50 protein-coding genes (1 of these 50 cut by a window edge) are annotated in these 57,082 nt (G+C 62.0%); 31 read left to right on the forward strand and 19 right to left on the reverse strand.

All coding sequences use genetic code 11. The annotated features are described in order from the left end of the window. Positions 1-635: 635 nt before the first annotated feature. The gene (locus MRBLMS1_RS27215) at positions 636-3,113 is read left to right on the forward strand and encodes an IPT/TIG domain-containing protein (RefSeq protein WP_485883417.1); all 2,478 of its coding nucleotides are present in this window, start codon (positions 636-638) and stop codon (positions 3,111-3,113) included. Positions 3,114-3,273: 160 nt separating this feature from the next. Further along, positions 3,274-3,681 (forward strand): tautomerase family protein, encoded by a 408-nt coding sequence (locus MRBLMS1_RS27220; protein WP_139091757.1) that lies wholly within the window; start codon positions 3,274-3,276, stop codon positions 3,679-3,681. Here MRBLMS1_RS27220 and MRBLMS1_RS27225 read toward each other — a convergent pair whose 3' ends face one another. From MRBLMS1_RS27225 to def, 3 genes are all read right to left on the reverse strand, one after another. Beyond that, positions 3,682-4,584 carry a LysR family transcriptional regulator gene (locus MRBLMS1_RS27225; RefSeq protein ID WP_485883419.1) on the reverse strand — a complete coding sequence of 301 codons (903 nt, stop codon included), beginning with the start codon at positions 4,582-4,584 and terminating at the stop codon, positions 3,682-3,684. It lies immediately after the preceding gene. 18 nt (positions 4,585-4,602) lie between these two features. Then, entirely contained in the window at positions 4,603-5,559 is a 957-nt protein-coding gene (gene fmt / locus MRBLMS1_RS27230; RefSeq protein WP_485883421.1) for a methionyl-tRNA formyltransferase, read from the reverse strand. Between the two features lie 232 nt (positions 5,560-5,791). Beyond that, a complete protein-coding gene (gene def / locus MRBLMS1_RS27235; RefSeq protein ID WP_034749294.1) occupies positions 5,792-6,334 on the reverse strand; it encodes a peptide deformylase in 543 nt (180 codons plus the stop codon). Between the two features lie 307 nt (positions 6,335-6,641). Between def and dprA the strand changes: the two genes are divergently transcribed. The 3 genes from dprA (at position 6,642) to MRBLMS1_RS27250 (ending at position 11,254) form a co-directional block, all read left to right on the forward strand. Next, positions 6,642-7,745, forward strand: coding sequence for a DNA-processing protein DprA (dprA, locus tag MRBLMS1_RS27240; RefSeq protein WP_485883424.1), 1,104 nt, complete (start codon positions 6,642-6,644; stop codon positions 7,743-7,745). Between the two features lie 94 nt (positions 7,746-7,839). Next, positions 7,840-8,304, forward strand: a complete 465-nt coding sequence (locus MRBLMS1_RS27245; RefSeq protein WP_034749287.1) for a Smg family protein — start codon at positions 7,840-7,842, stop codon at positions 8,302-8,304. Positions 8,305-8,587: 283 nt separating this feature from the next. Beyond that, complete coding sequence (locus MRBLMS1_RS27250; RefSeq protein ID WP_034749282.1) at positions 8,588-11,254, forward strand: DNA topoisomerase III; 2,667 nt, start codon at positions 8,588-8,590, stop codon at positions 11,252-11,254. A gap of 78 nt (positions 11,255-11,332) precedes the next feature. Here MRBLMS1_RS27250 and MRBLMS1_RS27255 read toward each other — a convergent pair whose 3' ends face one another. The 4 genes from MRBLMS1_RS27255 to MRBLMS1_RS27270 form a co-directional block, all read right to left on the reverse strand. Continuing rightward, positions 11,333-12,055, reverse strand: a complete 723-nt coding sequence (locus MRBLMS1_RS27255; protein WP_485883426.1) for a hypothetical protein — start codon at positions 12,053-12,055, stop codon at positions 11,333-11,335. Positions 12,056-12,129: 74 nt separating this feature from the next. Next, positions 12,130-13,527, reverse strand: a complete 1,398-nt coding sequence (locus MRBLMS1_RS27260) for an alkaline phosphatase (protein WP_128141257.1) — start codon at positions 13,525-13,527, stop codon at positions 12,130-12,132. A gap of 29 nt (positions 13,528-13,556) precedes the next feature. Further along, the gene (locus MRBLMS1_RS27265) at positions 13,557-15,008 is read right to left on the reverse strand and encodes an alkaline phosphatase (protein WP_485883428.1); all 1,452 of its coding nucleotides are present in this window, start codon (positions 15,006-15,008) and stop codon (positions 13,557-13,559) included. A gap of 113 nt (positions 15,009-15,121) precedes the next feature. Continuing rightward, positions 15,122-15,811, reverse strand: a complete 690-nt coding sequence (locus MRBLMS1_RS27270) for a hypothetical protein (RefSeq protein ID WP_223279002.1) — start codon at positions 15,809-15,811, stop codon at positions 15,122-15,124. 99 nt (positions 15,812-15,910) lie between these two features. Between MRBLMS1_RS27270 and MRBLMS1_RS27275 the strand changes: the two genes are divergently transcribed. The 5 genes from MRBLMS1_RS27275 to MRBLMS1_RS27295 all read left to right on the forward strand — a co-directional run bounded on the left by MRBLMS1_RS27275 (position 15,911) and on the right by MRBLMS1_RS27295 (position 20,556). Continuing rightward, entirely contained in the window at positions 15,911-16,828 is a 918-nt protein-coding gene (locus MRBLMS1_RS27275; protein WP_139091751.1) for a LysR family transcriptional regulator, read from the forward strand. 88 nt (positions 16,829-16,916) lie between these two features. Then, positions 16,917-17,786: an MBL fold metallo-hydrolase gene (locus MRBLMS1_RS27280; RefSeq protein WP_139091750.1), complete on the forward strand. Its 870-nt coding sequence runs from the start codon at positions 16,917-16,919 to the stop codon at positions 17,784-17,786. Between the two features lie 20 nt (positions 17,787-17,806). Further along, on the forward strand, positions 17,807-18,463 hold the full coding sequence (locus tag MRBLMS1_RS27285; protein WP_485883431.1) for a DsbA family protein: 657 nt from the start codon (positions 17,807-17,809) through the stop codon (positions 18,461-18,463). Positions 18,464-18,556: 93 nt separating this feature from the next. After that, a complete protein-coding gene (locus MRBLMS1_RS27290) occupies positions 18,557-20,020 on the forward strand; it encodes a catalase (protein WP_139091748.1) in 1,464 nt (487 codons plus the stop codon). A 152-nt stretch (positions 20,021-20,172) separates the two neighbouring features. Next, entirely contained in the window at positions 20,173-20,556 is a 384-nt protein-coding gene (locus tag MRBLMS1_RS27295; protein WP_034749263.1) for a hypothetical protein, read from the forward strand. Positions 20,557-20,609: 53 nt separating this feature from the next. Here the strand turns inward: MRBLMS1_RS27295 and MRBLMS1_RS27300 are convergent, their stop codons facing one another. From MRBLMS1_RS27300 to MRBLMS1_RS27315, 4 genes are all read right to left on the reverse strand, one after another. Continuing rightward, a complete protein-coding gene (locus MRBLMS1_RS27300; RefSeq protein WP_485883434.1) occupies positions 20,610-24,188 on the reverse strand; it encodes an ABC transporter permease/M1 family aminopeptidase in 3,579 nt (1,192 codons plus the stop codon). Positions 24,189-24,198: 10 nt separating this feature from the next. Next, entirely contained in the window at positions 24,199-25,092 is an 894-nt protein-coding gene (locus MRBLMS1_RS27305; protein ID WP_046683456.1) for an ABC transporter ATP-binding protein, read from the reverse strand. A gap of 159 nt (positions 25,093-25,251) precedes the next feature. Beyond that, complete coding sequence (locus tag MRBLMS1_RS27310; protein ID WP_485883437.1) at positions 25,252-26,448, reverse strand: ABC transporter permease; 1,197 nt, start codon at positions 26,446-26,448, stop codon at positions 25,252-25,254. Between the two features lie 3 nt (positions 26,449-26,451). Further along, entirely contained in the window at positions 26,452-27,231 is a 780-nt protein-coding gene (locus tag MRBLMS1_RS27315) for an ATP-binding cassette domain-containing protein (protein ID WP_128141266.1), read from the reverse strand. Between the two features lie 147 nt (positions 27,232-27,378). Here MRBLMS1_RS27315 and MRBLMS1_RS27320 point away from each other — a divergent pair, with 147 nt between their 5' ends. Both MRBLMS1_RS27320 and coq7 read left to right on the forward strand, forming a co-directional pair. Continuing rightward, positions 27,379-27,810, forward strand: a complete 432-nt coding sequence (locus tag MRBLMS1_RS27320; RefSeq protein ID WP_139091743.1) for a hypothetical protein — start codon at positions 27,379-27,381, stop codon at positions 27,808-27,810. Between the two features lie 85 nt (positions 27,811-27,895). Further along, the gene (gene coq7 / locus MRBLMS1_RS27325; RefSeq protein ID WP_485883440.1) at positions 27,896-28,540 is read left to right on the forward strand and encodes a 2-polyprenyl-3-methyl-6-methoxy-1,4-benzoquinone monooxygenase; all 645 of its coding nucleotides are present in this window, start codon (positions 27,896-27,898) and stop codon (positions 28,538-28,540) included. A 102-nt stretch (positions 28,541-28,642) separates the two neighbouring features. Here coq7 and MRBLMS1_RS27330 read toward each other — a convergent pair whose 3' ends face one another. Next, entirely contained in the window at positions 28,643-29,065 is a 423-nt protein-coding gene (locus tag MRBLMS1_RS27330; protein ID WP_077399527.1) for an OsmC family protein, read from the reverse strand. A 225-nt stretch (positions 29,066-29,290) separates the two neighbouring features. On the opposite strand from MRBLMS1_RS27330, the gene rplM reads away from it, so the two are divergent. The 5 genes from rplM (at position 29,291) to erpA (ending at position 32,270) form a co-directional block, all read left to right on the forward strand. Continuing rightward, the gene (gene rplM / locus MRBLMS1_RS27335) at positions 29,291-29,719 is read left to right on the forward strand and encodes a 50S ribosomal protein L13 (RefSeq protein WP_010393282.1); all 429 of its coding nucleotides are present in this window, start codon (positions 29,291-29,293) and stop codon (positions 29,717-29,719) included. 9 nt (positions 29,720-29,728) lie between these two features. Next, positions 29,729-30,121 (forward strand): 30S ribosomal protein S9, encoded by a 393-nt coding sequence (gene rpsI, locus MRBLMS1_RS27340; RefSeq protein WP_010393285.1) that lies wholly within the window; start codon positions 29,729-29,731, stop codon positions 30,119-30,121. A 170-nt stretch (positions 30,122-30,291) separates the two neighbouring features. Beyond that, positions 30,292-31,329: an N-acetyl-gamma-glutamyl-phosphate reductase gene (gene argC, locus MRBLMS1_RS27345; protein ID WP_485883443.1), complete on the forward strand. Its 1,038-nt coding sequence runs from the start codon at positions 30,292-30,294 to the stop codon at positions 31,327-31,329. Between the two features lie 90 nt (positions 31,330-31,419). Then, positions 31,420-31,809 carry a bactofilin family protein gene (locus MRBLMS1_RS27350; RefSeq protein ID WP_034749532.1) on the forward strand — a complete coding sequence of 130 codons (390 nt, stop codon included), beginning with the start codon at positions 31,420-31,422 and terminating at the stop codon, positions 31,807-31,809. 98 nt (positions 31,810-31,907) lie between these two features. Next, positions 31,908-32,270: an iron-sulfur cluster insertion protein ErpA gene (gene erpA / locus MRBLMS1_RS27355; protein ID WP_029496047.1), complete on the forward strand. Its 363-nt coding sequence runs from the start codon at positions 31,908-31,910 to the stop codon at positions 32,268-32,270. Between the two features lie 64 nt (positions 32,271-32,334). Here the strand turns inward: erpA and MRBLMS1_RS27360 are convergent, their stop codons facing one another. Next, complete coding sequence (locus tag MRBLMS1_RS27360; RefSeq protein ID WP_485883446.1) at positions 32,335-33,429, reverse strand: anhydro-N-acetylmuramic acid kinase; 1,095 nt, start codon at positions 33,427-33,429, stop codon at positions 32,335-32,337. A 123-nt stretch (positions 33,430-33,552) separates the two neighbouring features. Next, complete coding sequence (locus MRBLMS1_RS27365; protein WP_034749221.1) at positions 33,553-34,920, reverse strand: M23 family metallopeptidase; 1,368 nt, start codon at positions 34,918-34,920, stop codon at positions 33,553-33,555. Between the two features lie 154 nt (positions 34,921-35,074). On the opposite strand from MRBLMS1_RS27365, the gene tyrS reads away from it, so the two are divergent. The 11 genes from tyrS (at position 35,075) to MRBLMS1_RS27420 (ending at position 44,274) form a co-directional block, all read left to right on the forward strand. Then, positions 35,075-36,340 carry a tyrosine--tRNA ligase gene (gene tyrS, locus MRBLMS1_RS27370; protein WP_139091740.1) on the forward strand — a complete coding sequence of 422 codons (1,266 nt, stop codon included), beginning with the start codon at positions 35,075-35,077 and terminating at the stop codon, positions 36,338-36,340. After that, on the forward strand, positions 36,337-36,783 hold the full coding sequence (dtd, locus tag MRBLMS1_RS27375) for a D-aminoacyl-tRNA deacylase (protein ID WP_485883449.1): 447 nt from the start codon (positions 36,337-36,339) through the stop codon (positions 36,781-36,783). Before tyrS ends, dtd begins: the two co-directional genes overlap by 4 nt. A gap of 33 nt (positions 36,784-36,816) precedes the next feature. Next, entirely contained in the window at positions 36,817-37,449 is a 633-nt protein-coding gene (locus MRBLMS1_RS27380) for a YbhB/YbcL family Raf kinase inhibitor-like protein (RefSeq protein WP_128141271.1), read from the forward strand. Positions 37,450-37,452: 3 nt separating this feature from the next. Continuing rightward, entirely contained in the window at positions 37,453-38,097 is a 645-nt protein-coding gene (locus MRBLMS1_RS27385; protein WP_485883451.1) for a histidine phosphatase family protein, read from the forward strand. A gap of 107 nt (positions 38,098-38,204) precedes the next feature. Continuing rightward, positions 38,205-39,269, forward strand: coding sequence for a tRNA dihydrouridine synthase DusB (gene dusB, locus MRBLMS1_RS27390; protein ID WP_485883454.1), 1,065 nt, complete (start codon positions 38,205-38,207; stop codon positions 39,267-39,269). Positions 39,270-39,436: 167 nt separating this feature from the next. Then, positions 39,437-39,670, forward strand: a complete 234-nt coding sequence (locus MRBLMS1_RS27395) for a helix-turn-helix domain-containing protein (RefSeq protein ID WP_008445162.1) — start codon at positions 39,437-39,439, stop codon at positions 39,668-39,670. A 107-nt stretch (positions 39,671-39,777) separates the two neighbouring features. Further along, positions 39,778-41,364 (forward strand): bifunctional phosphoribosylaminoimidazolecarboxamide formyltransferase/IMP cyclohydrolase, encoded by a 1,587-nt coding sequence (gene purH / locus MRBLMS1_RS27400; RefSeq protein ID WP_139091735.1) that lies wholly within the window; start codon positions 39,778-39,780, stop codon positions 41,362-41,364. Positions 41,365-41,548: 184 nt separating this feature from the next. Beyond that, complete coding sequence (gene ruvC / locus MRBLMS1_RS27405; protein ID WP_034749205.1) at positions 41,549-42,088, forward strand: crossover junction endodeoxyribonuclease RuvC; 540 nt, start codon at positions 41,549-41,551, stop codon at positions 42,086-42,088. A gap of 54 nt (positions 42,089-42,142) precedes the next feature. Further along, positions 42,143-42,721: a Holliday junction branch migration protein RuvA gene (ruvA, locus tag MRBLMS1_RS27410; protein ID WP_139091733.1), complete on the forward strand. Its 579-nt coding sequence runs from the start codon at positions 42,143-42,145 to the stop codon at positions 42,719-42,721. A gap of 6 nt (positions 42,722-42,727) precedes the next feature. Continuing rightward, complete coding sequence (gene ruvB, locus MRBLMS1_RS27415; protein WP_485883458.1) at positions 42,728-43,783, forward strand: Holliday junction branch migration DNA helicase RuvB; 1,056 nt, start codon at positions 42,728-42,730, stop codon at positions 43,781-43,783. Between the two features lie 23 nt (positions 43,784-43,806). Next, a complete protein-coding gene (locus tag MRBLMS1_RS27420; RefSeq protein ID WP_485883460.1) occupies positions 43,807-44,274 on the forward strand; it encodes a YaiI/YqxD family protein in 468 nt (155 codons plus the stop codon). A 51-nt stretch (positions 44,275-44,325) separates the two neighbouring features. Here MRBLMS1_RS27420 and MRBLMS1_RS27425 read toward each other — a convergent pair whose 3' ends face one another. From MRBLMS1_RS27425 to MRBLMS1_RS27440, 4 genes are all read right to left on the reverse strand, one after another. After that, on the reverse strand, positions 44,326-45,465 hold the full coding sequence (locus MRBLMS1_RS27425) for an OmpA family protein (RefSeq protein ID WP_485883462.1): 1,140 nt from the start codon (positions 45,463-45,465) through the stop codon (positions 44,326-44,328). Between the two features lie 13 nt (positions 45,466-45,478). Continuing rightward, positions 45,479-47,254 carry an ice-binding family protein gene (locus tag MRBLMS1_RS27430; protein WP_485883464.1) on the reverse strand — a complete coding sequence of 592 codons (1,776 nt, stop codon included), beginning with the start codon at positions 47,252-47,254 and terminating at the stop codon, positions 45,479-45,481. Between the two features lie 272 nt (positions 47,255-47,526). Then, positions 47,527-47,994: a DUF2147 domain-containing protein gene (locus MRBLMS1_RS27435; protein ID WP_485883466.1), complete on the reverse strand. Its 468-nt coding sequence runs from the start codon at positions 47,992-47,994 to the stop codon at positions 47,527-47,529. Positions 47,995-48,106: 112 nt separating this feature from the next. Beyond that, positions 48,107-50,914 (reverse strand): valine--tRNA ligase, encoded by a 2,808-nt coding sequence (locus MRBLMS1_RS27440; RefSeq protein ID WP_485883468.1) that lies wholly within the window; start codon positions 50,912-50,914, stop codon positions 48,107-48,109. Positions 50,915-51,404: 490 nt separating this feature from the next. Here MRBLMS1_RS27440 and MRBLMS1_RS27445 point away from each other — a divergent pair, with 490 nt between their 5' ends. Continuing rightward, positions 51,405-52,469: a porin gene (locus tag MRBLMS1_RS27445; RefSeq protein WP_485883470.1), complete on the forward strand. Its 1,065-nt coding sequence runs from the start codon at positions 51,405-51,407 to the stop codon at positions 52,467-52,469. A gap of 9 nt (positions 52,470-52,478) precedes the next feature. Here MRBLMS1_RS27445 and MRBLMS1_RS27450 read toward each other — a convergent pair whose 3' ends face one another. Next, the gene (locus tag MRBLMS1_RS27450) at positions 52,479-54,563 is read right to left on the reverse strand and encodes a putative bifunctional diguanylate cyclase/phosphodiesterase (RefSeq protein ID WP_485883472.1); all 2,085 of its coding nucleotides are present in this window, start codon (positions 54,561-54,563) and stop codon (positions 52,479-52,481) included. A 235-nt stretch (positions 54,564-54,798) separates the two neighbouring features. Between MRBLMS1_RS27450 and MRBLMS1_RS27455 the strand changes: the two genes are divergently transcribed. Together MRBLMS1_RS27455 and MRBLMS1_RS27460 are read left to right on the forward strand one after the other, a co-directional pair. Next, a complete protein-coding gene (locus MRBLMS1_RS27455; RefSeq protein WP_046683441.1) occupies positions 54,799-55,539 on the forward strand; it encodes a Crp/Fnr family transcriptional regulator in 741 nt (246 codons plus the stop codon). A 45-nt stretch (positions 55,540-55,584) separates the two neighbouring features. Further along, a protein-coding gene (locus MRBLMS1_RS27460; protein ID WP_485883475.1) for a PAS domain-containing hybrid sensor histidine kinase/response regulator crosses the window boundary here: on the forward strand, positions 55,585-57,082 show its 5' portion. 407 nt of this gene lie beyond the right edge of the window; only the first 1,498 of its 1,905 coding nucleotides appear in the window; the start codon lies at positions 55,585-55,587; the stop codon falls past the right edge of the window.

Below are 57,082 nucleotides of genomic sequence, written 5' to 3' on the forward strand. Positions count from 1 at the left end.
GCAAACGGGCGGCGGCGCGGCGACAGGACTGTACGAGGCGGTTGCGGGTCAGCAGGATCAGCTGACGGAGTGTGCCGGCCGGGTAGGGCAGGCAGAAGGTGGCAATCGCCTGATTTCACCGGGTCTAAAATTATACGGCATCAGGCTGCTTTGGTTTTAAGCAAAAGCGGCCGTTCACCCCACGGCAGGCCTGCTTGCAACACATTGCAACACATCAGCTTGCGCCAAGCCTGCTTCTGAAAATTACATTCCTGAAAATCTTGCTCAAAACGTTAATTTTTGCATCAAAATTGGCAGGAAGATATGGCGCTCTAGGCTGTGGAAAAATTTCCACATTATTTGCGCCATCTCAGAATCTTTTTAATGAGTTGAATAGCAATAGCTGCCAAGGAAAATAATCTTGATTTAAGACAAGACAGAGTGACGCTAGTAATTCCTAGAATAAAGCTTTCCAAGTAGATACTTTAACTATTATCAAAACCAATTGAATCAAAAGCATTAATAGTTGTCTTTGGGAATCGAATTAACCCATAATATGGGTTCTTTGAAATCACATTCTCACCAAAAGTCACCAATATGTCACATTTCTCCCGTGTCCTCCCCGGCATCGCGCTGCATCAACATGGTTGCCAGCCATGAAAAACCATCTGCTTGTAGCATTGTTTGTCGTGCTGGGCTTGTCCGCTTGCGGCGGGGGCGGCGGTGGCGGTGGTGACACGGTGGTGGCGACCACGTCGGGCAATCCCGCCGTGATTCCTGCCGTGACGGCTGTCTCGGCGGCGAATGTCGCCGTGGGCGGCAGCCTGGTGGTGACGGGTACGAATCTGAGCCGCGTGACGGCGTTCCAGGTGGGCGGCGTGAACGTTGCCGCCAGCGCCAGCAGCGACACCAGTGTGACCCTGGCCATGCCGGGCGTGCCAGTTACGGGCGCCTTGAGCCTGGTCAGCGCCAGCGGTACGGCGACCACCAGCTATAACGTGAACGTGTACCTGCCGCTGAGCGTGAGCAGTGTTGCGCCGGCAACGGGCGGCGTCGGCTCCAGCGTGACGATCGCGGGCGGCGGCATGGGCGCCGTGACGGCGGTGCAGTTCGGCAATGGCGCGGCGGCAACGCCGCAAAGCCAGACGGCCGGCAGCGTGACGGTGGTGGTGCCAACGGGCGCGGCGACAGGTGCGCTGACGGTGCGCGGTCCCTACAACGATGTGGCCAGCAGCGACACGTATACGGTCTTGGCAAACGTGGCAGTGACGTCGATCGCGTCGGCCGTCAACGGCGCGACCTTGTCGGTGACGCTGCAGGGCAGCAATCTCGACCAGGTCAGCTCGGCCACGGTGGGCAGTACGCCAGCCGTCATCGTCAGCGCCAGTGCCAGCCAGCTGGTGTTGTCCGCGCCAGCGTCGGCAACGGGCAGCGTGATGCTGTCGGCCGCTTCGCGCATCGCCGTGAATGCGGGCACGGTGTCGGCCTTTACCCTGGGCAGCATTGATTTCGCGCAGGTACTGAATCTGAATTCCAGCAATGCAGCCTTGCGCCTGACGCGCGGCAAGCCGGCCGCCGTGCGCGTGTCCGTGCTGGCCACGCAAACAGGCCAGGCCAGCCCGGCCGTGACCTTGAATGCGACGGCCGCCAATGGCAGCAACCTGGGCAGCATCACCATGAGCGGCCCGTCGGTCCTGCCGACGTCGAAAAGCGATTACAGTTTCAATGGCAATTTCAGTGCAGTCCTGCCTTCCGGCTGGATCTTGCCCGGCGTGCGCGTGCGCGTGACGGCCGTGGGCAATGACGGCGTGCAAGTGAGCCAGGAAGCGGCGCCCGTGGTGGCCAGCCTTGCCAGGATCCGCCTGGTGCTCGTGCCCTTGAGCACCGATGATGGCGTGGCGCAACTGCCTGACGCCGAGGTGATCCGTGCCGCGCTGCTGCGCGTGTATCCGTATGCGGCGGAAAATATCAGCATCACCACGCGCGCTGCGCTGAGCATGCCTGGCAGCAGCACGGCCGACAGTTGGTGGAGCGATACCCTGGGCAAGCTGGAAAACCAGCGCGCGCTGGAAGACCGCGGTGCCTATTATTATGGTTTTGTGCCAAGAATGTCCTCGACGCGTGCCGCCGGCCTCGCCTACATCAACGTCGCTGGCAGCAGCAACGACTTCACGTCGGCCATCGGCCTGGACGCCAAGTTCAACAGCATTGCCTCCGTCGATCCATTCGGCAATAGCTGGCCTGAATGGCTGACCACGCTTGTGCATGAGCTGGGCCACAACCACTCGCTGCAGCACGTTGCCTGCGGCGGTCCAGCCAACGCGGCCACCGACTACCCGTATGCGAATGGCGATCTGGGCCCGCAACCGTTGTACAACAGCAGCTATGCGGGCAGCATTGGCCAGTTGAGCAAGGCAGTCTATGGCAGCACGCCGATGAAGGACGTGATGAGCTATTGCAGCGGCGCCTGGTTCTCCGACTACAGCTATGTGCGCGTGCAGCAATTCCTGGAGAAACGCAGCACGCAGGTTTCGGGCAGCAATGTGCTGGCCGCCAGCATGTCCGTGGCCGAGAATGGCTATCTGACGATTTCCGGCCGCATCACGCCAAACGGCGTGGTCTTGCGCCCAGCCGTTGCCTCGTCCACGCGTGTGGGCGCAGCGGCCAGCGGCAGCGGCCATGCTTATACCTTGCGCGTGTTGACGGCGTTGGGACAGACTATCGACTTGCCCTTCGATGGCGTCTCCCTGGCCGACCATGGCGGCAACGCCATGAGCCATTTCCGCGTCAGCTTCGCCAACCCGGGCGACATCAGCGACGTGCAAGTGCTGCAAAATGGCAAGGCTTTGGCCAAGCTGGAGCGCCCGGCGCGCCGCAGCAAGGTCGCCGCCAACGATGCCACGTTCGATGCGGTACAAAGCGGCGGCAAGCTGGCGCTGGTCTGGAATGCCGAGGTGGAACCGTACGCCGCCGTGCTGCACGTGGCCGCCGATGGCCGCAAGACGGTGGTCGCCAGCGACTTGACGGGTGGCAAAGCCAGCGTCGACGTCAGCGCCTTGCCGGCCGGTGGCCGCTTCGAGGTCAGCCTGTCGTCGTCCGTGGGCGCACGCCTGATGAAGGTGCAGCGCCGCTAAGCAAGGGAGCTCGATGCAACAAGGGCTTGCCGCGGCAAGCCCTTTTTTTATGCGCGCAGGCATTGGTGCATAAACTGCACAGATCCTGTGCCTGGCGGGGGCTGCCATTGCCGCCGCCGTCTTCCTAGAATGGGATTCTTATCCACTTGCGGAGCATCCCATGCCCATCCTGAACCTGCGTTTATCCACGCCACCCGATGCGCGCCAGTCGGCCGCCATCGCCGCCACCCTGAGCCAATTGACGGCGCAACTGTTGCACAAGGCGCCCGAACTGACGTCCGTGGCGATCAGCCATCTTGACGCGGCGCACTGGTTTGTCGGCGGGCCATCGTTGCAGGCGCAAGGCAAGGCCAGTTTTTTCCTCGATATCCTGATCAGCGATGAAACGAATACGGCGGCGGAAAAAGCCGCGTATATCGCCGCCGTGTTCGCCGCCATGCACGAGTATCTCGGCGCCTTGCATGAGGTCAGCTACATCCACGTGCACGACGCGCGCCAGGCGGCCTGGGGCTACGGGGGCTTGACGCAGCAGTTCCGCGCCGTGCGCAAGGCGCTGCAGCAGGCCTGATCAATCCCAGCGGCGATTTTGATAGTGTTGCACGGCAAAATCGACGAAGACCCTGACCTTCGGCGACAGCTGGCGGCTGTGCGGATACAGCGCGTACAAGGTGCGTGGACGCAAGGTGTAGCCGGGCAAGACTTCCACCAGCTGGCCGCTGCGCAGTGCGTCGCGCACGATGAAGCCGGCGGCGCTGGCAATCCCCATGCCGCCCACGGCCGCTTCGCGCAGGGCAACACTGGTATTGGCTTGCAGGCTGCCGCGTAAGGCCACCTTGTGTGTGGCGCCGTCACCATCGGTGAACGACCATTCCGCCGGCTTCTCGCCGGAGGTGTACATCAGGCAATTGTGCTGCGCCAGGTCTTGCGGCGTGGCCGGATGGCCATGGCGGGCCAGGTAGGCGGGCGAGGCGACGGCCACCGTGCGGCTGCTGGCCAGCTGGCGCGCCACCAGCGTGGAGTCGGGCAAGCCGCGCGCCAGGCGCAGCGCCACGTCGAAGCCATCATCGATCAGGTCGACGATGCGGTCATTGCAGACGAGATCGATGTGGATGTGCGGGTATTGGCGGCTGAAATCGGGCAGCCAGGCGGCCAGTTCCAGGGTGCCGAAAGCCATCGGCGCATTGATGCGCAAGCTGCCGGATGGCTGTGCCTGATGCATGGCGACGGCGCGGTCGGCCGCATCGAGGGCGTCAAGGATGTCGCGGCTGGCCAGATAGTATTCCTGGCCGGCGGCCGTCAGGGCGAAGCGGCGCGTCGTGCGGTTGAGCAACTGGGCGCCCAGCTGGCTTTCCAGCTGGCGCACCTGGCGCGAGACGATGGAGTGGGAAATGCCCAGCGCGGCGCCGGCGGCCGTGAAGCTGCCCAGTTCCACGACGCGGCGCAAGGCGCGCAGGGCGGTCAGCTGGTCCATGGGCGCTTGTTGCCGGTATTAAACGAAGCGCTTGCCTTCGAGGGGGAAGCCCTTGATGAACTCGGCTGCGGGCAGGCGCTTGCCACCCGGTTTCTGCAGTTCCGTCAGACGCAAGGAACCATTGCCGCAGGCCACGACGATGCCGTGCTGGGCGTCGGCCGCCAGTACCTGGCCTGGCGCTTCCTTGCTGTCCGCCTCGATCACCTCGGCGGCCCAGATCTTGATGGTGACGCCATCGACCTGGCCGCAGGCGCCGGGAAACGGATTGAAGGCGCGGATTTTCAGGCCCAGTTCCAGCGCCGGCAGGCTGAAGTCGAGCGCCGCTTCTTCCTTGGCGATCTTTGCCGCGTAAGTGACGCCCGCTTCCGGCTGCGGCACGGCTTCGAGCGGTTGCTGCTGCATCTTGCGCAGGGTTTCGACGATCATCTTGCCGCCCAGCGTGGCCAGCTTGTCGTGCAAGGTGGCGGTGGAGTCGCCCGCTTCGATGGGCGTGCGCTCGATGGCCAGCATGGGGCCCGTATCGAGGCCTTCTTCCATCTGCATGATGGTCACGCCCGTTTCATCGTCGCCCGCTTCGATGGCGCGGTGGATCGGTGCGGCGCCGCGCCAGCGCGGCAGCAGGGAACCGTGGATATTGATGCAGGGTTTGATGTCGAGGGTGCTGCGCGGCAAGATCAAGCCGTAGGCCGCCACCACCATCACGTCGTAGTCGGTCGCCAGCAGGCGCTCGTGGGCCGCTTTCGCTTCGGCGGCGTGCTGCGGGTCCTTGCTGTCCATGCGCAGGGACAACGGTTGCAGCACCTCGATGCCGTGCTGCTGCGCATACTGCTTGACGGCCGAGGCGTGCAGTTGCATGCCGCGTCCGGCAGGGCGGTCAGGCTGGGTCAGCACCAGCGGAATTTCGAAGCCCGCTTCATGCAAGTCTTTCAGGGCCGTGGCGGCGAATTCAGGCGTGCCTGCGAATATCACTTTCATATGGTTCCTTGACGTGAGGTGCGCAGGCCCGCTCCCGAAGGCGCCAGGCTGGCGTGGTGTAACGACTACTGTTGCTGCTTAGTCTATCAGCTGTACTGCAAAAACTCCTTGAACACCTTACAAAACCGTAGCGAGCGGAAGCGAATTGTGGCTGAGAAGCGGAACTGTGCTTGAGCACAGTGAGCATCGCAGGCCGCAAGTCGCGACGCGCAGTAGGTTTGGTCAGGTGTTTTCAGAAACGGCGGTTCTGCGCACGCAGACTCGCTTCGCGCTCGAGACCACGGATTTCCTTGATCATCTTGGTCTTGATGCGGTTGCGCTTGAGCGGCGACAGGTATTCGACGAATACCTTGCCCAGCAAATGATCCATCTCATGCTGGATGCAGACGGCCAGCAAGCCATCGGCTTCCAGCTCGTACTGTTTGCCGTGGCGGTCCAGGGCACGCACCTTGATGCGGGCCGGGCGCTCGACGCCATCGTAGACGCCAGGCACGGACAGACAGCCTTCGTCGTAGACCTGCTTTTCTTCGCTGGCCCAGGTGATTTCCGGGTTGATGAAGACTTGCAGCTGGTTTTTCTCTTCGGTGGTGTCGATCACCATCATCTGGATATGTTCGTCCACTTGCGACGCGGCCAGGCCGACGCCAGGCGCGTCGTACATGGTTTCTGCCATGTCGTCGATCAAGGTTTGCAGGCGCGCGTCAAATTCGGTGACGGGCTTGGCGATCGTGTGCAGGCGAGGATCGGGGTAACGCAGGATATTTAATATGGACATACGGATTCGACTGGTTAAGGTGGGCGCCGGTGCGCCGGATTATTCATGCCTGGGCCATGCGGACGATGGCAGGGCTATTTTATTTTTGAGTACGCTACGGTTGGGCGCGTATGGCGCAACGGCGCGGCAGATGCGTTTGCCAGTGCGTCGATTAGTTTGCTGCAAAGGGAAATTTTATCACAGACACCCATTTCCCTGTGGATGACGGGCCGTTTTGCACGGCCATTGCACGCATTGTTGCGCGCGTCGGTATCGCGTGCGCGCCGTGGCGCTAGCATGGGATGGCACAGTACACAGTGAGGTTGTCATGCATGCAATTGCAACGACGGCAGACACGGCCATGGAACTGGCGGGCTGGCTGCGCCTGCAGCACCTGCCCGGCGTGGGGCCGGTGGCGGCGCGTGCCTTGCTGGCCCGCTTCGGCCTGCCGCCGCAAATCTTTGCCACACCGTTCGAGGCCTTGCGCGAGGTGGTGCCGGCCAGCGTGGCGCGCGCCATCGTGCAGCCGCCCAAGCCGGTGGCCAACAGCCAGCTGGCGCTTACCCTGCAGTGGCTGGAGCGGCCCGGCAATGCCGTGCTGACCCTGGCCGATGCCGCGTATCCGCCACTGTTGCTGGAAATCGCCGATCCGCCGCTCTTGTTATATGTGCGGGGGCGGGCGGAACTGCTGTCGTGTCCCGGCGTGGCCATCATCGGCAGCCGCAATGCCAGCGCGCAAGGCATGCAGAATGCGGCCGCTTTCGCGCAAGCCCTCAGCGTGGCAGGCCTGACCATCATTTCCGGGTTGGCGCTGGGCATCGACACGCACGCGCACGAGGGCGGCTTGCGCGGCGCGGGTGCCACCGTCGCCGTGATCGGCACGGGCGCCGATCTGGTGTATCCACGTCGCAACCTTGATCTGGCGCAAAGAATTGCAGAACAGGGCTGCATCGTCAGCGAGTATGCGCTGGGCTTGCCGGCCATGCCCGGTAACTTTCCGCGCCGCAACCGCCTGATCAGCGGCCTGGCGCGCGGCGTGCTGGTGATCGAGGCGGCGGCGCAGTCAGGTTCATTGATCACGGCGCGCCTGGCCGGCGAGCAGGGGCGCGACGTGTATGCCTTGCCCGGTTCCATCCATGCCACGCTGGCCAAGGGCTGCCATGCGCTGATCAAGCAGGGCGCCAAGCTGGTCGAGTCGGCCGATGACGTGCTGCAAGAGTTGCAGTGGCTGGGTAGCGCCCCCGGCGTGCCGGCGGCGGTGGAAGACGAGACGCCGCTGCTGGCCGCGCTGGGCCACGATCCCCTCGATGCCGATACCCTGGCCGCGCGCAGCGGCCTGGCCATGGGCGCGCTGATGGCTGAATTGCTGGCGCTGGAGCTGGCGGGCCGGGTCGAACGCTTGCCCGGAGGACTGTTTCAACGCTGTAAATGACAGCTTGTCACTTGTGTGGCGGGCTTGCCGCACGGGTGCGCTTTGTCTGTGCGCACCCTTGTGTCTTAGCGAGCTTAGCTGCTAGAGTAGAGCCATGTTTGATATCCTGGTGTACCTCTACGAGACTTATTATCGCCCCGATGCCTGCCCCGAGCCGGCAGTCCTGGCGCGCAAACTGTCGGCCGTCGGTTTCGACGACGTGGAGATTTCCGAAGCGCTCGTGTGGCTGACGGACTTGAACGCCATGGCCGGCGTCGAACAGACCCTGACGGCCAGTTCCACGGGCACGCGCTTCTATGTGCAGCAGGAAAGCGACGTGCTGGGCACGGCTGCCATCGGTTTCATCCAGTTCCTCGAAAGCGCCAAGGTACTTTCGCCACTGCAGCGCGAAATCGTCATCGAACGGGCGCTGGCGCTCGACGAGGCACCCGTTTCGCTGGGCAAGCTGAAAGTCATTGTGCTGATGCTGCTGTGGAGCCAGGGCAAGGAACCGGATGCCCTGATGTTCGACGACCTGTTCGTCGACGATGAAGACCTCCCGCCGCGCCTGCTGCACTAATATATAACCATATTCTTCGCTGCCTGTCCGACCCTGGCGCCACCGCCGCGCCATCCCCTTTACTATGTGCTGCACCAGCGCGCACGCCAGGCCATTGTGTTTGCGCCTGCGCATTCTTGCTTGCAGATAACTTGCCGAATTCTTCAATAGGCGCTTATCATTGGCCGCTTGACAAGACCACAAGTCACTGTGCCTTGCGCAGACAAAAGCGTCGGCGCCTGGCAATGCACTGTATGATGCGCATGCTGAAACTATCCTAGAGCATTTTTCGAGACTAAAAAATATGACAAAAACCCTCATCATCGCCGAGAAGCCTTCTGTCGCGAACGATATCGCGAAGACGCTTGGCGGCTTTACCAAGCACGATGAGTACTTTGAATCGGATGAATACGTCCTGTCGTCGGCGGTCGGCCACTTGCTGGAGATCGCCGTACCGGAAGAATTCGACGTGAAGCGCGGCAAATGGAGTTTCGCGCACTTGCCGATGATTCCACCGTATTTCGCGCTGAACCCGATCGCCAAGACGGAAGCGCGCCTCAAAGTATTAAACAAGCTGATCAAACGCAAAGACGTCACCACCCTCATCAACGCATGCGATGCGGGGCGCGAAGGCGAGCTGATTTTTCGCCTGATCGCGCAAAATGCGAAAGCCAAGCAACCGGTCAAGCGTTTGTGGCTGCAGTCGATGACGCCGGGCGCCATCCGCGACGGTTTCTCGCACCTGCGCAGCGACGAAGAAATGCTGCCGCTGGCCGATGCTGCCCGCTGCCGTTCGGAAGCCGATTGGCTGATCGGTATCAATGGCACGCGCGCCATGACGGCGTTCAATTCGAAAGAAGGCGGCTTCTACCTGACGACCGTGGGCCGCGTGCAAACGCCAACCCTGTCCATCGTCGTCGAACGCGAAGACAAGATCAAAAAATTCGTGCCGCGCGACTTCTGGGAAGTGCGCGCCGAATTCGTCTGCGCGGCCGGTATCTATGAAGGCCGCTGGCTCGACACGAAGTTCAAGAAGGACGAGAACGACCCCGAGAAGCGCGCCGAGCGCCTGTGGAGCAAGACGGCTGCCGACTCGATCGCCACCGCCTGCCGCGGCCGCCAAGGCATCGTCACGGAAGAGTCGAAACCGACGACCTCGATGGCGCCTGGCCTGTTCGACCTGACCAGCCTGCAGCGCGAAGCGAACTCGCGTTTCGGCTTCTCCGCCAAGAATACCCTGGGCCTGGCCCAGGCGCTGTACGAAAAGCACAAGGTGCTGACGTATCCGCGTACCGATTCGCGCCACCTGCCGGAAGACTACATGCCGACCGTGCTGCAGGCGCTGGAAACGGTCAAGGAAAACAGCAACTACCACCAGTTTGCCAAGCAGATCATCGACAAGGGCTGGGTCAAGCCGAACAAGCGCATCTTCGACAACACGAAGATCTCGGATCACTTCGCGATCATCCCGACGACGATCGCGCCAAAGAATCTGTCCGAGCCGGAACAAAAATTGTACGACCTCGTCACGCGCCGTTTCATGGCCGTGTTCTTCCCGCCTGCGGAATTCCAGGTCACCACGCGCTACACGGAAGTGTCCGGCCATCAGTTCAAGACTGAAGGCAAGGTCATGACCAATCCGGGCTGGCTGGCCATCTACGGCAAGGAAGCGTCGACGGACGCGGACAAGGAAAGCAATGGCAACGGCAACCTGGTGCCAGTGGCCAAGGGCGAGAAAGTCCAGACGGAAAGCGTCAGCGCCAACGGCCTGGTGACGAAACCGCCCGCGCGCTTCACGGAGGCAACGTTGCTGTCGGCCATGGAAGGCGCCGGCAAGCTGATCGACGACGACGAGCTGCGCGATGCAATGGCTGGCAAGGGCCTCGGCACGCCAGCGACGCGCGCGGCCACCATCGAGGGCTTGCTGACGGAACGCTATCTGATCCGCGAAGGCCGCGAACTGATTCCAACGGCCAAGGCATCGCAACTGATGACCTTGTTGAAAGGCCTGGGCGTCAATGAATTGACGGCGCCGGAGTTGACGGGCGAATGGGAATACAAGCTGTCGCAGATGGAAAAAGGCAAGATTTCGCGTGAAGAATTCATGCGTGAAATCGCGCAGATGACGCAAATCATCGTCAAGCGCGCCAAGGAATACGACAACGACACCATTCCCGGTGATTACGCCACCCTGGAAACGCCATGCCCGAATTGCGGCGGCGTGGTGAAGGAAAACTACCGCCGTTTCGCCTGCACCAAGTGCGAATTCTCGATGAGCAAGACACCGGGTTCGCGCCAGTTCGAAATCGCCGAAGTGGAGCAATTGCTGAAGGACCGCACCATCGGCCCGCTGCAAGGCTTCCGTTCGAAGATGGGCCGTCCGTTCGCCGCCATCCTGCGCATCGTGCGCGATGAAGAGATCAAGAATTTCAAGCTGGAATTCGATTTCGGCCAGAACGACGAGAGCGAAGATGGCGAAGGCGTCGATTTCACGGGCCAGACGCCCGTGGGTCCTTGCCCCAAGTGCAACGCCGGCGTGTACGAAATGGGCCTGGCCTATGTGTGCGAACACAGCGTCGCCAAGCCGAAGACGTGCGACTTCCGTAGCGGCCGCATCATCTTGCAGCAGGAAATCTTGCCGGAACAAATGGCAAAACTGCTCAACGATGGCAAGACGGACCTGTTGCCTGGGTTCGTATCCCAGCGTACCCGCCGCCCGTTCAAGGCCTTCCTCGTGCGCGGCAAGGATGGCAAGGTGAGCTTCGAGTTTGAAGAGCGCAAGGCCAAGCCGGGCGCCAAGACGAAGGCGGCAGCCGCCGAGGTCGAAGGCGAAGAAGGCGCGGCGCCAGCGAAGAAAACGGCCGTCAAGAAAGCGGCAGCCGTGAAAAAGGCGCCAGCGAAGAAAGCTGCGGCCGTGAAAAAGCCGGCCGCCAAGAAGGCGCCGGCGAAGAAAGCGGCAGCGGCCGAGTAATCGGGCGCCAGTCAAACAAAAGCCAGGGATGTCCCTGGCTTTTTTTACGTCCCGATTTTCTTGGCCTTAGTCTGACGCTTAGTCCAGGTAGTCGGAATACTCGCGCTGCGCGTAGTTCTGCAAATTCGCCCATGGCTGCGCCTTGCTGACGGTCGGCTGCAGCTTGACGTCGACCCGGCGGTAGAAGGTATTTGCGCGGTCGCCGCTTTCGATGATCAGCGGAATCTGCTTTTGCTCATCCCACAGGATGCGCTGGAACACGCCATTCTTTTCCACTTCGCGCCAGCGCGCGCCCGTCACGTTCGATGCCTGCTTCGACAGCGGCATGGCGGCCACCAGTTTCGGGTCCAGCAGGTAAAAACTGTTTTCCCAGGAGCCGTCGAAATTGACGTTTTCGTACTCGGCTTTCGGGATGGCAACGACGATCTTGTCATGCGCATCGATGTATTCCACGCGCACGGTATTCTTTTCCAGCATCACGTGGCGGGGGATCAGCACGGGATTGAAGTGCTTGTGTTCATGCTGCGTGGCCTTCAGTGCTACTTTCTTGTTCTCGCCGTGGTTGTGGCCCGCATGCGCGTCCGTCGACGGCGCCAGCACGCGCTCGACCCACACGTGGCCGGGGCGGCGCAGCATCTTTTCTTCGTAGCGGCTCTCGCGCGTCACGCCTTCGGGCGTCAGCACGCGGCTGTAATAGGTGATGCCCAGGTCCAGGTCGGCAGGAGCAGCTGCGGTGGGGGCAGCTTGGGCGCTGGCGGTAAAGCCGGCGGCGAGGAGGACGGCGATCAGGGACGATTTCATGGTGTTGCCTTTACGTGCAGAGGGGCGGAGGGCCTACGCCATCCGCCCCGGTGGGGTTACCGTGTTGATGTGGATCAGAAGCCGAACGCCGCCTTCAGCAAGTCAAACACCTTGGTGTTGTCCAGGGTGCCCTTGAAGGTCTTGGCGCCGGCGCCCGTGGCCAGCAGCTTGACGTCGCCGCCGCCGTGGGTTTCGCTGGCCAGACGCACGCCTGTTTCTTGCAGGTAGTTGTCTTTCAGGGCCGTGGCGCTGTCGACGTTGCTGCGCAGGGCAGGGCGGTTCGGGCCATTGCCGAATACCAGGGTGGTGTAAGTATTGCCATCGGCATCCTTGCTCGGCTGGTTATCCTTGTAGCCGCGGTTGATGTCGAGGATATTGTTGCCGCGCTTGCCGTAGCCGTTGAAGGCCAAGGTGTGGTCATGGTCGGCCGTGACGACGATCAGGGTATTTTCCAGCTTCGGATCGGTTTCCTTGATCTTCGCGATGGCGGCTTTGACGGCGTCGTCGAAGGCGATGGTATCCGTCAGCGCACGCTTGGCGTTGATGCCGTGCAAGGCGTGATCGATGCGTCCGCCTTCGACCATCAGGAAGTAGCCGTTCGTGTTTTTCGACAGCAAGTCGATGGCCTTGAGGGTCATTTCCGACAGGCTAGGCTGGGTCGCGCCTTCGCCCAGCGGCGGCGTGGCCGTGCGGTCCAGTTCATATTCCAGGTGGCTGCGGGTGCTGTACAGGCCGATGAATTTCTTGCCGCTTGGCGCCGCCGCCATTTCCGCTTTCGTCGCGGCCACGGTGTAGCCCTTGGCGGCAAATTCCGTCAGCAGGTTGCGGCCATCGACGCGGCCGTATTTGTTGCTCGTCGACCAAGGGGTGAAGTGGTTGCGGCCGCCACCCATCAGCACGTCCACGCCATCGCCCAGCGCCGCGTTGTAGCCCGCGCCGCCTGGCGTCGCTTGCGCGGCGATCGCGTATTGCGCATTGCGGTTGCAGATGTGCGAGAACGTCGTCGCCGGCGTGGCGTGCGTCAGTTCCGTGGTGGTGATGGCGCCCACGGCCTTGCCCTTGGCTTTCGCCAGTTCCAGGATGGTCGGCACGCTCTTGCCGCCGGCCGGGCAATTGTCCACGCCCAGGTTGCCATTGGCGTCGCGGCCCGGTTCCTTGGCGATCGTCTCCTGCGCCATCGAGATGACTTCATTGTTCATCTTGACGCCGGTCATGTAGGCGGCCATCGATGGCGCGCTGTCCGTCGTCTGCGCATCGTTCGAGAACGTCTTGATGCGCGCCGTGCGTTCCAGCGTGTCCATCGTCAGGCTGCCGTCTTCGCCGTATTTGTAGATGCGCGACGCCGTCACGACGGACGGGCCCATGCCGTCGCCGAGGAAGAAGATGACGTTCTTGGCGTCGGCGGCGTAGGCGCTGGCAACGCTGGCGGCCACGAGCGTGGTCAGCAAGGAGAGTTTAAATGCAAGTTTCATGTGCTTGTCCAATGTTGATGTCTTGGGGATTACAGACCGCCGGCCGTCTTGACCAGGCCGAATACTTTGGTGTTGTCGATGGTGCCCAGGAAGGTTTCCGAACCCTTGCCGATGGCGCCCAGGAAGACGTCCGTGCCGCCGTGGGTTTCATTGCCTGCCGCCGTGCGGATTACCGCTTCCTGGTGGTAATTGTTGGCGCTGGTGACGGTTTCATCGAGGCTGGCCATGGCGGCGCGGCTAGCTTGCGTGCGGTTTTCGCCATTGCCGAAGCCGATGATCGAATACGGTGCGCCGTCCAGGTCTTTCTCGACAGCGCCGGTCACATAGTTCTTCACCACGCCCAGCACGCCAGGGTTGCCGGCAGCCGTCTTGCCCGTGCGCTTGGCATAGCCGTTCAGCACCAGGGTGTGGTCATGGTCGGCCGTGACGACGATCAGGGTATTGGCCAGGGTCGGATCGGTGAGCTTGGCTTTGTCGATGGCGGCCTTGATGGCGTTGTCGAACGCGACGGTGTCTTGCAGCGCTTTCTTGGCCGTCGTTTCGTGCAGCGCATGGTCGATGCGGCCGCCTTCGACCATCAGGAAATAACCCTTCTTGTTCTTGGCCAGCACGTCCATGGCCTTGGTGGTCATGTCCGCCAGGCTAGGTTCCTTGGCTGCATCGCGGTCCAGGTCGTAGCTCATGTGGCTGGACGTGAAGACACCGAACAGGCGCTCCGTCTTGGCCGCATCGACGGCCTTGAAGTCAGTGGCGGTGTTGGCGACCGTGTAGCTTTTCGCTTTCAGCTCGGCCAGCAGGTCGCGGCCGTCGGAACGCTTGCCGCCATCCTTGAACGGCTTGAAGAATTGCGCGCCGCCACCGAGGACGACGTCCAGGCCGGCCGTGCCCAGCGCGCTGTTGTAGCCAGTGCCGCCAGGCACCAGGGCCGCGGCGATATCGTTTTCCAGGTCGCGGTGGCAGATGTGCGCGTAGGTCGCGGCCGGCGTGGCGTGCGTCACGCGCGCCGTGCTGACGACGCCGGCGGCAAAGCCCTTGGCCTTGGCCAGTTCCAGCAAGGTGGTGGCGGGCGTGCCGTTGCCGGTGCCGCATTTATTGGCCAGCTTGTTGCCGTTCGCATCCGTGCCCGGGTCGATGGCGACCGTGTTGGCCGACATCGAGATGACTTCATTGTTCATTTTGACGCCGGTCATGTAGGCGGCCATCGATGGCGCGCTGTCGGTCACTTGCGCGTCGTTCGAGAACGTCTTGACGAAGGCCGTTTCCGGCAGGGTGTCCATGGTCAGCGAACCTTCTTCGCCCACGGAATAGATGCGCGCGGCCGTCATGGTGGTCAGGCCCATGCCATCGCCGAGGAAGAAGATGACGTTTTTCGGCGGCGCTTCAGCCACTACCTCTTCTTTTTTTGCATCGCTGCCGCAGGCGGCCAGCATCAGGGTGATGGCGACGCTGCAGCCAGCGACGGAAATTTTTCTGCGTGTCATGTGGTTCATCCGGCTAGGTTTGAAAGAGCTGGCAAGATAACAATCCAATGTGACGCCATCATGACGCTGTGACACATTTGACACGTGGATGCGCGTCCGCGCGGCGTGTTGTTTTAGCGCACGTCCTCGGTGGAAAAGTACACCGTGCCGCGCAAGCGGGCCGTTTTTCCCAGTTGTGCGCGCAAGGCCGCTTGCAAGCTGGCGGCAGGAGTTTCCTGCACGCCGGTTTTCGCCACGACGACGTCGCCGTGCGGCGCATCCCGGGGGCTGGTCCAGGCGGCGATATGCTCGAAATCGGGGCGGCTGTCGATACGCTTGACGAGGAAGCGCTGCGTGCCGTCGCCCACCTGCAGGTAACGCGCGCTGGCGTGCGTGGCGGGGGCCGGCGACAGCTGGCGCATCAGCAGGACGCGCTCGACGATGATGGCGGCAGCGCCGTAGCCGGGTTCGGCTTTTCCATCCTTCTCGAAGTGTCCGCGGACTACCGTCGCCTGGAACTGGCGCAGCGGCAGCGGCGCGGCCGGCAGCAAGCGCGCCAGCTCGAAGTGTTCCGGTTCGAGGGTCCATAGCGCCGTATGTCCATCGAGCTGCCGGCGCAGCCGCGCATCGAGGACGGGGTCGGCCAGCCGCACTTGCAGCACCACCTGGTAATCGTGCGGCGCATGGAACATCGGCAGGTGCGAGGCATACAGCCCTTGCTTGCCGCCAAACAGCACCATGCCGTGCAGGCCCCAGGTCAGGGGCGCGGCGTGGGCGAGGCTGGAGGTGAGCAGGAACAGAGAAAGGAAGAGGGTGCGCAGCATGGGTTTCATCGATGAGTTGGAATGCAACGATGATAGGGGCGGTATCATGGACAGTACAGCAACCATTTTTCACTTTTTGTGTCCTGTTTGGAAATCATCATGAACATGAGCCTTGCCGACCTGCGCGTGTTTTGCAGCGCCGCGCGCCAGCCGACCCTGGGCGCGGCGGCGCTGGAATTGCACCTGACGCCATCAGCTGTGTCGAAAGCCTTGCGCCGTCTGGAGGGGGACATGGGCGCGCCCCTGTTTGACCGGAGCGGCAAGCAATTGCTGCTCAACGACAGCGGCCGTTTGCTGCTCGAGCGTGCGCGCACCTTGCTGGCGCTGGCCGAACAGGCGCGCCTGGACGTGATGGGCGAGCGGGGCGCCATCGATGGCCGCATCGCCGGCCCCGCCTTGCTGCTGTGGCGCCACGCGGACACCCTGGCGGCGGCGCTGGACGCCTATCCGCAGGCCAGCGTGCGTTTGCAACCGGCTTTCGAGGATGCGGCGCTGGCGGCCCTGGCGCGTGGCGATTGCCATGCGGCACTCGTAACGCAGGACGCCATCGCCCGGCGCGGCGCCGACTGGCCCGCCACCTGGCACAGCACGGCGCTGGGCAGCATGCGCATGCTGCTGGCGGCCGGGCGCGGCCATGTGCTGGCGCGCGGCGTGCCGGCAGCCTGCGCCTCCGTGCGCTGCGGCATGCAGGATGTCTCGCCGCACGCCTTCGCCAGCCCGACGCACTCCTTGCTGTGCGGCGAGGAGCGTGGCCGCCATGCCGATGGCTGGCGCGGCGTGGCCGGGCGCACCATCCGCTACTGGAGCGACGATGTGCAGTTGCTGTTGGGCTATGTGCAGTCCGGCCGGGCGCTGGCCTACCTGCCCGACTTCGCCGTGCGTGCGCACGATTTGCTGCAGGTCGAACTGGCCGGCAGCGTCGATTGCAGCGAAAAAATCCTGCTTGTGTGGGATGGCGCGCTGGCGGGGGAGTGGCTGCACGCCTTGGCGCGGCAGTTGGCAATTCATCCGAATTGAGCAACAAACTATTGCGCTTTAACGGGTTTTTCTACCGGATTGAGCAACGTAAGATGCAGTCATCCCAATCATCTTGTGAAGGCAGATCATGTTCTCCAAAACCATCAGCAGCGTTCTTGTTTCCACCGTGTTTGCCGCCGGCGCCGCCTCGGCCGCCGCCAGCGCTCCTCTGACCCTGGAAGTATTCAATCCGGGCGAAGAGGCCATCTTCCCCGTCGCTTCCGTGCTGGTCGCGGGCAAGCATGACGCCGTGCTGATCGATGCGCAGTTTTCGCGCGCCGAAGCGCAAAAGCTGGTGGAGAAGATTCGCGCCAGCGGCAAGAAACTGACGACCGTGTACATCAGCCACAGCGATCCCGATTTTTACTTTGGCCTCGACGTGATCAAGGCCGCGTTCCCGCAGGCGAAAATCGTTGCCACGCCTGAAACCGTCGCGGAAATTCGCCGCAAGGCTGACGCCAAGGTCGCCTACTGGGGCCCGATCCTGAAAGACAATGCGCCGAAAAGCATCGTCATTCCGGAAGCGTTGACGGGCAAGCGCATCGCCCTGGAAGGCCAGTCGCTGGACATCGCCGGCCCGACGCCAGCGCGCACCTATGTGTGGATTCCATCGATCAAGGCCGTCGTCGGCGGCGTGGTGCTGTTTGGCAATTTGCACGTGTGGACGGCCGATACGCAAAGCGCGCAATCGCGCCAGGACTGGCTCAAGACCCTCGACGGCATCGCCGCCCTGAAACCCGTCACCGTCGTGCCTGGCCACTTCAAGGTCGGTTCGCCCCTGACGCCGGACAGCATCGGTTTTACGCGCGACTACCTGGTGACGTTTGAAGAGGAAACGGCCAAGGCCGCCAATTCGGCCGCCCTGATCGAGGCGATGAAAATGCGCTATCCGAAGCTGGGCCTCGATGGCGCTTTAGAAACCAGTGCAAAAGTCGCCAAAGGCGAAATGAAATGGTAAGCGGCAACCAGGAGGCTCACATGCCCACACTGCACTACATTTTCGACCCGCTGTGCGGCTGGTGCTACGGCGCCGCGCCGCTGGTCGAGGCGGCGCGCGCCGTGCCTGGCCTGACGGTGGCGTTCCACGGCGGCGGCATGATGACGGGCAGCAATCGCCGCCAGATCACGCCCGAGTGGCGCGGCTATGTGCTGCCGCACGACCGGCGCATCGAGCAATTGTCGGGCCAACCGTTTGGCGATGCTTATATCAACGGCTTGCTGAACGACACGACGGCCACGATGGATTCCGAACCGCCGATCACGGCCATCCTGGCGTCTGAAGCCTTGGCCGGCAAGGGCCTGGACATGCTGCAGCGCGTGCAGCGCGCCCATTACGTGGACGGCTTGCGCATCGCCGACCTGCCCGTGCTCGTGGCCTTGGCGCAAGAGCTGGGCATGGATGGGGCGGCCTTCCAGGCCGAATATGCGCGGCAGGCGGGCGCCGCCACGCAACGGCACATCGACGCCAGCCGTACCTTGCTGGCGCAGGTGGGCGGGCAGGGCTTTCCTACCTTCGTGCTCGACGATGGCAGCGGCAAGCTGTCCGTGATCGATATCGGCGGCTTCCTGGGCCAGCCGGCGAAGTTGCAGGCGCAGCTCGGTGGCGTGTGCGATGCGCAAGGGTGTGCATTGTAAATAACTATCGATTCGATAAAATCAATTAGCTTTTCCTTTGTTGTTGACCTCGTTACACTGGTTCCATTAGTCAACAACGAAGGAAAAGCAGCCATGAGCCAACAGCCGCCATTCAGTACCGCCTCGGGCATTCCCGTCGCCGACAACCAGAATTCCATCAGCGCCGGCCCCCGCGGCCCGCTGCTGCTGCAAGACTTCCACCTGATCGAAAAACTCCAGCATTTCAACCGCGAGCGCATCCCTGAGCGCGTCGTGCACGCCAAAGGTTCGGGCGCCTACGGCACCTTTACCGTCACGCACGACATTTCGCGCTACACCAAGGCCAAATTGTTTGCCGAAGTAGGCAAGCAGACGGCGACCTTCGCGCGCTTTTCCACGGTCGGCGGTGAACGCGGCAGTGCCGACACGGAACGCGATCCGCGCGGTTTCGCCGTACGTTTCTACACGGAAGAGGGTAACTGGGATTTGGTTGGCAACAACACGCCGATGTTCTTCATCAAGGACCCGATCAAGTTCCCCGATTTCGTCCACACGCAAAAGCGCGATCCGCAAAGCAATCTGAAATCGGCCGAAATGATGTTCGACTTCTGGAGCCATGCACCGGAAAGCTTGCACCAGGTCACCATGCTGTTCTCGGACCGGGGCACGCCGGACGGCTACCGCCACATGGATGGCTTCGGCAGTCACACATATAGCCTGATCAATGCCGACGGCCAGCGCGTGTACGTGAAATGGCATTTCAAGACGCGCCAGGGCATCAAGAATCTGCCTGCCGCGGAAGCGGGCCGCCTGGCCGGCGCCGATCCCGATTACGCGCAGCGCGACCTGTTCGGCGCCATCGCACGCGGCGATTTTCCCCAGTGGGAAGTCAAGCTGCAAGTGGCGACGCAGGAGCAACTCGATGCATGGGAACAGCGCACGGGCTGGAATCCGTTCGACCTGACGAAAGTGTGGCCGCACGCGGACTTCCCGCTGCTGCCGGTCGGTATTTTCGAGCTGAACCGTAACCCGGACAATTACCATGCGGAAGTCGAGCAGGCCGCCTTTTCGCCGGCCAACGCCGTGCCCGGCATGGGCTACTCGCCGGACAAGATGCTGCAAGGCAGACTGTTCGCCTACCACGACGCCCAGCTGTACCGGGTCGGCACGAACCACCAGCATCTGCCCGTGAATGCGGCCCGCTGCCCCTTCCACAACCAGCAGCGCGACGGCGGCATGGCGATCCACAATGGCGGCGCGGCACAGAATTACGCAAACGTGGCGGCGGCAGGCAGCGCGCCGCAAGGGCTGGGCCATGGCGAGGGAGCGCTGGCGCTGGCTGGCGGCGCGGCGCGCTACGATGGGCGCGGCGTGGAAGACGACTTTACGCAAGCCGGCAATCTGTTCCGCCTGATGTCCGCGCAGGCGAAGCAAAACCTGTTCGACAACCTGGCTGGTCCCTTGAGTCTGGTGCGGCCGGAAACCTTGCAGCGTCAACTCGGTCACTTCGACCGGGCCGATGCCGCCTACGGTGCCGGCGTGCGGGCCGCCTTGCAGGCGCGTGGCGTGGCGCTGTAGTGAGTGTTGCAGGCGGAACAATGCTGTTCCGCCTGTTGTTGATGCAGCGCAAATTAGAGCCGGATATCAACTATTGCAAATATTGCCTTGTGGACATATTTGCCGTCCATGCGTAGACTTGACGATCTGATCTGACTAGAAAGTCTTGCAATATGAATATCGCGAAGCTGTCGGTGCATGGGGACGACCCCACGCTCAAATCCATCCTCGAAGTCTTGCCCACCGATCCGGAACGACAATGGCGCAAGGGCGAGGCGAAGGGCGCGAATCGCGTGCATCTCGATTCCGGCTTTGAAGTGCTGATCGCGCAGGCGCCCAAATCGCAAGTGTTGCCCTCGCGCATACGCAGCTATCTGGCCGAATGCCGTTCGCGCGGCGTCACGTTCACGATGCCGCGCATCGTGGCCGAGCTGCAACTGGAGCTGAACGGCGATGACACGGTCGATGCGCCGCTCGACCTGTCGCTGGCCGACATGCAGCACCTGACGGAAATGGGCATCAGCCTGAGCCTGGTGACGCGTTCCGCCGCAGGCTGATTCCCTTGTGATACCGAAGTGGCCGCCCTGAATGCACGGGCGGCCATTGTTCGTCACGGCTCTTCAAGCTCGACGGTGACCATATTGTCGTCCGGCTTGCGGTCGATCAGCTTGTTGTCGGGATCGATGCCCGCCTTGCCGGGGCGGCTGCCGACGATAACGGTGTAGCTCGCCTGGCGGGCCGTCATGCGCAGGCGCTCGCGCAGCAGCGGATGGCCATTCGCATCGTCGACGCCGATCTCGATCCAGTCGTGCAGCGGCGCGTCGTGTTCCTCTCCCTGTTCGCCGGCCGTCAATTTGCCCGCCTGCACCTTGAGGGTGACGGCGTACTTGCCATCGCCGCGCTTGGTGGCCGTGGCTGACAGGGCGCGGTTGTCGAACAGCACGATTTTCTCGAACAGGTCGTCGATCAGATAAGCCTGCTCGGGCGGCGTGACCTGGCGCAAGCCGGCAATCAGGGCCGTCACGCTCGCATACGGCGGGCCTTTCTGGCCATGGGTTCTGAGCAGGTCGCGCAGCACGCCGTTGACCTTGTCTTCGCCGATGATATCTTGCAGCAAGTACATGGCCAGGCTGCCCTTGTGGTAGTGGATGTAGGCCTGGTTTTCATTCTCGGCCAGCGGCAATTCTTTCTTGCGCTCCTCGCTGCGTCCCATCAGGTATTGATTCAGGTCATAGCGCAGGAAGCGGCGCATCTTGGCCGGCCCTGCGGTTTTCTTCATCACCATCAGCGCCGAATATTCGGCCAGGGTTTCACTGAGCACGGTGGCGCCGCGCGTGTTGCCGCCCACCAATTGATGCGCCCACCACTGGTGCGCCACTTCATGCGCCGTGATGTAGAACGGATAGTCGATGTCTTTCGGGTTCTTGTCGTCCACCTTGGCGATGAAACCGAGGCCTTCCGAGTACGGAATCGTGTTCGGGAACGACTGCGCGTACGTGGCGTAGCGGGGGAACTCGACGATGCGCAGGATCTTGTGCTGGTAGGGGCCGAAGTTTTTCGTGTAGTACTCGAGCGCTTCCTTGCTGCCGCGCACGAAACGATCGAGATTGTATTCATGCCCCGGCTGGTAATACACGTCGATGGCCACGTCTTGCCAGCGCTCGTGCTTGACGGCGTAGCGGGCCGACTGGAACGCGTAGAAATTCAGGATGGGCTGGTCCATCGTGTAGTGGAAGTAATGGCGCCCCTTGGCGATCCAGTCGTTGTCCAGCATGCCCGGCGCGATGGCCGTCTGGCCGTCGACGGTGCTGACGGTGGCGTCAAAGTTGATGCGGTCGGCATCGTTGCTGACGTAATTGTCGGCCAATCCCTTCGCATCGTCGCGCGGCAAGGCCCGTTCGCGCGCCGGCAAACCGTGTTTCTTGCGGTCGCGCGGGTCCGTTAATTCCTGCTGCGGCTGGTAGCCGATGTGCGGCAGCACGGCATTCGTGAAGAAGGTGCCGTTGCCCACCACGGGCGTGTCCTGGCCCAGGCCGAAGATGCCGCGCGGCGCATAGCGGACGTCGAAATCGAGGCCCAAGGTGGCGCCCGGCGCCAGCGGCGCGGCCAGGCGGTAGCTGTAGAAGCCCAGCTTGCCGTCATCGAGGCCGGGATGCACGCGCGCGTCAAAACGCAGGCGCATGGTGGCGGTCGGGTCTTGCTGCACAAAAATGTGGCTGATCGGCAGGCTGGTCTTGTTTTGCAGCAGATAGCGGCCCGTGACGATGAGGCTGCGCTGCGCCGGGTAGATGGCCACGTCGAGTTTCACGTCGGTGATTCGCGGCTGCGGCGTGGCGGCAAACTTGCGGTACTGGCGTTCGATGCTGGCGCGGTCCGCATCGCGGGAAAATTCGGACTGGTAATCGTTGGCCACGTGGAAAACGTAGAACAGCACGCCGCCGGCGAAGACGAAGATCAGGGCGCCGCCGGCAAAGCTGGCCAGCACGCCGTGCGTGAGGCCGTGGCGCGCCAGGCGCAGGCGGATGCGCCAGCTGTCCTGTGCGCCGCGGGGCCAGAACAGCAGCGACAGCACCGTCAGCATGACGGCCGCGCCGCTCCAGTACAGCAAGTACCAGCGCTCGCGCAACACAAAGTGGCCGGCGCCGTTCATGGCCGAATACACGACTTCCGGCGTGCTGCCGTACAGCAGCAGCGGGTCGCCCAGACCCAGCGAGGAAAAGCTGATGCTGGCGATGTGGTACAGAATCATGGCGAAATACGCGAGGTATTTCTGATTGATCAGCACCTGCACGAAGATGGCCAGCACGGCCACGAGCGCATAGTAGGGCAGGTGCGACAGGAACAGCGATTCCAGGTACAGGCCGGGGTCGAGGCGGTAATAGCCCTTGAAGACCTGGATCGACATGCCGCACAGCATGATGACCAGGCTCAGCAAGGCTTGCAGGCCGACCAGCGCCAACAGCTTCGACAGCAGGGGCAGCCAGTTTGGGACGGGCAGGGCGTCGAGCATCAGATACGTGCCCGCTTCCCGTTCGCGCCACACCAGCTCGCCCGCGTAGAAGGTGGTAATGATCAGCATGAACAGGGCGAACGAGGCGCTGACCATGTCCAGCACCTTTTCCGTCACGGGGTAGGTATTCGTGCCGTACATGGAACCCATGTCCAGCGCGCCCGCATACATGGTCAGCACGCCGGCCAGCACGATGACGACAAAATAGATGTTCTTGATGGTTTCGCGCAGGTTCAGCCAGCTCATCTTGAGAAGCAGGGCTGCCAGGTTGCGTTGCGCGAAGTCGGGCGTTTCCTGCGTGGATAGCGAGGCGTTCGACAGGCGCTGCGGCGCCTCGCCCTCGCTGCGGCGCCTGGTGGCGCCCGCGTCCGTCGTCGCGTGGAACTGGAAGCGCCAGTAGCCGAGCAGCAAGGCCACGAGGGCGAAGCCGGACCAGATGGCGCGGTTCAGCAGGTACACGCCTTCCAGGGTCACCAGGCGCGTGTTGCGCTCCGCGTTCGGCCAGTATTCCGTCAGGCGTATCAATGCCGTGGTGCCGAAGGGGTCGATCAGGGCGGCCAGGGTCTTGTAGTCGAGGTCGCGCGCCAGCGACGGCGCCACCAGGTAGCCGATCAGCATGACTACCGAGCTGATGTACACGGGCAGCATGCGCCGCGTGAGGGCCGCGATGACGAAGAAGATGGCGCCGAAGATGAACAGGTTCGGCAGCAGGGTAAATACATACGGCATCAGGTAGGCCAGTGCCCGTTGCGGGCCCAGCCGTTCCGGGTCGATGCCGGGCAGCCAGGCGCCCAGCCAGGCACCGATGACGATGCTGGAAAACACCACGGCCAGCACCAGATAGGCGCCGAGGAAGCGGCCGAATACGTACTGGTATTTCTTGATCGGCGCGCTGAAGAAGAAATGCTGCATGCCGTATTCGAAATCCTGCTGCACCGAGCGGCCCATCATGGCGGCCACCACCACGGCGCCGAAACAGCCGAGCAGGCTGCACGTGAACGCCAGCGAGCGCGGCGCGTTGATCAGGAACTTGCCGCCGAAACTGATGCTCGCTTCCTTGAGGACGCCGCCGGCCGCCGCCATCCACAGCATGGCCAGCGCCAGGAACATGGCGAAATACACCCAGGTGGACAGCAGCTTGAGCCGCTGTCGCGCTTCAAAGCGGGCGATGGCAAACATGGCTGTCCCCTCAGTCGCACTGCGGGGCGACGCGGTGGCGCCCGGCAATGGTGGCGAAATACAGGTCTTCCAGGTCGCCGATGGCTTCCTCGAAGCCGTCGCCCGGGTCGTCGTCGCTGTAGACGTGGATCAGGGTACGGCCCGACAGCAAACGCGTGGAAATGACGGCGTGGCGCTGCTGGAAGCTGGCCAGCTCCTTCTTGTCGACAAAGCGCGCCCAGATCTTGCAGCTGACTTCGTCGATCAGTTCCTGGGTCTTGCCGCACAGCAGCAAATGGCCCTTGTTGATGATGGCCATGTTGGCGCACAGGTCGGCCACGTCGGACACGATGTGGGTCGACAGGATCACCGTCTTGTCTTCGCCGATATCGGACAGCAAGTTGTGGAAGCGCACGCGCTCCTGCGGGTCGAGGCCGGCCGTCGGCTCGTCGACGATGATCAGCTTCGGGTCGCCCAGCAGGGCTTGCGCGATGCCGAAGCGCTGGCGCATGCCGCCGGAAAAGCCGCCCAGGCGCTGGTGGCGCACATCGAACAGATTGGTTTGCTGCAACAGCCCGTCGACGACTTCGCGCCGGCGCGCCCGCTGCGACAAGCCTTTTAACATGGCGAAGTGGTCGAGCAGCTCGTAGGCCGTCACTTTCGGGTACAGGCCGAAGTCTTGCGGCAGATAACCGAGCATGCGGCGGATCTCGTCCTTGTCGTCGAGCACGTCGTAGTCGCCGAAGAAGATCGAGCCGGAATCGCATTCCTGCAAGGTGGCCAAGGTGCGCATCAGGGTCGACTTGCCGGCGCCATTCGGGCCCAGCAAGCCGAACATGCCCGGCGGTATCGTCAGCGAAACGTTGTCCAGCGCCACTACGCCATTCGCGTAGGTCTTCGACAATTTGCGGATCTGCAATTCCATACAACTCCTAACTCATGCGTTGCTGCCCGATGCGACAGGGCTACTCTATGCTGGCATTGTATTGAATTTAAGACGTACTGGGCAGTTGCATGCGATACACGGCATTTTCGCGTGCCCAGAGTGCAGCTGGGCGGGGCGGATGGTGCCCCCGCCACGCACCTAATTGCGGAACAACACGGATTCGCGATTGAACCACCAGCGGCACAGGGCCAGCAGCGCGCCCGCGATCACCGTGGTCGACGCCAGGATCACGCCGAACATGCGGTAATCCATGGTGCCCTTGACCAGTTCCTTCATGGCCAGCGACACATTCGTCAGCGGCACCATGGCCCATATCCAGTTCAGCTCGACGCCGGGCAACATGGCCGCCACCGTGGGCAGGATGACAAACAGCATCAGCGGCGTGATCATGCCGGCCGCTTCCTTGTAGCTTTTCGCGTAGATCGAGATCGACAGCAGCAGCGAGGCGAAGATGGCGGCCGTCGGCACCAGCATCAGGGTCACCATGGCCAGGTCGGGCAAGCCGATGCTGCGCACCATGACGGCCATGTTGCCTTCGAGCGAACTGCCGAAGATGGCCAGCAGGGCGCCCATGCTGCCCACCATCAGCACGGCCGAGGTCATGCCGACGGTAAACAGCACGAGGAACTTGGCGACCACGATGGCGCTGCGCGGCACGGGGGCCAGCAGCAGGGTTTCCAGGGTGCCCCGTTCCTTTTCGCCCGCGCCCAGGTCGATGGCCGGGTACATGGCCGCCGTCAGGCACACCATCAGCAGCAGATATGGCAGCATGCCGCCGACGATGGCGCCCATCTGCTCGCGCTCGTTGGCCGTCGATTGCTTGTCGAGCACGATGGGGTGCAGGGCAAAGGCCAGCTGGGCCGGGCTCAGGTTCAGGGCCGACAGCGCGTTTTCGCGCAGGCTGGCGTTGTAGGCCTCGACGATCTCGCGCACCCGCTGCTGGGTCACGTCGACCGTGCTGGCGCTGTTGTAATGCAGGGTGACCTTGGCTTGCTGCTGTTGCTGCAGCGCTTCTTCAAAATGAGGCGGGATGACGACGGCAAACTTGATGCTGTCGTCGCCGATGGCACGGCGGATGTCGCCCTCGCTGGTCAGCGGCACTTCGCGCAGGTTGTGCTGCTGCGCAAAACGCGCGCTCAAGCCCGGTGAATGGTCCTTGCCGAACAGCGCATAGCGCATTTCCGCCGTTTTCGCGTTCTTGAACATATTGCTGGAAACATAAGCGAAGCCGCCAAAGATCAGCGGCATGGCAAAGATGGGGATGAGGATGGTGAAGATCAGCGTCTTGCGGTCGCGCGTGAGTTCCAGCAACTCTTTCAGATAAATGGTCCACATGGCTCAGGCTCCCTGGTTGATGACGCTGACAAAGGCGTCGTACAAGTCCGCGCTGCCGCCCAGGTGGCGCAGTTCGTTGACCGTGCCATTGAAGGCGGTGGTGCCGCGGTTGATGATGCAGACGCGGTCGCACAGCTTTTCCACCTCGTGCAGGTGGTGCGTGGAAAAGATCAGCGGCACGCGCAGCGCCTTGTAGCTGGCGATGAAGTCGAGCAGGATCTTGGCCGACATTACGTCGAGGCCCGTCGTCGGCTCGTCGAGGATCACCACCTGCGGCTCGTGCACGACGGTGCGGGCGATCGCGCACTTCTGTTTCATGCCCGTCGACAGCTGATCGGCCCGCTTGCTGCCATACTCTTCCATTTGCAGCAGGGAAAACAGCTCGTCGCAGCGGCGTTTCAGCTTGTCGGCCGGCATGCCATGCAGGCGGCCAAAGTATTCCACGTTCTCGCGCGCCGTCAGGCGGCCGTACAAGCCCGTCGAACCGGACAGGAAGCCGATGCTCTGGCGCGCCACCAGCGGTTGCTGCAAGACATCGACGCCGTTGACGAGGGCGCTGCCCGCGTCCGCCTGCAAGGCCGTCGACAGCAGACGCAGGGTGGTCGTCTTGCCGGCACCATTCGGCCCCAGCAGGCCCAGCACTTCGCCCGGGGCGCAGCTGAAACTGACGTCGCGCACGGCGTGGAACCAGCCCTCGTGTTCGCGCGGATCGCTGACGTGCACGCCCTTGCCCTTGTGGGGCGGCATGCGGAAACGTTTTGCCAGGTGTTTGACCTCAATCATGTGCATCATCCATTCAATGGTGAAGAACGAGAGTAGCATGCAAAAAATGTAACTTGCAAGGTGGAAATATCGTTTGGTCTATTGAAAAAAACAGCATCTTCATGCAAGCTGGCCCGGTGGGCGCCGCAGACGGCGCGGGAGAGCGCAATGCAAACGATCGATCAGGCAATGCAGGACAAGGTACTGGCCGTGGCCCGCGCCGGCATGACCAGTGCCGAAGCCATTGGTTTCTTCCGCGTCAGCCTGGGGCTGTACTACCTGGCCGGCCTGATGACGGAGGAAACCCTCGATTTCAAGCAGATCGACGCGAAGTACAACCGTTTTATCTACCACTCCATAGGTGGCGGGCACAGCATCGCCAGCGTGCTGCAGTTCATGAGCGGCGAGAAAGTCTTGCGCGTGCTGCAATCGGAGCGTTTCCTCGCCGCGTTTGCCCAGCACTGCCCGGACATTCCCGTCGACAGCATTTCCTTCCTGATCTCACTGAACTTGGGCGTGGCGAAAAGCCTGTCCGGCCTGGACGCCGTCGGCCCCGTGGTGGACTGGATCGAGCAGGAAAAAGCGCGCACAAGTCAATAAAGCCCCGATCCCCCTGCGCACGGCGTGGGGACGGCCGGCCGCTATCGTCCTATAATTCATGTTTTCCCTGACATGAATAGCCACGATGACCGCAAACCGCCATTTTGACCCCCTGGATCGTTTGATTGTTGGCGCCGACAAGGCCCTGCGCGTCATGGCGGGCGTGGCCTCGGCCTCGCGCCCCACGCCGGCCGCGCATGCGCCCGATGCGGAACTGAGCCCGGCCGAGCAGCGCCACAGCGCCGGCTTGATGCGCGTCAACCATGTGGGCGAAGTGTGCGCGCAAGCCCTGTATAACTCGCAGGCGCGCTATGCGCACAGCCCGGCCATCCGCGCCCAGTTCGACGAAGCGGGACGCGAAGAGGAAGACCACCTGGCCTGGACGGCGCAGCGCCTGACGGAGCTGGGCTCGCGTCTGAGCCTGCTCAATCCCCTGTGGTATGCCGGTTCGTTTGCGCTGGGCACCATCGCCGCGCGCATGGGCGACGGCCGCAGCCTGGGTTTTGTGGTGGAAACGGAACGCCAGGTAGAAGCGCATCTGGCCAGCCACCTGGAGGAATTACCGCCGCAGGACGCCAAGTCGCGCGCCATCGTCAAGCAAATGGCCATCGACGAAGTGGAACACGGCGCCGCCGCCCAGCGACTGGGCGCCATCGATACCCCGGCACCCGTGAAGGCGCTGATGGGGTTGATGGGCAAAGTGATGACAAAAACCTCGTATTACATCTAGCAGGTAGGGTAGGTCGGATTAGGCCGCCGGCCGTAATCCGACAACATTGTTGGCGCTTGCGGTGTCGTCGGATTACGCGCTCACGCGCTAATCCGACCTACATCATTCCTCGATGATTTCGAACGAGTGGGTTATCTCCGCCGTTTTCGCCAGCATGATCGACGCCGAGCAATATTTGTCATGCGACAAGGCTACAGCCCGCTCCACGGCCGTCGGTTTCAGGGCCTTGCCCCGCACGGTAAAGTGGAAGTGGATTTTGGTAAAGACTTTCGGATCGGTGTCGGCGCGCTCGGCCTTCAGGGTCACTTCGCAGCCACTGACGGCTTCGCGCCCCCGTTTCAGGATCAGCACCACATCATAGGCGGTGCAGCCGCCCGTGCCCAGCAAGACCATTTCCATGGGGCGTGGCGCCAGGTTGTGGCCGCCGCCATCGGGCGCGCCATCCATGGTCACCAGGTGGCCGGAACCCGTTTCTGCCCGAAAACTCATGCCCGACGGGCCATTCCAGCTGACTTTGCATTCCATCGTACTCTCCGAAAATTGTAAGCGTTTTGTATTGTAATAGAGGAATGCCCATCCATGTGCCGCCCGCCGGGCCGCAGCCGGCCTCGATTGCGGCTTGACGCGGCAAGGCAAAGCCGCTTATACTTGTCGGCTTTCCGTTCGCTCAGGAAAAGTAAATAAGGCAGAGTCCGAACAGCAACATCGTCGGAACCACCATTTGAGCGTGTAATCTATTAGGAAGTCAACATGAAAACATTTTCCGCTAAAGGACATGAAGTCCAGCGCGATTGGTTCGTGGTTGACGCGACGGACAAAGTCCTCGGACGTGTTGCCAGCGAAGTGGCACTCCGACTGCGCGGCAAACACAAACCAGAATTTACTCCTCACGTCGATACCGGCGACTTTATCGTCGTCATCAACGCAGGCAAACTGCGTGTGACCGGTACCAAAGCTACTGAGAAAATTTACTACCGTCACTCTGGCTATCCAGGCGGCATCTACGAAACCAACTTCCAGAAAATGCAACAGCGTTTTCCAGGTCGCGCGCTTGAGAAAGCGGTCAAAGGCATGCTGCCTAAAGGCCCACTCGGCTACGCAATGATCAAGAAGCTGAAAGTGTACGCGGAAGGTTCCCATCCGCACGCTGCTCAGCAACCTAAAGCACTTGTTCTCTAAGGAACTGACATGATCGGTAATTACAATTATGGAACCGGCCGTCGCAAAAGTGCAGTGGCTCGGGTTTTTATCAAAGTTGGCACAGGCTTGATCGTTGTTAACGGCAAACCAGCAAACGAATACTTTTCGCGCGAAACGGGTCTGATGGTCATCCGTCAACCACTGGAACTGACCGGCAATGTCGAGCGTTTCGACATCAAAGTCAACGTCCATGGCGGCGGTGAGTCGGGCCAGGCTGGTGCAGTTCGTCACGGCATCACCCGCGCTCTGATCGACTACGATGCAGCGTTGAAACCGGAACTGGCGAAAGCCGGCTTCGTTACCCGCGATGCACGTGAAGTCGAGCGTAAAAAAGTTGGTCTGCGCAAAGCACGTCGCGCAAAGCAATTCTCGAAGCGTTAATTTCTACGCTACAGCACCTTCCGGGGTGCTGGTCGAAAAGCCGCTGGACTTTGGTCTCGCGGCTTTTTTGCATTTCAGCGTGACTCTGCGTTGCGCTGTAAAATACGCGGAAAACCCGCAGGGGTAGCGTTTCCCCTCATCTTTATGCAATCTATACACAAGGAAAGAACATGATCAAAGTTGGCATCGTCGGCGGCACTGGATACACGGGCGTGGAATTGCTGCGCTTGCTCGCTACCCATCCAGATGTCGAGTTGACGGCGATTACCTCGCGCAAGGAAGATGGCTTGCCCGTTGCTGACATGTATCCTTCCCTGCGCGGCCATGTCAAACTGGCGTTTTCCTCGCCGGACAAGGCCAACCTGGAGCAGTGTGACGTGGTCTTCTTTGCCACGCCACATGGTGTTGCCATGGCGCAAGCACCAGCCCTGCTGGCCGCCGGCGTGAAAGTCATCGACCTGGCCGCCGACTTCCGCCTGAAAGACCAGGCCAAGTTCGAGCAGTGGTACAAGATTCCCCACACGGCCCCTGAATTGATCGAGCAAGCCGTGTACGGCTTGCCGGAACTGAACCGCGAAGACATCAAGCAAGCCAAGCTGATCGCCAACCCCGGTTGCTACCCGACCACCATGCAGCTGGGCTTTTACCCGCTGCTGAAAGCTGGCCTGGTCAACGCGGGCAGCCTGATCGCCGACTGCAAGTCGGGCGTGTCCGGCGCCGGCCGCAAGGCGGAGATCGGCATCCTGTTCTCGGAAAGCAGCGACAGTTTCAAGGCCTACGGCGTGGCCGGTCACCGCCACCTGCCGGAAACGACGGCGCAACTGCAGCGTTTCACGGACGAGAAAGTGGCGCTGACCTTCACGCCGCACCTGGTGCCGATGATCCGCGGCATGCATTCGACCCTGTACGCGCAGCTGAACAAGGATGTCAGCAATGAAGAGCTGCAATCCTTGTTCGAAGAGCAATACAAGGATGAGCCTTTCGTCGACGTCATGCCATTCGGCTCGCACCCGGAAACCCGCTCCACGCGCGGCTCGAACATGCTGCGCCTGGCCTTGCACCGTCCCGAAGGCGGCAATACCGTCATCGTGCTGGTGGTGCAGGACAACCTGGTCAAGGGCGCATCGGGCCAGGCCGTGCAGTGCATGAACTTGATGTTTGGCTTGAAAGAAACGGCCGGTTTGCAACACATCGCCGTGATGCCGTAACGATACGCGACGGTGCTTGCGCGGGTCCGGCGCCTTTTTGCCGGACCTGTGATAAATTGGACTGCCAGCCAACCCGACAGGATGACGTTCATGTTCGAGCGCAACGCGAAAAATCCCATCGATACCTTGATCGGCGCTTCCACGCGGATCGAGGGCGACTTGCTGTTTTGCGGCGGCTTGCGCATCGATGGTCATGTGCGCGGCAACGTCACGGGCGAGCCGGGCGAGCCCACGTATATAGTGCTGGGCGAGGCGGGCCGCATCGATGGCGAAGTGCGCTGCTCGAGCCTGGTCGTCAGCGGCGAGATCAATGGCCCCGTGTATGTGTCCGAAATGCTTGAAATCCAGCCAAAAGCCCGCATTGTAGGAGAGGTCTATTACAAGGTGCTGGAAATGCACAGCGGTGCATTGGTGCAAGGCAAGCTCAGTCGGCACGACAGCGCCGACCCCGTGCTGCACTTGGCCGTGTCGGAAATGTGAGCAGGAACAACACCGTCCAGCCGCATCAGCGGCGGCCGCAGCGCGACTTGCGCCAACAGTCTATAATGACTTAATGTTTTCTAGTAGGAGTGCCTGATATGAATGCCGTCGCTGAAATGCAAGATGTGATCCCTTCCCCTATTATCTTTACCGATAGCGCCGCTGAAAAAGTCGCGCAGCTGATCGAAGAAGAAGGCAATCCCGACCTGAAATTGCGCGTCTTCGTGCAGGGTGGCGGCTGCTCCGGTTTCCAGTATGGCTTCACCTTCGACGAAATCGTCAACGAAGATGACACCACCATGGTCAAGAACGGCGTCCAGCTGTTGATCGATTCCATGAGCTACCAGTACCTGGTCGGCGCGGAAATCGACTACAAGGATGACCTGGAAGGCGCGCAGTTCGTGATCAAGAATCCGACAGCCACGTCCACCTGCGGTTGCGGTTCATCGTTCTCGGTATAAAGTAGTTTTATCGGAATGTAAAAATAGCGGATCATCGATCCGCTATTTGTGTTTATGCGCCCGCTTAGCTCGGGTATAAGGCGCCCAGTACCCTCAGCCCCTGCGCTCCCGTCACGGCCGGCAAGTTGCCCGGCTTGCGCTGCGTAAAGCGCCAGGCTAGCCAGGCAAAGGCCAGCGCCTCGACCTGGCTGGGTGCCACGCCCAGCGCTTCTGTCGATTCCACCGCCATGCCCGGTAATGCGCGGGCCAGCGCCGCCATCAGGCTGGCGTTCTGCGCGCCACCGCCACACACGTATACCGTTTCCGCCTGCGCACCGTCGCGTAGGATGGCGTGCGCCAGGCTGGCGGCCGTCAGCTGTGTCAGGGTCGCCTGCACGTCGGCGGGCTGGGCGGCTGGATGGCCGGCCAGCTTGGCGTTCAGCCAGTCGGCATGGAACAGGTCGCGTCCCGTGCTTTTCGGCGCCGGCAAGTCAAAATACGGATCGTCGAGCAATTCCGCCAGCAGGGCAGGGATGACCTGGCCTGTCGCTGCCCAGGCGCCATTGGCGTCGTAGGGTTGGCCCTGGTGTTGCAAGACCCAGCCATCCATCAGCGCATTGCCGGGGCCCGTGTCGTAGCCCGTCACGGTGCCGTCCGCATGCAGCACGCTGATATTGCTGATGCCACCGATATTGGCCAGCACGCGCGTGTGGCCGGGCACATTGAAAATGGCCTGGTGAAAAGCGGGCACCAGCGGCGCGCCCTGGCCACCGGCCGCCACGTCGCGGCTGCGCAAGTCGGCGATGACGTCGATGCCCGTCAGTTCAGCCAGCAGAGCCGGGTTGTTCAACTGGCGCGTAAAACCCAGCTCGGGGCGGTGGCGAATGGTCTGGCCATGTGCGCCGATGGCGGCGATGGCGTCCGGGCCGATGCCCGCATTGTTCAGGAGCATAGCGACGCAGTCGGCGTAATGGCGCACGAGCTGATTTGCCGCCAGTGCTTCGCGTTCGATTTCATTTTGGCCGGCACTTTGCAAGGCCATCAGGTCGTCGCGCAGGCTGGCGGGAAAGGGAATGTAGGCATCGCCCAGGCTGCGTGTGCCGCTATCATCGGAAAAGTCGACCAGCGCGCCGTCAACGCCATCGAGGCTGGTGCCAGACATCAGGCCGATATACAGCATGGGTTTTCCTTGAGTACGTAAGTGATGGGATGCATTGTGCCGCATTTTCCTGTTCACATAAAACAAAGGCACCGGCCATCTGCATGGGCGGTGCCTTTATATGTTGCCCGAAGGCAGTGTTGCTTAGCGCGAAGCCAGTGCCGTGTCGTTCGGACGCAGCAGGGTGAAGCGGTGCATCATGTCAGCCGATACCATGCGGAAGCGGCTCAGCTCGGCGGCCGTCAATGGCGCCTGGGCTTGTACGTTCAGCTTGCTTGGATCTTGTGCCACGCCGCCGACGCGGAATTCATAGTGCAAATGGGCGCCCGTGGACCAGCCGGTGGTGCCGACGTAGCCGATCACATCGCCCTGGCTCACTTTTTGACCTTTTTTCAGGCCCGAAGCGAAGCGGCTCATGTGGGCGTAGGCGGTGCTGTAGTTGGCCCAGTGTTTCAGGACAACAACATTGCCATAGCCGTTTTGGCTGCCGACGGAGTCGACCACGCCATCGCCCGAAGCGCGGATAGGCGTACCCGTTGCTGCAGCGAAATCGATGCCCTTGTGCGCTTTCCAGTTGCCGGAAATCGGGTGCACGCGCATGGAGAAGCCGGACGAGATGCGGGAGAATTCGAGAGGGGATTTCAGGAAGGCTTTTTTGAGGGACTTGCCGTCGAAGCTGTAGTAACCGCCGCCTTGCTTGCTTGCTGGGTCTTCGAACCAAACGGACTGGTAAGTCGTGCCGCGGTTGGTGAATTCACCGGCCAGGATGCGGCCCGCTCGGACGAATTCGCCATCTTGCCAGAATGTTTCGTAGACAACATTGAACGAGTCGCCGCGTTTCAGGTCGGAGCGGAAGTCGATATTGGTGGAGAACATTTCCACGATTTGCGCGGAAATCGAGTCTGGCAGGCGGGTGCCGTCCAGGCTGGAGTCGGTGGCGGCGAACAGGGTGGAAGTAATCTTGCGCGCGTGCATTTCAACGCGGCGTTCCAGCTGGGCTGCCACTTCCGTGGCCACGAACTTGTCGCCCTTGCGGGTGATCAGGATGTTCTTGACCGATTTGTCCGTGCCGTCGACGAGAGTGGCGCGCATCCAGTTGAGGTCGCCGTTTTCGGTCGTTTGCGCTTGCACGCGCTTGCCCGATTTCAGCAACATCACGCCGCGCGCGATCTTGTCGGTTTTAATGAAATTGGCAGCCGCCTGATCATCCACGCCGAGACGGGTCAGCAGGGTGGCGAGGGTGTCGCCAGCGCGGACTTTTTCTTCGTGGGTGAAATTCTGGTCTACCTGTTCCATCGCGGAAATTTGCGAGGCGAGATCAGGCATTTCCAGGTTTTGGGCGATGGACGTGACCGGCAGGTCCGATGCGTCGGGCGCCATGGGCGACACAGCGACCGCGCCGAAGGCGGCCACGGCGAGCAGCACCGCGGACGCACCAATAATGCGTGCCTTGCGGGTCGTCGTCAGCTGTGTGTACAAGCGTGAGCCTGTGATTTTATGTATAGGGTTCATGCAATCAGTTAAAATTTGCCCTTGAACGTGACCTGAGCTAGCGCTCTTTGTTATTGTTATTTTGATTCGTTTTCATACGGCAAGATTGATGGGATCGAGCATTATAACAAACTCCGCAAACCTACTACCATTTTGAGATCTACAGTCAAATTTTATGGAAATCAACACCACCGCATCGCCTACAAAGGCTAACGCCGCTCAGACCGCGCTTCCGCTGTCTGACAGAGTACAAGAAGCCCTCGCGATTACCAAGCGTGGCGTCGACGAACTATTGATCGAAAGCGAATTTGCGCAAAAATTAGCACGCTCCGAGAAAACCGGTGTTCCGCTGCGCATCAAACTGGGCCTGGACCCGACCGCACCCGACTTGCATCTGGGCCACACTGTCGTGCTGAACAAGATGCGCCAGCTGCAAAACCTCGGCCATCAAGTCATTTTCCTCATTGGCGACTTCACGTCCATGATCGGCGACCCTTCGGGCCGCAACGTCACGCGCCCGCCGCTGACCAAGGAACAGATCGAGATTAACGCGATGACGTATTTCGCGCAAGCATCTTTAGTGCTGGACGCCAGCAAGACGGAAATCCGTTATAACTCCGAGTGGTGCGATCCGCTGGGCGCGCGCGGCATCATCCAGCTCGCTTCCCACTACACGGTGGCGCGCATGATCGAGCGCGACGACTTCACCAAGCGCTTCCAGGGCGGCATTCCTATTTCCGTGCATGAATTCCTGTACCCGCTGATGCAAGGCTACGACTCGGTGGCCCTGAAATCGGACCTGGAACTGGGCGGCACGGACCAGAAGTTCAACCTGCTGGTGGGCCGCGAACTGCAAAAGCAGTACGGACAGGAGCAGCAGTGTATTTTGACCATGCCGCTGCTGGAAGGTTTGGACGGCGTGGAAAAAATGTCCAAGTCGAAGAATAACTACATCGGCATTACGGAACCGGGCAACACCATGTTCGCCAAGCTGATGAGCATTTCCGACGTCATGATGTGGCGCTACTACGAGCTGCTGTCGTGGCGCTCGATCGCCGAACTGGCCCAACTGAAGCGGGAAGTCGAGGAAGGCCGCAACCCGCGTGACGCCAAGGTTGCGCTGGCGCAAGAAATCGTCGCCCGCTTCCATTCGCAACAGGCGGCCGAAGATGCGCTGGCCGACTTTGTCAACCGCTCGAAGGGCGGCATTCCCGACGATATCCCGGAAGTAAGCCTCGCTGGCGCACCGCTGGGCATCCCGCAATTGCTCAAGCAAGCCGGTCTGTGCCCATCCACGTCGGAAGCCATGCGCAAGATCGACCAGGGCGGCGTGCGCATCGACGGCACCGTCATCAGCGACAAGGGCTTGCAAGTGGAAGCCGGTCAGTTTGTGTTGCAAGTTGGCAAGCGCAGCTTTGCGCGCGTCATCTTGACGGCATGATCGCGCTGCTGCAGAGAGTGACGCAGGCCAAGGTCGATGTCGATGGCGCCACCATCGGCACCATCGACGCCGGGCTGATGGTGCTCGTGTGCGCCGAGCGGGGCGATACGGAGAAGGAAGCGGACGCCTTGCTGACCAAGTTGCTCGGCTACCGCGTGTTTGCCGACGAGGCGGGCAGGATGAACCGCAGCGTGACGGACGTGGCCGGCGGCTTGCTGCTGGTGCCGCAGTTCACCTTGGCGGCCGACACCAAGTCCGGCACGCGCCCGTCGTTTACGCCGGCCGCCGCGCCGCAGGATGGCTTGCGCCTGTTCACGCATTTCGTGGACCAGGCGCGCAGCCGCCATGCGGCCGTGCAAACGGGGCAGTTCGGTGCCGACATGCAGGTGTCGCTCACCAATGACGGCCCCGTCACATTCTGGCTGCAAGTGAACGCCAAATAAGCGTCAAACAATAACTATAAAGAGGAGCAAGCGATGAAATTGTGGAGCGAGACGTTTCGTGATGGCGGCCTGATGCCGGCCGACTATGCTTTTGCCGAGATCGATCCGGCCAGCCGCGTGCGCCTCGCCGGCAACCGCAATCCCCATCTGGCCTGGGACGATGTGCCCAACGGCACCGAGTCGCTGGCCCTGTTCTGCATCGACCCCGATGCGCCGCAAGACGCCAGCCTGGCCAACCGCGATGACCAGGCCCTGCCGCTGACGGCGCTGCGCGGCGACTTTTATCACTGGAGCTTGCTCGATATTCCCATCAGCATGCGCGTGATTGCCGCCGGTGAATTTTCCAGCGGCATCACGCCGCGCGGCAAGGCGGCCGCTACTGGGCTGCGCCAGGGCATCAACGACTACACGGGCTGGTTTGCCGGCGATGCCGCCATGGCCGGCGATTACTACGGCTATGACGGCCCGTGCCCGCCGTGGAATGACGAGCGCATCCACCACTATATTTTCCGCCTGTACGCGCTCGACGTGCCGCAGCTGGCCTTGCCCGAGCGTTTCACGGGACAGCAAGCCCATGCCGCCTTGTACGGCCACATCCTCGACGAAGCCCAGCTCGTCGTCGCCTATTCGCTCAATCCCGAGTTGGCACTTACTCTGAAGAAATAACGCATGAGCACCACGATTTTATTGATACGCCATGGCGAGACGGCCTGGAATGCGGGCCGCCGCCTGCAGGGCCATATCGACATCGCCTTGAACGAGGCGGGCCTGGCGCAAGCGGCCGCGCTGGGGCAGGCGCTGGCGGACGAACCGCTGGCCGCCATCATCGCCAGCGATCTGCAGCGCGCGCAGCAGACGGCGCAAGCCGTGGCCGACGTGAACAAGCTGCCAGTGCAGACTGATACCTTGCTGCGCGAGCGCTGCTATGGCGCTTTCGAAGGCTTGTTGTATGCGGACATCGCCGCGCGCTATCCGCACGAGTATGCGCAATGGCAATCGCGCCAGATCGACGCCGTGATGCCGTCGGGCGAACGCCAGGCCGAAAGTTTCCGCCAGTTCTATGCGCGCGCAAACGGCGCCATTGCCCGCTGGGCCGAGCAATATGACGGCCAGACGATCGCCATCGTGGCCCACGGCGGCGTGCTCGAGTGCGCTTACCGCGAGGCGGTCGGCATGACGCTCGACAGTCCGCGCGACTTCCAGGTCAAGAATGCCAGCGTCAATCGTTTTTCTTACGCCGACGGCAAGCTGCATTTAGTGCACTGGGGAAATATCGAGCACCTGAGCGCGCCCGCGATGGACGAGCTGGGCTAAGCGGCCTCATCGCCACTCTGACGCACTGAGCTAAAAAAATAGTGCTTATTAAATAGGCAGGGAATCGGTTAAAATAGCAGGTTCCTCCGTCCATTCCAGGTTCCTCAGTGCAAATCGGCCCTCACATTCTGCGCAATAACGTTTTCGTCGCTCCCATGGCCGGCGTGACGGATCGGCCTTTCCGCCAGTTGTGCAAGCAGTTGGGTGCCGGCTACGCCGTGTCGGAGATGGCGGCGTCGAATCCGCGCCTGTGGGCGACGGAAAAAAGCGCGCGCCGCACGGACCATGAAGGTGAAATGGAGCCGAAAGCCGTACAGATCGCCGGCGCCGATCCGCAAGACCTGGCCGACTGCGCCAAGTTCAACGTGGACCGGGGCGCACAGATCATCGACATCAACATGGGTTGCCCCGTGAAAAAGGTGTGCAACAGCTGGTGCGGTTCGGCTCTGTTGCAAGATGAAAGCCTGGTCGAAAAGATATTGCACGCCGTCGTCAACGCCGTTGACGTGCCCGTCACCCTGAAATTTCGCACGGGCTGGAACCGTTCCAACAAGAATGCCCTGACCATCGCCCGCATCGCCGAGAAAGCCGGCATCCAGATGCTGACCTTGCACGGCCGCACGCGTGCCGATGGCTACAAGGGCGATGCCGAATATGAAACCATTGCCGCCGTGAAAGCATCGGTGGGCATCCCCGTGGTGGCCAATGGCGACATTACCAGTCCGGAAAAGGCCCGCTTTGTGCTCGATCAAACGGGCGCCGATGCCGTCATGATCGGCCGTGCGGCGCAGGGCAGGCCGTGGATTTGCCGCGAGATCGACCATTTCCTGCGCACCGGCACCTTGCTGCCGGCGCCGTACGTGGATGAAGTGCGCACCCTGATGGACGAGCATTTGCGCGCCCATTACGCGTTTTACGGTGAATTTCTCGGCGTGCGCACGGCGCGCAAGCACATCGGCTGGTATGTGAAGGACCTGGAAGGCGGCGAAGCGTTCCGCCAGCAAATGAACTTGCTGGAGTCGACGGATGCGCAATTGCTGGCCGTCGATCAATTTTTTGAGTCGCAATGGAAATTTGGCGAACGGTTACAATACCGCCTCTCCGAATCCAGTGAAAGTGGCCTGATAGAAGCGGCCACGGCAGCATGCGCAGATAGCAAGGCAGTGGTATAAGTTATAAGCAATAGTGATCAGCAAGAGTGATAAGAAGTACAAGGGCGAGCGCCTATACAGAGCGTCATGCAATATTAATTACAACATCAAGGCAAGAGGGCAGCACGCGGACCGCATGAGCGACGCGGCACCGGATGGCCAGGTGTTCAGCCGGTTGAAGCATACAAATGAGCAAAGAAAGCATTCAGGAAGTCGTACAGAAAAGTCTAGAAGATTACTTCAATGACCTGGGCGAACAGCAAGCATCGAATATCTACGACATGGTCGTGCTGACCGTGGAAAAGCCCATCCTGGAAGTCGTGATGACACGCGCCGATGGCAACCAGTCGCACGCCGCGCAGATGCTGGGCATCAACCGCAATACCCTGCGCAAGAAATTGCAGGAGCACGGTTTGCTGTAATGCCGGCATGCAAGTGACGCCAAGATTTGAATCCGCCGCAGCGGGCCCAGCTCCATAGCTGACCGCTGCGCCATTCGCCAAGAACACTTAACCACCTAGCCACAGCCATGATCAAACAAGCTCTCCTCTCCGTTTCCGACAAGACCGGCGTTCTCGAATTCGCCCGCGCCCTGTCCGCCCTCGGCGTCAACCTCCTGTCCACAGGCGGCACCGCCAAATTGCTGGCAGACAACGGTGTTCCTGTCACGGAAGTGGCCGATTACACGGGTTTCCCGGAGATGCTCGATGGCCGTGTGAAAACCCTGCACCCGAAAGTGCACGGCGGTATCCTGGCGCGCCGTGATTTCCCTGAGCACATGTCGAAACTGGTCGAGCACGACATGCCGACCATCGACATGGTGGTGGTCAATCTATACCCGTTCCAGGGCACGGTCGCCAAGGCCGATTGCACCCTGGAAGACGCGATCGAAAACATCGATATCGGCGGCCCGACCATGCTGCGTTCGGCTGCCAAGAACCACAAGGACGTGGTCGTCATCTGCGATCCGACCGACTACGACGTGGTACTGGCGGAAATGCGTGCTGCCGATGGCAAGGCAGGCGACGTCAGCTACGACACCAAATTCATGCTGGCGAAAAAAGTCTTTGCGCACACGGCGCAATACGATGGCGCCATCACTAACTACCTGACGAGCCTGGGCCCGACGAAAGTGCACGCCGAGCGCGGCGCCTATCCGCAAATCCTGAATGTGGCCTTTGAAAAAGTGCAAGACATGCGCTACGGTGAAAACCCGCACCAGAGCGCTGCCTTCTACCGCGACCTCGTCACCACCGATGGCGCGCTGGCCAATTACCGCCAGCTGCAAGGCAAGGAATTGTCGTACAACAACATCGCCGACGCCGATGCGGCTTGGGAATGCGTGAAGAGCATGGGCGGCTTCGAGCAAAGCGCCGCTTGCGTCATCGTCAAGCATGCGAACCCATGCGGCGTGGCCCTGGGCAAGAATGCGGCGGAAGCATACGCGCGTGCCCTGCAGACGGACCCGACCTCGGCATTTGGCGGCATCATCGCCTTCAATACGGAACTCGACGGCGCCACCGCCGGCGAAATCGCCAAGCTGTTCGTGGAAGTGCTGATCGCTCCGTCGTTCTCCGCCGAAGCGAAACAGATTCTGTCGAGCAAGCAAAACGTGCGCATGCTGGAAATCCCACTGGGCAGCGGCGTGCACGCCATGGACTTCAAGCGCGTCGGTGGCGGTCTGCTGGTGCAATCGCCGGATGCGAAAAACGTCGGTATCGGCGACTTGCGCGTGGTCAGCAAACTGCAACCAACGCCGCAGCAACTGGCCGACCTGATGTTCGCCTGGAAAGTGGCGAAATTCGTCAAGTCGAACGCCATCGTCTTCTGCGGCAATAACATGACCCTGGGCGTGGGCGCTGGCCAGATGAGCCGTATCGATTCGGCCCGCATCGCGTCGATCAAGGCGCAAAACGCCGGCCTGTCGCTGACGGGCTCCGTCGTGGCGTCGGACGCCTTCTTCCCGTTCCGCGACGGCCTCGACGTCGTCGTCGACGCGGGCGCAACCTGCGTCATCCACCCGGGCGGCTCCATGCGCGACCAGGAAGTGATCGATGCGGCGGACGAGCGCGGCGTCGTGATGCTGTACACGGGTACGCGTCACTTCCGCCATTGATATCGATAGAGAGAGTAGGTCGGATTAGCGGGGCCGCAGGCTGCGCGTAATCCGACAAGCGCAGTTGGCAACGCATGTCGGATTACGCGTACCGCTAATCCGACCTACAGCTACTCGATAAAGTACTCAGCGGCAGGCACCGGTTATTCACCGGTGCCTGCCGTATTCATTATAGAATCTGGCGATGATTATTCTTGGCATCGATCCTGGCCTGCGCACGACCGGCTTTGGGGTCATTGAAAAACACGGCAACAAGCTGCGCTATATCGCGTCGGGGACCGTCAAGACGGGTTCCGAAGGGGAATTGCCGCCGCGCCTGAAGGTCATCCTGCGGGGCGTGAGCGAAATCGTCGGCACCTACCAGCCCGATTGCGCGGCCATCGAAAAAGTGTTTGTCAACGTCAATCCCCAATCGACCTTGCTGCTGGGCCAGGCGCGCGGCGCGGCCATTTGCGCGCTCGTGCATGCCGACCTGTCGGTGGCCGAATACACGGCGCTACAAGTGAAACAGGCCGTCACGGGCCACGGCAAGGCGGCCAAGGAGCAGGTGCAGGAAATGGTGTCGCGGCTGCTGTCCTTGCCCGGCTTGCCCGGTACGGATGCGGCCGACGCGCTGGGCGTGGCCATTTGCCACGCCAACAGTATCGATGCACTGGCCATGATAGGCGCGCTGGCGCCCCAGCTACAGGGCTTGCGTATGAAGCGCGGCCGTTTAGTAGGGTAGGCGCATGGCCCTCATATCAATAGAAACAACGATACACAACATTAGGAACACGCGATGATAGGCCGTCTCTCCGGTATTTTGCTTGAAAAGAATCCGCCACAATTGCTGGTCGATTGCCAGGGCGTCGGCTATGAAGTCGACGTGCCGATGAGCACCTTTTACAACTTGCCCCACGTGGGCGAAAAAGTCGTGCTGTTTACGCACCAGGCCATCCGCGAAGATGCGCACCTGCTGTTTGGCTTCGGCAATGCGGCCGAGCGCGCCGTGTTCCGCCAGCTGATCAAGATCACGGGCGTGGGCGCGCGCATGGCGCTGTCGATTCTCTCGGGCATGACGATTGCCGATCTGGCGCAGGCCATTACCCTGCAGGATTCCGGTCGCCTCGTGAAAGTACCGGGCATCGGCAAGAAGACGGCCGAGCGCCTGTTGCTGGAATTGAAGGGCAAGCTGGGTGCCGATATCGGCGCCGGCGGCGTGCATGCGGCGCCGGACGCGCAATCGGACATTTTGAATGCCCTGGTCGCGCTCGGTTATTCGGACAAGGAAGCGTTGGCCGCCGTGAAGAACGTACCGGCAGGTACCGGCGTGTCGGACGGCATCAAACTGGCGCTGAAAGCGCTGTCGAAAGGCTGATAGGGCATGAGCATCCAGACCGACAGCTTCACGGAACAGCGCATCATCGACGCGGCGCCCATCTCGCACAACGAGGAGGCGATCGAACGGGCCTTGCGCCCCAAGCAGCTCGACGAGTATGTCGGGCAGGAAAAGATCCGCGACCAGCTGGAGATTTTCATCACGGCCGCACGCCAGCGCAAGGAAGCGCTCGACCATACCTTGCTGTTCGGCCCGCCGGGCCTGGGCAAGACGACCCTGGCGCACATCATCGCGCGCGAAATGGGCGTCAATTTGCGCCAGACCTCCGGCCCCGTGCTCGAGCGCCCGGGCGACCTGGCGGCGATCTTGACGAACCTGGAAGCGAACGACGTCCTGTTCATCGACGAAATCCACCGGCTGTCGCCGGTCGTCGAGGAAATTTTATATCCGGCGCTTGAGGATTATCAAATCGATATCATGATCGGCGAAGGCCCGGCCGCCCGTTCCGTGAAGCTCGATCTGCAACCGTTTACCCTGGTCGGCGCCACCACGCGCGCCGGCATGCTGACCAACCCGCTGCGCGACCGCTTCGGCATCGTCGCGCGCCTCGAGTTCTACAACACGGGTGAACTGACGAAGATCGTCACGCGCAGCGCCGCCTTGCTGAAAGCCCCGATCGACCCGGAAGGCGCGCATGAAATCGCCCAGCGTGCCCGCGGCACGCCCCGTATCGCCAACCGCTTGCTGCGCCGCGTGCGTGATTTCGCGGAAGTCAAAAGCAATGGCGAGATCACCAAGGTGGTGGCCGACCGCGCGCTGGCCATGCTCGACGTCGATTCCGCCGGCTTCGACGTGATGGACCGCAAGCTGCTCGAAGCCGTGCTGTTCAAGTTCGGCGGCGGCCCCGTCGGTATCGGCAACCTGGCGGCGGCCATCGGCGAAGCGGCCGATACCATCGAAGACGTGCTGGAGCCGTATCTGATACAGCAAGGCTTCCTGCAGCGCAGGCCCCGTGGCCGAGTCGCCACGCCGGCCGCTTATTTGCACTTCGGCGTCAGCGCGCCGCGCATGGGCCCGGGCGGCGAAGCGTGGGAACTGTGATGGCGCAAGAAGGTATGTCAGGCATGCAAATCTGGATCGACGCGGATGCCTGTCCCGTCGTCATCAAGGAAATTTTGTACCGGGTCGCCGACCGCCTGGAGTTGCCGCTCACCCTGGTCGCCAACCAGGGCTTGCGCGTGCCGCCCTCGCGTTTCATCCACACCGTGCAAGTACCGTCCGGCGCCGACGTGGCCGATCAGGAAATCGTGCGGCTATTGAATCCCGGCGACCTCGTCATCACGGGCGACATCCCGCTGGCCGCCGACGTCTTGACCAAGGGCGGCTTTGCGCTCAATCCGCGCGGCGAATTCTACACGAAGGACAATATCGCCCAGCAACTGACGATGCGTGCCTTCATGGAAGAATTACGCAGCGGCGGCGTGGACACGGGCGGCCCGGCCGCCTTCAGCCAGTCGGACCGGCAGCAGTTTGCCAATAGCCTGGACCGGCATTTGAGCAAGCACCACCGCAAGCCGGCCCCGGCGCAGTAATTCGCGGACGAAAAAAAACCGGCGCAAGCCGGTTTTTTACGTGCATGTAACTTAGCGTGCAACTTTGCGCGTGCCCACCACTTCCACCGTCACACGGCGGTTCTTGGCGCGCCCGGCGGCACTTGTGTTGTCGGCTACCGGCTGCGTTTCTCCCTTGCCTTCCGTGTAGACGCGGCTCGTTTCCACGCCTTGCGCCACCAGGTAAGCCTTGACGGCTTCGGCGCGGCGCTGCGACAGCTTCTGGTTGTAGGTGTCAGGGCCGACGGCATCCGTATGGCCGACCGTGACGATCACTTCCAGGTCCATGTCCGTCAATTGACCGAGCAGCTGGTCCAGCGCAGCCTTGCCTTGTGGCTTGAGCGCCGATTGATCGAAATCAAACAGGGCTTCGGAAGCAAACGACACTTTTTCCGATACGGGGGCTGGCGCCGGTGGGGCCACGATGACGGGTGCCGGCATCGCGACGACAGGGGCGACTTCTGGCGCCGGCTGGTAAGCAGGCGTGGCGCTGGCCGGGCGGCCCAGTTTATACACGAGGCTGACGGAATACAGGTCCGCATCGCCACGGTTGCCGACGGCGTCGTTCAGGCGATAACGCTCGACTTCGCCGCGCAGGGCCAGCGCTTCGCTGAACTTGTATTCGAGGCCCAGACCCACCTTGGCGTTGAGCTTGCGCTCGCTGGCATGGGTATTGGTCGAACCCAGCAGGCGGTTGCCGCTGAATTCCGTGTTGGTCTTGGTGTAGTGCATGCCGACACGGCCCAGCAAGGACAGGCGCTGCGACAGCGGCAGCTGGCCCAGCAAGTCCAGGTTCACGCCGCGAAAGGCCGCTTGCCCGTTCAGTACGCCGTTGCCGCTGGTGGTCGACTTGAAATCGAACTTGCCCAGGTCAAAGTAACCGGCTTCCACGGCGAAATACTGGTTCAGCTGGCGGCCGACAAACAATTTATAGCCGGTGTCGCGCTGGTCCCTGCTGAAGCCGGTGACGGTTTCGCCGTTGGCGGCCAGGCTGGCGCGCAAGCGCGGCTCGTCGATGGTGGCGCGCGACTGGCCCACGCCCGCGCCGATGTACCAGGCGCTGTTGGCCCAGTCCGGGTTGATGAACGTATTGTCCTGCGCCTGCGCCGATTGCGCCGCCAGCAAGGCGCCGGTCATGACGCTTAGTGCGCCCAATGTGTGTGCGATAGTCATGGTCATGTCCCGGTTATTTGGTGATCTGGTTGTTGCGCAGGGTAACGGCGGCGGCCGTCAGCACGCGGCCATTGAGCAGGGTCGTGTTGTCGCCCACCGTGATGGCGGCCGACTGGCCCAGGATATTGCCCTTGAAGACGCTGTTCGCGGCCAGGGTGGTCGGGCCGACGGGCAGCCAGCTGACGTTGTCGGCCGTGGCGCCATTGTTCAGGGCAACTACCGAGTTGACGGTCGAATTCAAGGTCAGCGCCGTGCGGAAGATGTACACGCCGGGACCGTTCAGTGTCAGGGTACCCGTGATGCTGATGGCGCCCGCATAGCAATACACGCCGGGGCCGAAGGTCTGGCCGCCGAGGTCGATGCTGCCGGCAAAGCTGACGTCGCAGCTGCGGCTGTTGCCGTCCGTGATGGCCGCTTGCAAATCCGTCATGGCGCCGTCCAGGATGGCACCCGACTTGTAGTTGGTAAAACCTGCCGCCTGGGTCGGATCGACCGTTTGCGACGGCGAACCGACATCGCCCGTGATCAGGGTCGTACCGCCCGAATTATTCGTGATCGAGGTGCCGGCCAGCACGCCGAACGATGCGGCGCGGCCCAGGATGATCGGATTGAGGACGGGTGGGATGGCAACGGCAGTGACGGTCAGCAGCGCGCTGCCCGACTGGCCGCCGGCCGTGGCCGTGATGCTGCTGGTGCCGGCGGCGATGCCGGTGGCGACGCCCGTGTTCAGCACGCTGGCATTGGCAACCGTGCCCGACGTCCAGGCGGCGCTGTTGGTGATGATGGCGTTCGAGCTGTCCGAATACGTTGCGGTGGCAATGAATTGTTGCTGGGCACCGACAATGATGCTGGCGGTGGCCGGCGTGACGGCGATGCTGAGCAGGGTAATGGCCGGCACGGTGACGGTGGTGCTGGCCGTCTTGCCGTTGAAGCTGGTATTCATGACGCTGGTACCAAAGGCAACGCCGGTGACGAGGCCGCCGCTGGCGACGGTGGCCGAGGCTGGCGTGGCGGAAACGAAGCTGCTGCCGGCCGTGACGTCAACGCTGCTGCCATCCGAATACGTGGCAAGGACGGCCAGCTGGCGCGTCGAGGCGACGGGCACGATGGGGTTTTGCGGCGTGACGGCGATCGACAGCAAGGTCGCTGGCGTGACGGTCAGCACGGTGCTGGCCGTGAGCGCGCCCGTGGTGGCCGTGATCTGCGTCGTGCCGGCAACCTTGCCCAGCGCCAAGCCGCCAGCGGCGATGCTGGCCGTGGCAGGGCTGGCTGAAGCAAAGGCCGATACGGCCGTGACGTCGCGCGTGGTGCCGTCGCTGAAGCTGCCCGTCACCGTGAATTGCTGCGTTGCGCCGATGGCGATTGATGGCGCGAGCGGCGTGATGGCGATCGCGTTCAAGGTGGCGGGCGAGACGGTTAACTGTGCCGCTGCGCTCTTGCCGCCAAACGCGGCGCTGATGCTGCTGCTGCCGGCGGCGATGCCGGTGCTCAAGCCCGTGGCGGCATTGACTGTCGCGCTGGCCGGTGTGGCCGACGTCCAGGCCGACTTGGCGCTGACGTCTTGCGAGGAGCCATCGCTATACGTGGCGATGGCCGTGAATTGCTGGCCCGCACCGATGGCGACCGTGGCCGTGGCTGGTGTGACTGCCAGGCTGGACAGGGTAGCGCCCGGCAAGCCGAGGATGGGATCGCGTCCCTGGTCGCCGCCGCCGCAGCCAGCCAGGGCGGCCATGGCCAGTAGACCTGCCGAGACGATCAGCGGGTTCAGATATCGCTTGAAGAGATTCATAGTGTTCCTTTGTGCATGGCAGTCATTGCCGGTCATCCGCGGATGAGGTCATCCGGCAGAGCCATGCCGCCTGTCGCTACAGGGCGATGGCGTCACAGGCATGCACTATTTCATTTAGGAAACTTCAAGTATGTTCGGTGGCGCGCATAGGCCCCTGGCGTTCGGAGATAGGGTCAAAAAAATGTGATTCGGCCTGGAAAACAACGGCCGTGTGCGGAAAATAGACGTAAAAAAGCCGGCGTCAAGGCCGGCTTCATCAGGGCAGGGGGACTTTACTCTTCACGCACCCACGTCTGCGAGCGGCCAATCAGCGGGATGCCGACATAGCCGCGCACCTGCAGCTTGGTGCCGCCTTCCGTCAGTTCCGCCTTGCTCTTGTAAAGCTTGCCGGTGGCCGGGTCGATGATTTCGCCGCCCGTCCACTCCTTGCCGTCATATTTCAGGCCGGACAGGATCACCATGCCGACGATGGGCTGGTCCTTGTTGGCGCCCGTGCACTTGTCGCACTTGGGATTTTGATCTTCATTCGGGGCACGGAACAGTTTTTCGATCTTGCCTTGCAAGACGCCATTGTTTTCCGTGATAACGACGAGGGATTTCGGCTTGCCGCTGGCGTCGTCGATGGTTTTCCATGTGCCGACGGGGGTAAAGTTACCGTCGCGCGCGGTGGCGCTGCCGGCGATGGCCAGGGCGGCCACCAGTACGCTTGCTTGAATGCTTGCTGTGAATACTTTATGCATCGCTAGTCTCCATTGGTTTTTTGATCGTGTCACGAACAGTTATATACCAAGGCAAGACCAGCAGTGCTGCGCGGCGTCACGGATGACGCCGCGCAATCCTTCCAAACTTGCCTTATGCGCTGGCTAGTTTAGCAAACTGTTCGCGCAGTTTTTCAATTGTCGCCGAAAAACTGAGCAAGCGCTCGTTTTCTTGCGCAACGATGGCGGCAGGGGCGCGCGCGACGAAGCTTTCGTTGCCCAATTTGCTGTTGACTTTGGCAATTTCCGCTTCGATGCGGGCGATTTCCTTGCCCAGGCGTTCGCGTTCGGCGGCCACGTCGATTTCCACTTTCAGCATCAGCTTGGTGGTGCCGACGATGGCGACGGCCGCTGGCGAGTCTGGCAATGCATCGACGATCTGCACGTCGGCCAGCTTGCCCAGCGACTGGATGTATGGCGCATACGATGCCAGCGCTTCTTTCTCGCTGGCATTGCCCGCTTCGACGATCAGCGGCACGCGCACGGAAGGCGAGATCTGCATTTCGCCGCGCAGGTTGCGCGTCGCGTCCGTCAAGGCTTTCAGCTGCTGCATCCACGCTTCGGCCGATTCGTCGATCTTGTCGGTGTTGGCGATCGGATACGGCTGCATCATGATCGAATCACCTTCAGCTTTGAGCGTTTTGCCAGCCAAAGGCGCCACCGTCTGCCACAAGGCTTCCGTGACGAACGGAATGATCGGATGGGCCAGGCGCAGCACCACTTCCAGCACGCGCAGCAGGGTGTGGCGGGTGGCGCGCTGCTGGCCTTCCGTGCCTTGCTGAACTTGCACCTTGGCGACTTCCAGGTACCAGTCGCAATACTCGTCCCAGACGAATTTGTAGATGGTGGCGGCGATATTGTCGAAACGGAAGTCTTCAAAGCCCTTGGCCACGTCCAGTTCCGCCTTCTGCAGCAGCGAGATGATCCACTTGTCCGCTTGCGACAGGTCGGCGTCGTTCGCGGTGCAGTCCTTGCCTTCCGTATTCATCATGACGAAACGGGTGGCGTTCCACATCTTGTTGCAGAAGTTGCGGTAGCCTTCGCAGCGGCCCAGGTCGAAATTGATGTTGCGGCCCAGCGATGCATAGCTGGCCATGGTGAAGCGCACGGCGTCCGTGCCATAGGCCGAAATGCCTTCCGGGAATTCCTTGCGCGTGGCCTTGGTGATCTTTTCCGCGTCGCGCGGGTTCATCAGGCCCGTCGTGCGCTTGACGATCAGGTTTTCCAGGTCGATGCCGTCGATCAGGTCGATCGGGTCCAGCGTGTTGCCTTTCGACTTCGACATTTTCTGCCCCGTCGAATCGCGCACCAGGCCGTGCACGTAGACGGTTTCAAACGGTACCTTGCCCGTGAAGTGCGCCGTCATCATGACCATGCGCGCGACCCAGAAGAAGATGATGTCGAAACCGGTGACCAGCACGGACGATGGCAGGAAGGCCTTCATGTCCGGCGTTTCTTCCGGCCAACCCATGGTCGAGAACGGCACCAAGGCCGACGAGAACCACGTGTCGAGCACGTCGTCATCGCGCTTCAACGGGCCCGTGCTGCCGGCCGCCTGCGCCTTGGCGATGGCTTCCGCTTCCGTCTTGGCAACGAAGATATTGCCCTTGTCGTCGTACCAGGCCGGGATTTGATGGCCCCACCACAGCTGGCGCGAGATGCACCAGTCCTGGATGTTGTTGAGCCACTGGTTGTAGGTGGTGCTCCAGTTTTCCGGCACGAACTTGATTTCGCCGTTGGCGACCTTGTCCAGCGCCGTTTCGGCGATCGACTTGCCTGGGAAGAAGGTGCCTTCCGGGGCCGGCTTGCTCATGGCGACAAACCACTGGTCCGTCAGCATCGGTTCGATGACGACGCCCGTGCGGTCGCCGCGCGGCACCATCAGCTTGTGCGGCTTGACTTGCTCGAGCAAGCCTTGCGCGTCGAGGTCGGCGACGATCTGCTTGCGCGCGGCAAAGCGGTCCATGCCGCGGTAGGCTTCCGGCGCGTCGTCCGTGATCTTCGCGTCCAGTGTCAAAATGACGATCTGCGCCAGTTTGTGGCGCTGGCCCACGGCGTAATCGTTCATGTCGTGCGCAGGGGTGATCTTCACGCAGCCCGTGCCGAATTCCTTGTCGACGTATTCGTCGGCGATGATGGGGATTTCGCGGTCAGTCAATGGCAGTTTGAGCATCTTGCCCACCAGCGGCAGATAGCGCTCGTCCGTCGGATCGACGGCCACGGCCACGTCGCCCAGCATGGTTTCAGGACGGGTGGTGGCCACCGTCAGGAAGCCGCTGCCGTCCGCCAGCGGGTACTTGATGTACCACATGGAGCCATCTTCTTCCTCGGACACCACTTCCAGGTCGGACACAGCCGTGCCCAGCACGGGGTCCCAGTTGACGAGGCGCTTGCCGCGGTAGATCAGGCCCTGCTCGAACAGGCGCACGAAGACGTCGGTGACGACTTTCGAGCGCGGCTCGTCCATCGTGAAGTATTCGCGTTGCCAGTCGGCCGAAGCGCCCAGGCGGCGCATCTGGCCGGTGATGATGGAACCGGATTTTTCTTTCCATTCCCACACTTTTTCCACGAATTTCTCGCGGCCCAGGTCATGGCGCGAAATCTTTTGCGCGTCCAGCTGGCGTTGCACGACGATTTGCGTGGCGATGCCGGCGTGGTCGGTGCCGGGAATCCAGGCTGTGTTGTGGCCCAGCATGCGGTGGTAGCGGGTCAGGCCATCCATGATGGTCTGGTTGAACGCATGGCCCATGTGCAGGGTGCCGGTGACGTTCGGCGGCGGCAACTGGATGCTGAAGGAAGGTTTTCCGGCATCGAGGGTGGCGGTGAAGTAACCGCGCTGTTCCCACTCGGTGCGCCAGAATTGTTCAATGTCGGCGGGCTCGAAAGACTTGGCTAATTCCATGATTTGGCGTGTGATTGGCAAAAGGAACCATTATAGATGACACGGCATCGCCTGCAGCGTGGCAACCCGCCTTTTTCAGTGTTTTGGCGGCTTTGCGGGCCGTTTTGCCGCAACAGAACGGGGATGAAAGGGCTGCCGATGTTATAATGCCCGCCTCGGCGCCTCCTGCCCTATCTTTGCGGACGGTGCCAGCAGACGCAGTTTTATCCAACTCTCGTCCGCGTCACACGGCCAGCGCATCTGCGATGCCAGCCACTTTCAGAGCGTCCCCTGCGGGCTGGGCGCCTGAGCCACGCGCACCGCCAGCGGTGCACCATTCACGGCGGAATATCGCGCGCCACCGTTTGCCGGCCGCGCCGCCACAGTTTAGCCAGGAATGTTGTTATCTGGCCCGTCGTCTTTCGATACGGCACTCCGCAGCGCGCCTTGGCGCCTGTGGCCGCGCCATGGCCGCGCGCTTTCCCGGTTTTGCTTTTACAAGGAAACCAGCATGAAAAAAATCTCGATCACCGTCGGCTTCGTTTCTACCATCGCCACCCTGGGCGCCTTGCCTGCCGCCCACGCCCAGTCGTCAGTTGATCCGTCTTCAGTCACCATGTATGGCTTGATGGATGCGGGCCTGGTGCAGGAAGGCGGCGTCAGCAAGCTCACCAGCGGCATATCGGCTGGCTCGCGCCTGGGCCTGCGCGGCACCGAGTCCTTGGGCAATGGTCTGCAAGCCGTCTTCACCCTGGAAGCGGGCGTGCAGAGCGATACGGGCCGCTCCGACCAGGCGGGGCAATTGTTCGGCCGCCAGGCTTTTGTCGGCATCGACAGCCCGCTGGGCATGCTGACCGTGGGGCGCCAGTACAACCTGCAAAGCCAGGCCTTGACCGACGTGGCCGACCCGTTCGAAGGCGGCTTTGCCGGCGCGGCAACCAACCTGGCCGGTTATTCGGCCACGCGCATCGACAATACCGTGCGCTACACCTCGCCTGAAATGCGCGGCGTGACGGCCACCGTCCTGTACGGCTTTGGCGAACATACGGGTGTGGCGGCCGACCAGCGCTCGCTGGGCCTGGCCCTCGGCTATGTCAACGGTCCCTTGACCTTGCGCCTGGCGCGCCAGAGCCGTGCCGGCGAGCCGGGCAAGGCCGACGTGAACAACACGATTTTGGCCGGTAACTACAACTTCGGCGTGGCCACGGCCTTTGCCGGTTATGGCCGCAACACGGGCGATGGCAGCACCATGTTCTTTGCGGAAAACCCGTATGGCGCGACGCAGGCGCCGGCCCAGTCCACGGACAGCCGCGACGCCATCGTCGGCGTGTCCGTGCCGCTGGGCGCGACGACCTTGCTGGCCTCGTACGTGCACAAGGATGACCGCGATGCAGCCAACCGCGATGCGCGGCAGCTGGCCATCGGCGCCACGTATGCCTTGTCCAAGCGCAGCAATGTGTATGTTGCTTACGCGCACATCCGCAACCGCAACGACGCCGCCTACATGGTGGGCAACGCCACGGAAGTGGGCACGGGCAACCGCGCCTTCAACGTCGGCCTGCGCCACGCGTTTTAAGTCTTTGCGCTAGGCGGGCAGCATGCTGCCTTCGAGCAGCAATGTTTCGAAGGCGGCGGCGGCCAGGGGGCGGCTGAACAGGTAGCCCTGCATCTGGTCGCAGCCGTGCCGGCGCAGGAAGGCCAGTTGCTGTTCCGTTTCCACGCCTTCGGCGATGACTTTCAGGCGCAGGCTGTGCGCCAGCGAAATGATGGCGCGCACGATGGCCGCGTCGTCCATGCTGTGCGTGATGTCGCTGACGAAGGTTTTGTCGATTTTCAGCACGTCGATGGGGAAGTGGCGCAGGTAGGCCAAGCTGGAATAGCCGGTGCCGAAGTCGTCGATCGACAGTTGCACGCCCAGCGCCTTCAGCTTGGCCATGATGGCCGTGGCTTGCTCCACGTCATGCATGACCATGCTTTCCGTCAATTCCAGTTCCAGGTGGGCCGCGGCGAGTCCCGTGTCCGCCAGCGCCTGCGCCACCGCGTGCAGCAAATTCTTTTGTTTGAATTGCCGCGCCGACAGGTTGACGGCCAGGCGCAGCGGGCCATGGCCGGCCAGTTGCCAGGCGCGCGCCTGGGCGCATGCCGTGCGCAGCACCCAGTCGCCGATGGGTGTGATCAAGCCCATTTCCTCGGCCAGGCCGATAAAGCTGGCAGGCGGTACACGCCCCAGTTGCGGATGTTGCCAGCGCAGCAGCGCTTCCATGCCCACCACGGCGCCGCTGGCCAGGTCCAGCTGGGGCTGGTATTCGAGGTGGAACTGCCCCCGTTCCAGCGCGTGGCGCAACTCGCTCTCCAGTTCTAGCCGCTCCAGGGTGCCCGCATTCATGCTCGAAGCATAGAATTGCCAGTGGCCCCGTCCCTGTTCCTTGGCGCGGTACATGGCGATGTCGGCATGCTTGATCAGGGTGTCGGCATCGCCGCCATCGTCGGGATACACGGCCACGCCCATGCAGCAGCTGAGAAAAAACTCATATTCGCCCAGTTGCAGCGGCTGCGCCACGGCGTCCTGGATGCGTTGCAGGATGGCAGCGCCCGGCTCGCCATTGCCATGCTGGGGCAGCAGCAGCACGAATTCGTCGCCGCCCAGGCGCGCCACCGTGTCGACTTCGCGCGTGGCGCCGCACAGGCGCTCGGCCACGCTTTTCAGCACAAGGTCGCCCGCATCGTGGCCCAGGGTATCGTTGACAAATTTAAAGCGGTCGAGGTCGATGAAGACCACCCACAGGGGCAGGCCGCTGCGCCGCGTCACGGCCATCGCCTGCTCCAGCCGTTCGCGCAGCAGGGCCCGGTTGGCCAGGCCCGTCAGGATATCGTGCCTGGCCTGAAATTCCAGTTCCTGTTCAAAACGCATGACGCTGCTGATGTCATATTGCGCCACGACAAAGTGGCTGAGCGCGCCATCGCCAGCGTCGCGCACGGGGGCGACGAACAGTTCGCTCCAGTAGCTGCTGCCATCCTTGCGGAAATTGCGCACGATGGCCTTGCCTTCGCGTTGTTCGCGCAGGGCCGCCGTAATGGCGTGCATGTCTTGCCGCCCTTGTTCGGGACCCTGCAAGTCTTCCAGGCGCTGGCCGATGACTTCGCCGGCCGCATAGCCGGTGATGCGCTCGAAGGCGGGGTTGACGTATTCGATCAGGTAGCCTGGCGCGTCGGCGCTGCACAGGATGATGGCGTTGGCCGACACTTCGATGATGCGTTCGCGCAAACGCAGCGACTTTTCATTGTGCATGCGCGCGGCGATGTCTTCGGACAGGCGCAAATTGGCAAACTGCAGCGCCGCCGTGCGTTCGCCCGTGATGCGGGCAATCACGGAATTGCGCGAGACCAGCTGATACACGTATGCGGCCGCCAGCAGGCTCGACAGCATTCCACCGAGCAGCACATACAGCGAGCCGCGATGGCTGGCGTCCAGGCCCATGCCTTTGGCCGGCAGCAGGGCGGCGCCCAAGGTGTGTCCGCTGGCGTGGTACTGCAGCAGCAGCCGTGCGCTTTCCGCTTCGATCTGGCGCGCCGAGGCGTAGCACAGGGCCGTCAGGCACAGCCCGAACGCGAGGGTGAGCAGGGCCGAGGTGGAAACGGAAATGGAGATGCGTTTGAAGAATGATTGCATGGTGGTCCCGTGGCAGCACCGGTGCCGATCCATGATCAGGCAGGCCGGGCAGTGACTGACTGTAGGGTGCGCGGCGAAATGCCGTCCGTTCGCTACCGAACGGACGGCCATGCCGACAAGAAATATAGTCGGGTCACTGTGCCAGCGCTGTGTTACGCTGCACCGCATGGCGCCCCTCGTTCGGACGCCTTTCATCTCCCCCCTAGCTGACGACTGGAAAACAGGAAACCTGCCCATGTCGAGTCCGCATGCCCAGCTGCACAACCCGAATCAAAACCATTTGCTCGCCGCCATGCTCGACGCCGATTTCGCGCGCCTGGCTCCCCATCTGGAACAAGTATCGATGCTGCTCGGTGACGTGATCTACGATTCGGGCGACAAGCTGCAGCATGTGTATTTCCCCACCACGGCCATCGTTTCGATTCACTACCTGCTGGAAAACGGCGGCTCGTCGGAAATTGCCGGTGTCGGCAATGAAGGCGTCGTGGGCGTGTCGCTGTTCATGGGCGGCAACTCGACGCCGAGCCGCGCCGTCGTGCAGACGGGCGGCGTCGGTTACCGGCTGAAGGCGCATTTGCTGATGGAAGAATTCGACCGCGCCGGTCCCGTCATGCGCTTGCTGCTGCGCTATACGCAAGCCTTGATCACGCAAATGTCGCAGACGGCCGTGTGCAACCGCCACCATACGGTGGAACAGCAGCTGTGCCGCTGGCTGCTGCTGACCATGGACCGCCTGCCGAACCGCGAGCTGACGATGACACAGGAGTTGATTGCCAACATGCTGGGCGTGCGCCGCGAAGGCGTGACGGAAGCGGCCGGGCGTTTGCAGACGCGCGGCTTTATCAGCTACCGGCGCGGCCATATTTCCGTGCTGGACCGCGCCGGCCTCGAAGGCCATGTATGCGAATGCTATGGCGTGGTCAAAAAGGAATTCACGCGCCTGTTGTCGGACGTGCGCCAGCGCCAGGCGCGCTGAACGCCGCATCCTCTCTTTTATCGTTGTCACAGCCCGGGCTACCCCATGCAATCTGTCGAAAACATTCCCCCGCGCGCACCATCGCGCTGGCCCATGGCGCTGGCGTTCTCGTTCAGCGCCATCGTGCTGCTGGCCATCGGCCTGCTGGCCTGGCGCGCGCCGTTCGAGACGGCATGCGTCATCGATGCGCTGGTCTTCTTGCTGCTGATGCTGCTCGTGGCGCTGTACCGGCGCACCCTGGCCGCCAGCCTGCCGCGCCAGCTGCTCAAGGCGGGCGCCTTGCAGGATGCGATTTTCAACAGCGCCAATTTCTCATGCATCGCCACCGATGCGCAGGGCGTAATCCAGATTTTCAACGTGGGCGCCGAACGCATGCTCGGTTATGCGGCGAGCGACGTGGTCGACAAGCTGACGCCGGCCGGTATTTCTGACGCGCAAGAAATCGTCGCGCGCGCAGCCGCCCTCAGTGCCGAACTCGACACCGTCATCACGCCCGGCGTGGAAGCGCTCGTGTTCAAGGCCACGCGCGGCATCGAAGACATCTATGAACTGACTTACATCCGCAAGGATGGCAGCCGCTTTCCCGCCATCGTTTCCGTGACGGCCTTGCGCGATGCGCAAAGCAAGGTCATCGGTTACTTGCTGATCGGCACGGACAACACGGTGCGCAAGCAGGTCGAGGCGGAACAGGCCTTGCTGGACCAGCGCCTGCAGGAGCAGCAGGCGTACACGCGCTCGCTGGTCGAGACCAACAATGCTGAGTTGAAGAAGGCGCGCCAGGTGGCGGAAAAGGCCAACCGCGCCAAGTCCGAATTTTTGTCGAGCATGAGCCACGAATTGCGCACGCCGCTGAATGCCGTGCTGGGCTTTGCGCAGCTGATGGCCTCCGACGTGCCGCCACCGAGCCCGCCGCAGCAGCGCTCGATCGAACAAATCCTCAAGGGCGGCTGGTATCTGCTGCGCCTGATCAATGAAATCCTCGACCTGGCCATGATCGAATCGGGCAAGGTCACCTTGTCGCAGGAAGCGATGTCGCTGCTCGACGTGTTGCAGGATTGCCAGGCGATGATCGCGCCGCAGGCGGAAAAACGCGGCATCCGCATGCATTTCCCCCGCTGCGGCGAAGCCTACTTCGTGCATGCGGACCGCACGCGCGTGAAACAGGTGATGGTCAACCTGCTGTCGAACGCCATCAAGTACAACCAAGGCGGCGGCACCGTCACCGTCGATTGCAGCCAGCGCGGCACCAAGGTACGGGTCAGTGTGCGCGACAGCGGCGCCGGACTCGACGCGGGCCAGGTAGCCCAGCTGTTCCAGCCGTTCAACCGCCTGGGACAGGAAAACAGCACGGAAGAGGGCACGGGCATCGGCCTCGTCGTCACCAAGCAACTGGTCGAATTGATGGGCGGTACTATCGGCGTCGACAGCACGGTCGGCGTGGGCACCACGTTCTGGTTTGAACTGGCCGCCAGCAGCGCGCCGGCACTGGTGCTGGGCGACGGCGACGCGCTGCCGCAGGTGCAGGAGCCGCAGGAAAGCCAGC

Origin of the sequence: Massilia sp. LMS1-1-1.1, from assembly GCF_040815535.1 — a bacterium.
Lineage (GTDB): Bacteria > Pseudomonadota > Gammaproteobacteria > Burkholderiales > Burkholderiaceae_D > Janthinobacterium > Janthinobacterium aestuarii.

Bases quoted from the DNA above. Each gene is read 5' to 3' on its own strand.
- MRBLMS1_RS27215 (WP_485883417.1), top strand. From the start codon at position 636: ATGAAAAACCATCTGCTTGTAGCATTGTTTGTCGTGCTGGGCTTGTCC.
- MRBLMS1_RS27220 (WP_139091757.1), top strand. From the start codon at position 3,274: ATGCCCATCCTGAACCTGCGTTTATCCACGCCACCCGATGCGCGCCAG.
- MRBLMS1_RS27225 (WP_485883419.1), bottom strand. From the start codon at position 4,584: ATGGACCAGCTGACCGCCCTGCGCGCCTTGCGCCGCGTCGTGGAACTG.
- fmt (WP_485883421.1), bottom strand. From the start codon at position 5,559: ATGAAAGTGATATTCGCAGGCACGCCTGAATTCGCCGCCACGGCCCTG.
- def (WP_034749294.1), bottom strand. From the start codon at position 6,334: ATGTCCATATTAAATATCCTGCGTTACCCCGATCCTCGCCTGCACACG.
- dprA (WP_485883424.1), top strand. From the start codon at position 6,642: ATGCATGCAATTGCAACGACGGCAGACACGGCCATGGAACTGGCGGGC.
- MRBLMS1_RS27245 (WP_034749287.1), top strand. From the start codon at position 7,840: ATGTTTGATATCCTGGTGTACCTCTACGAGACTTATTATCGCCCCGAT.
- MRBLMS1_RS27250 (WP_034749282.1), top strand. From the start codon at position 8,588: ATGACAAAAACCCTCATCATCGCCGAGAAGCCTTCTGTCGCGAACGAT.
- MRBLMS1_RS27255 (WP_485883426.1), bottom strand. From the start codon at position 12,055: ATGAAATCGTCCCTGATCGCCGTCCTCCTCGCCGCCGGCTTTACCGCC.
- MRBLMS1_RS27260 (WP_128141257.1), bottom strand. From the start codon at position 13,527: ATGAAACTTGCATTTAAACTCTCCTTGCTGACCACGCTCGTGGCCGCC.
- MRBLMS1_RS27265 (WP_485883428.1), bottom strand. From the start codon at position 15,008: ATGACACGCAGAAAAATTTCCGTCGCTGGCTGCAGCGTCGCCATCACC.
- MRBLMS1_RS27270 (WP_223279002.1), bottom strand. From the start codon at position 15,811: ATGCTGCGCACCCTCTTCCTTTCTCTGTTCCTGCTCACCTCCAGCCTC.
- MRBLMS1_RS27275 (WP_139091751.1), top strand. From the start codon at position 15,911: ATGAACATGAGCCTTGCCGACCTGCGCGTGTTTTGCAGCGCCGCGCGC.
- MRBLMS1_RS27280 (WP_139091750.1), top strand. From the start codon at position 16,917: ATGTTCTCCAAAACCATCAGCAGCGTTCTTGTTTCCACCGTGTTTGCC.
- MRBLMS1_RS27285 (WP_485883431.1), top strand. From the start codon at position 17,807: ATGCCCACACTGCACTACATTTTCGACCCGCTGTGCGGCTGGTGCTAC.
- MRBLMS1_RS27290 (WP_139091748.1), top strand. From the start codon at position 18,557: ATGAGCCAACAGCCGCCATTCAGTACCGCCTCGGGCATTCCCGTCGCC.
- MRBLMS1_RS27295 (WP_034749263.1), top strand. From the start codon at position 20,173: ATGAATATCGCGAAGCTGTCGGTGCATGGGGACGACCCCACGCTCAAA.
- MRBLMS1_RS27300 (WP_485883434.1), bottom strand. From the start codon at position 24,188: ATGTTTGCCATCGCCCGCTTTGAAGCGCGACAGCGGCTCAAGCTGCTG.
- MRBLMS1_RS27305 (WP_046683456.1), bottom strand. From the start codon at position 25,092: ATGGAATTGCAGATCCGCAAATTGTCGAAGACCTACGCGAATGGCGTA.
- MRBLMS1_RS27310 (WP_485883437.1), bottom strand. From the start codon at position 26,448: ATGTGGACCATTTATCTGAAAGAGTTGCTGGAACTCACGCGCGACCGC.
- MRBLMS1_RS27315 (WP_128141266.1), bottom strand. From the start codon at position 27,231: ATGATTGAGGTCAAACACCTGGCAAAACGTTTCCGCATGCCGCCCCAC.
- MRBLMS1_RS27320 (WP_139091743.1), top strand. From the start codon at position 27,379: ATGCAAACGATCGATCAGGCAATGCAGGACAAGGTACTGGCCGTGGCC.
- coq7 (WP_485883440.1), top strand. From the start codon at position 27,896: ATGACCGCAAACCGCCATTTTGACCCCCTGGATCGTTTGATTGTTGGC.
- MRBLMS1_RS27330 (WP_077399527.1), bottom strand. From the start codon at position 29,065: ATGGAATGCAAAGTCAGCTGGAATGGCCCGTCGGGCATGAGTTTTCGG.
- rplM (WP_010393282.1), top strand. From the start codon at position 29,291: ATGAAAACATTTTCCGCTAAAGGACATGAAGTCCAGCGCGATTGGTTC.
- rpsI (WP_010393285.1), top strand. From the start codon at position 29,729: ATGATCGGTAATTACAATTATGGAACCGGCCGTCGCAAAAGTGCAGTG.
- argC (WP_485883443.1), top strand. From the start codon at position 30,292: ATGATCAAAGTTGGCATCGTCGGCGGCACTGGATACACGGGCGTGGAA.
- MRBLMS1_RS27350 (WP_034749532.1), top strand. From the start codon at position 31,420: ATGTTCGAGCGCAACGCGAAAAATCCCATCGATACCTTGATCGGCGCT.
- erpA (WP_029496047.1), top strand. From the start codon at position 31,908: ATGAATGCCGTCGCTGAAATGCAAGATGTGATCCCTTCCCCTATTATC.
- MRBLMS1_RS27360 (WP_485883446.1), bottom strand. From the start codon at position 33,429: ATGCTGTATATCGGCCTGATGTCTGGCACCAGCCTCGATGGCGTTGAC.
- MRBLMS1_RS27365 (WP_034749221.1), bottom strand. From the start codon at position 34,920: ATGAACCCTATACATAAAATCACAGGCTCACGCTTGTACACACAGCTG.
- tyrS (WP_139091740.1), top strand. From the start codon at position 35,075: ATGGAAATCAACACCACCGCATCGCCTACAAAGGCTAACGCCGCTCAG.
- dtd (WP_485883449.1), top strand. From the start codon at position 36,337: ATGATCGCGCTGCTGCAGAGAGTGACGCAGGCCAAGGTCGATGTCGAT.
- MRBLMS1_RS27380 (WP_128141271.1), top strand. From the start codon at position 36,817: ATGAAATTGTGGAGCGAGACGTTTCGTGATGGCGGCCTGATGCCGGCC.
- MRBLMS1_RS27385 (WP_485883451.1), top strand. From the start codon at position 37,453: ATGAGCACCACGATTTTATTGATACGCCATGGCGAGACGGCCTGGAAT.
- MRBLMS1_RS27395 (WP_008445162.1), top strand. From the start codon at position 39,437: ATGAGCAAAGAAAGCATTCAGGAAGTCGTACAGAAAAGTCTAGAAGAT.
- purH (WP_139091735.1), top strand. From the start codon at position 39,778: ATGATCAAACAAGCTCTCCTCTCCGTTTCCGACAAGACCGGCGTTCTC.
- ruvC (WP_034749205.1), top strand. From the start codon at position 41,549: ATGATTATTCTTGGCATCGATCCTGGCCTGCGCACGACCGGCTTTGGG.
- ruvA (WP_139091733.1), top strand. From the start codon at position 42,143: ATGATAGGCCGTCTCTCCGGTATTTTGCTTGAAAAGAATCCGCCACAA.
- ruvB (WP_485883458.1), top strand. From the start codon at position 42,728: ATGAGCATCCAGACCGACAGCTTCACGGAACAGCGCATCATCGACGCG.
- MRBLMS1_RS27420 (WP_485883460.1), top strand. From the start codon at position 43,807: ATGCAAATCTGGATCGACGCGGATGCCTGTCCCGTCGTCATCAAGGAA.
- MRBLMS1_RS27425 (WP_485883462.1), bottom strand. From the start codon at position 45,465: ATGACTATCGCACACACATTGGGCGCACTAAGCGTCATGACCGGCGCC.
- MRBLMS1_RS27430 (WP_485883464.1), bottom strand. From the start codon at position 47,254: ATGAATCTCTTCAAGCGATATCTGAACCCGCTGATCGTCTCGGCAGGT.
- MRBLMS1_RS27435 (WP_485883466.1), bottom strand. From the start codon at position 47,994: ATGCATAAAGTATTCACAGCAAGCATTCAAGCAAGCGTACTGGTGGCC.
- MRBLMS1_RS27440 (WP_485883468.1), bottom strand. From the start codon at position 50,914: ATGGAATTAGCCAAGTCTTTCGAGCCCGCCGACATTGAACAATTCTGG.
- MRBLMS1_RS27445 (WP_485883470.1), top strand. From the start codon at position 51,405: ATGAAAAAAATCTCGATCACCGTCGGCTTCGTTTCTACCATCGCCACC.
- MRBLMS1_RS27450 (WP_485883472.1), bottom strand. From the start codon at position 54,563: ATGCAATCATTCTTCAAACGCATCTCCATTTCCGTTTCCACCTCGGCC.
- MRBLMS1_RS27455 (WP_046683441.1), top strand. From the start codon at position 54,799: ATGTCGAGTCCGCATGCCCAGCTGCACAACCCGAATCAAAACCATTTG.